Source organism: Micromonospora sp. WMMD714, from assembly GCF_029581315.1.
GTDB classification, from domain to species: Bacteria; Actinomycetota; Actinomycetes; order Mycobacteriales; family Micromonosporaceae; genus Micromonospora; species Micromonospora rifamycinica.
Genome location: NZ_CP120744.1, coordinates 2,411,122 through 2,468,387, shown reverse-complemented (window position 1 = coordinate 2,468,387; position 57,266 = coordinate 2,411,122). Strand labels below are relative to the sequence as shown.

The following is a 57,266-nucleotide window of genomic DNA, read 5'->3' as shown; positions in this document are numbered from 1 at the left end:
GGTCATCGGCCGGTGGGTCGCGGTGTAGTCCTCGGCCGTGCCGGCGGTCACGATCAGCCGTTCGAGGTCGACCTCGGCCGCGAAACGCAGGGTGACGGTCGGCGGCTTCTCCCTGTCCCAGCGCACCTGCCAGTGCGTGTTGCGGTACTGGTCGACACTGAGCTCCGGCCCGTGGTCGCGCACCGAGGCCCCGCCGGTCACCTGCACCGGGCGGACCGCCACGAACCGCGGGTTGATCTTCCGGTCCACCCAGTCCCGCGCCCCGGTCACCGGCCCGGAGACCGCCCCGTTGATCCGCTCCCGCAGCGGCGGATAGATCAGGTACGCCACCCCGATCGCGAAGAGCAGCACCGCGGCGACCGCGTTCGACCGCTGGTAGATGGAGTGCAACACGCCACCCACCCCACCCGGCCGCCCGCCGCCGGGCGTACCGGGGCGGGCACCGGCGGCGGTGACCCGGGGGCCACGTCGCGGCAGCAGGCGCTGCCACCAGCGTCGCCGGACCACCTCGGCGCTCCGCAGCGAGTCCCCGCAGCGACTGCAGAACCGCCGGGTCGGCGCGTTGCCCTCGCCGCACTCGCCGCAGATGAGGTCACCGGGTTGCCGCCGCCGGGTGGGTGCCCGGTTGCCGACGGTGGCCACCCGGGGCCGTACCGCCTGTGGACTGACCTCCTCGGGCGTGGCGGTCGCGGCGGTGCCGGTCCCGGGCCGGGCACCGGCCCGGCCGCCGGTGGTCGGTGCCCCGGGCAGCACCGGGTCGGCCGCGCCGTCGGGGGCGACCAGGGCACTGGTGTACGGCGCGGCGCGGGTGTCGCGGCGGGGCGACGCGGACGGGGCCGCCACCGGCTTGCGCGGCGCGGCCGGCAACGTGGCACCGACCACCCCCGGTGGCGGTGGCGGCAGCCGGCGCGACGGCACCACGGCCCCGGTCGAGGCGGCCTCCGGCGCACCGGCCGGGGTGCCGCCCCGCGCCGACGACACGTCGCCGACCGGGGTGCCGTCCGCTGGCGACGACGCTCCGGCGGCCGGGAGGTCGTGGGGCGACGAAGCCTCGTCGGCCGGGGTGCCGCTGTCGTCCGGCCCGTCGGCCGTCGGCCGGGCGGGCGGAACGACCCGCTCCCCCGGGAGACCGGACGCGGGCTGACCGGATGCGGGCTGACCGAGCGCGGACGGACCGGTGCGGGCCGCCCGGTCCGGCAGCCGGGCCGCTGGCACTCCGGGCGGAGGCGGTGGCAGCCGGCGCGGCGGCGCCGCGACCGCCGGAGCGCCGGCCGCCGCGACCGGACCCCCGGCACCGGCGGACCCACCCGCCGGCAGGTCACCGGGCAGCCCGGGCGGGCCGGGACGCGCCCCCGGCGGGCGCGGTGCCGCGGACGCGGGCCGTCCCCCTGCGGAGCCGACCCCCGGCGGACCCGACCGTCCCCCCGCGGGAGCCGTCCCGGGCGGGCCGGGACGCGCACCGGGCGGACCCAGGCCGGACGGCCCCGGACGCCCGGCCGGCGGGCTCAGCCCCGGCGGACCGGGGCGTACCCCGGGCGGGCCGGGCCGGGCACCGGGTGGCACGGGACCGGACGGACCCAGCCCCGGCGGACCCGGCCGTACCCCGGGCGGACCCAGCCCCGGCGGACCCGGGCGCACCCCCGGCGGACCCAGCCCCGGCGGACCCGGGCGGACCCCCGGCGGGCCGCCCGGTCCGGACCCGCGTCCGGTCCCGTCACCGACCCGCACCACACCCTCGTTCACCGGAGAGCCGCCCGGAGCCGGCGCGATCACCCCGGCGATGCGTTGCAGGAGGGTCGGCTTCTGCCGGAACTCCCGCTCCGCCTCCTGCACCGTCTCGACCGGGATCTTCGGCGTGGTCTTCTCGCCGGTCCACTCCAGGAAACTGCCGCAGGACCCGCAGAAGGTGTCCGCGTCACCGTTGTGGTTCCCGCACTCACGACAGATGATCACGGTGGAGCACCTCCAGGGTCGTCGTCACGTGCGCCGGTACTACCGCGCGGCACAGCTCGTCGAGGGCGTGCACGGCGACCGACCCGGGCTCGGCCACCCACACGCGCACGTGCACCCGGGCCGGCGGCAGTGCGGCCGGCAGCGGCTCCGGCCGGGTGGACCAGGAGACCCCGGTCGAGTCGAGGACCTCCACCTCGCCGCCGGTGGCCAGCTCCAGGGCGGTCCGCAGCCCGGCGACCGTCCCGCGCAGCCGGTGCGCGTCGACCGCGCCGGCCACCATGGCGCGCTGCCGCTCGACCGGCCAGTTCTCGTCGAGGTGGGCGCCCACCCAGTCACCGAGCCAGAGCAGGAAGTCCGGCGGGGCCAACCACGGGTCCAGGTACGCGTCGAGGCAGTCCAGCGTGGACACCACCGGCGCGAGCACCTGGTCCAGCCCCTCGGTCCAGCGCACCAGCAGGTCGTCCTCCTGCAACAGGGCGGGCAGGAAACCGGCGATCGGGTACGGCATCGCCACGTCGACCGGGCCGCGCATCAGTTCTCCTCCACCCGGAGCTGGTGGTCGAAGGAGAACACCAGGCTGTCCGGTTCGAGGTCGATCCGGCCGGCCTCGGTGCCCCGCTCGCCGGTCACCGGGTTGGCGGTGAACAGCCGCAGGTCCTCCACCAGCTCCACCCCCCGCACCCGCTGCAACACGGCGAAGAGTTCACCGGCCTGCACCGGACGCCCGAACGGCCAGCCCCGGCCGTCCGGGCCGCCCCCGCCCAGCGGGCTGAGGAAGCCGTACAGGGCGGCCAGACCCTCGGCCCGGACCCGGTCGACGACCACCCGGGGCCGGGCGACCACCCGGGCCACCACGGTCACCCCCCGGTAGCGGGGCGGCTCGACGACCACCCGGGTGCCGACCAGCCGCGTCGCGTCCAGCCGCTCGGCCACCCGGGCGAGGCTCGACTCCGCGGGGATCAGGTCCTCCAGCCGCAGCCGCCCCTCCTCGGCGGGTGCGGCCGGCACCACCAGGAGCCGGGCCACCGGCGGCCCGTCGCCGTTGCTCGGCACGCAGCGGACCCGGGCCAGCTCCGGGGCGGCCTCCCGGGCGAGCACCTCGTGGTCCTCGGCGGTCACCGCGCGACTGCGGCTGCGCAGGGTCAACGGGCCCCGGCGGCGGGCCTCGTCCAGGGTCTCGCCATCCACCCCGCCGCTGGCCGGGCGGCGGTTCTCCACCCCGGCCACGTACGGGATCGAGGTCCGCAGGGCGGTCACCGCGCCGACGCCCACGTTGCCCCGGCTGCCGCCGCCGACCGCGTACCGGCGCAGCCGCAGCCGGCCGCCCCGGGGCGGCACCGCGCCGTAACGGCGCAGGGTGCCGTCGGGCTGCCGGACGGCCGGGCCGAAGACCACCTCACCGGCCACCCCGTCGAGCAGGAAGTGCCGGTCGTCGGGGCCGCTGCCGGCGAAGTGCCCGACCGGCGACCACCGCTGCCAGCCGTCGTCGGAACTGACCTCCAGCACCGGGTCGCCGAAGCCGGCCAGCACCGGCCGCCGGGTCAGCGTGAACCGCTGGCCGGGCACCCCTTCGGAGTCGCCGATCTCCTCGTCGTCCACCAGGTCGGCGTGCACCGCCTCGGTGGTGCCGCCGACGGTGTTGGCGGCCAGCCCGAGCAGCACCGGTGAGGCGCTGTAGCCGGGCTGCCCCTCCTCCGGAGCCACCACCCGGGCGCGCAGCCAGCCGGCCAGCACCCCGTCGACCAGGGTGGCCTGGTGGCCGTCGGGCACGTGCAGCAGGATCGCCCCGGGCCGGTTCAGCGCGCCGGTCTCGTCCAGCCCGACCTCGCACCCGAGCCAGCCGTCGGCACCGCGCGCCTCCCAGCGCAGCGGCGGGTGCAGCGGGTTGACCCCGACACCGTCGACCCGTCCCTCGAACTCCAGCCGCACGGCGCAGCCACCCACCGCACGGTCCAGCCCGATCAGCAGCTCGTCGCCGGGCTGCGGCACCGGGGAGAACGCCGCCACCGGGCCACCCAGCTCCAGCGCGCCGGTCTGGTCGGTGCTCCCCTCGGCGGTGCGGACCCGGAGCTGGGTCAGCGCGCACGGCGGCACGGCGAGATCGGCGAGGGTGGCGAAGACCAGGGGATCCCCGCCGTCGGCGGCGGTCACCGCCCGGGTTCCCGCCGGGACGACCTGGGTGGCGCGGGCCGGCGTGGACAGCCAGAAGGTCAGCGTGGTCCGGGCGGCCGTGGGTGGCACCAGGCGTACCCCGATCAGCTCCAGGAACTTCACGTAGAGCCGGTCGGGCACCCGGTTGAGCCGGTAGATGAGCTGGTCGGTCAGGGACGCGAAGGTCTCGATCAGGGTGATCCCCGGATCGGCCGGGTGCAGGTCCGTCCACTCCGGGCAGCGGTCGGCGATCAACCGGCGGGCGTCACCGACCAGCTCGTCGAAGCCACGGTCGTCGAGGTCGGGGGCGGGCAGTGCCATCAGCCGAGCACCCCCGTCCCGGTCAGTTCCCGGTCACCGGGGAGGGTCTGCAGGTTGAGCCCGAGAACGCCGGGCTCGTCGGTGTCGCGTACCCGGTAACGGACCTCGATGTGCAGCAGGCCGGCGCCGCCGGTCGGGTCCTCGGTGACGGTGACGTCGTCGATCTCGGCCCGGGTCTCCCAGCGCTCCAGCGCGGCACGCACCTCCACCGCCACCGCCCGGCGGGTCTGCCCGGTGACCGGCTCGAAGACGAAGTCCCGCAGCCGGGAGCCGAACTCCGGCCGCATCGGGCGCTCACCCGGGTAGGTCGCCAGGATCACACACATCGCCTGCTCCAGCAGAGCGGTACCACTGATCATGGCGAGCCGGCCGTTGGGCTGGACCCGCAGCGGAAAGGCACACCCGGTGCCGATGACGTCGGCCTGCATGGCACTCCTCAGTTGAGCTGGATGGGTTTGCCCTTGATGGCGGTCGACGCGGTGCCGCTGATGTTGACCTGCGTACCGCTGATGTCGACCGTCTTGCCCTTGAGCTTCAGGCTGGCGCCGCCGTCGAGGGTGAGGCTGCCGCCCGGCCCCGCCTTGATCTCGACGGCGGTCTGCCCGGTGCACTCGATGACCAGCTTGCCGGGCTTGTCGGGGGCGCAGCGCAGGGTCACCGTGCCGGCCACCTGGTCCATCGCCAGCGAGAGCTTGTCGCCCTTGGTGCCGAGCACCACGTCGGCGGCGGTGGGCTGGCCCTTGCCACCGGGCGGCACCTCGTCGTGGAATACCAACCGGCTGCCGGCGGGCGACAGCAGCCCACGGCGGATCACCGAACCGGCCTGCCCCACCGACTTCACCCCGCTCGCGCCGGGTTTCGTCGACGACGTCTGCCCGCCGTCCAGGCCGTACCCGGTGTGCCGGCTGGGCAGGCAGCCCAGCACGTACGGCCGGCGTACGTCACCGAACTCGAACGCGACGAGCACCTGGTCACCCGGCTCGGGCACGAAGAAGGCGCCCCCGGTCGGGCCGGCGAAGAGCTGCCCCACCGGCGCCCAGTCGGTCTCGTGCTCCGGCGACAGCCAGGGCAGCGCCAACGTGACCCGGCCCAGGTTCTGCGGATCCCGCACGTTGCTGACCACCCCGCAGACCACGCCGTCGATCCGGGCCGGCCCGCCCGGATCGCCACCGGCACCGCCGACGTTCGCCAGACCGAGCAGCGAACGGTCCTCCGCGCCGCCGACGGTGAACTCGGTGCGGTAGCCCTCCTCGGCCTCGTCGAAGACGTGCCGGGCGGCGCTGAGCGTCCAGGTCCCGGCGAACGGTGCCGGCACCCCGTCGACCTTGACCGCCTTCCCGGCGACCAGCCGGGCGTCGCCCAGCGCCTCCCCCTCCGCCTCGGCGAACCCGCCGCCGAGGCTGGCGGCGAGCCCCTTCGCCACCTGGGTGACCGCACCGTCGGCCCGACCGGGCACGGGCAGGCCCCGGCCGACCAGGACGTGCGCGCGCGGCCCGGGTGCCGGCCCCACGTCGCCGACCGCGCTGTTGCCGGCCCGCGCGGGTGCCGGAGCGCCCCGGGGCACGAAGGTGTCGGCGGCACCGGTCGGCGTCCAGCCGGCCAGGCTCACCCCGTCGGCGGTGGTCGCGGTGCGGCTCGCCACCGCCGTCGCCGCGACCGGATCCCAGGCCCGCACCTCCACCTCGGGGGCGAGGTTGCCGGCGCTGACCCGGGGCAGGAAACGGCGCAGGTTGCCCCGGAAGGTCAACGGGAGCGGACTGCCGGCCCGCCGGGCGGTGGCCGCCCGGCGGAAGTGGAACCGGTCCCCGTCGGCGCCTATCTCGTAGCCGATCTCCCGGGCCCGGGCGGTCAGGAACTCCCAGTCGGTCTGCGCGACCTGGGACAGGTGGGCCAGCCGGCCGGTGGTGGCGTCGATCGTGCCGACCGACAGCTTCGCGGCGGACGCCACCTGCCGGGCGATGTCGGAATCCGACTGGTTGAGGAAGGTGCGCGTGCGCCGGACCCGGTGCAGCCGGTGGTCGTGGGTGTAGCCGCGCACCACCACGTGGGCGCTGAGGTCCACGAAGTGCCCCTCCACGGCGGTCACCTCGCCACTGATCAGCCGGTGCTCGGCCGAGCCGTCCCCGGTCGGGCCGAAGACCTGCACGGCGGTGCCCAGCTCCAGCCCGGCCGTGCGCAGCACGCTGCCGTCCAGGTCGGCGAAGGTCAGCTCGAACATGTCCGGCAGCGCGGCCTGGGTGTCCACCACCACCCGTACCAGCTGGTCGGCGGCGGCCGTGGGCAGCGCCCGGCCGGCGGTGCCCACGGTGACCCGGGGGCGCAGGGTCGCCGTGCCCCAGAGCAGACCGTGCCGGTCGATCGCGGTCATCGTCCGGCCCCCACTACCGCCGCGCCCCGGTGGAAGCCCCCCGGGCCTGCGCCCGCATCGGGTCGTCCAACCCGCTGGCCACCGCCCGCTGACGCCACTGCGCCGGATCGGTCCGCACCGCCCGGGTCGGCACCGGACCGCCGCGCTTCGGGAAGATCTCCCCCTCGATCACGATCAGGTCCAGGGCGGCCTGCGCCCGTACCGGCTGGCCCTCCCCGTCGAACCGGGTCAGGTTGACGTTGAGCGTGCTCAGGTTGACCGCCATCGACAGCTTCCCCCAGGTGAAGGTCAGCCGGGGCAGCTCGATGCCGGACGCGCTGCGGCTCTGCTCGTCGACGCTCGGCGGGCCGGAGAAGGCGATCAGCTTCTGCACGTCCTGGGCCACCCCGGCACCGACCAGCAGCACCTCGCCGGCCATCACCCGCAACGCGGTGTCGGAGGTCAGCTCCACGCCCCGGCCCCGGCCGACGAGCTGGCTGGCCCGGGAGGAGCGGGTGATGCCCATCTTGGCCGGGTTGTAGGAGAACGTGACCCGGCCGAGCGACGGGGACGACAGGCTGGCCGTCTCCGCCTTGGCCTGCAGGTCGGGAAAGAAGCCCTCGTGCACCAGCTCCAGCCGCTCCACCGCGACCTGGTTGCTGTCCGAGGAGAGGTCCGGGCCGGTCCACGACGACGGTCGTACGCCATAGAGCAGCCAGCTGTTGACCGGCTCGCCGTCGGCGTCGAGCAGGGTGATCCGGGCGGTGGTCCGGGTGTCGTCGCCGGTGCCGTCCTGCCACGACCGCAGCACCCCGACCAGCCACTGTTGCAGCTGCGCCGAGCTCTCCCGGTGCACCGCGCGTTCCAGCACGACCGGGGTGTAGCTGACCTCGCCGGGCAGGTGGTACTGGCCGACGTAGTCGCCGGTCACCCGGACCACCTCGGGCCGGAAGTCGGCCCGCAGCCCCCGGCAGGAGCGCCACAGGCCGATCGGGACGTCCCCGATGGTCACCTGGAAGCGCATCGCCAGGCCGAGCTTGAGGGTCCGCTTGACCCCGGGGCCGTCCCGGAACATCTGGAGCAGGCCGCCGGAGGCGAGACCCTGCGCGGTCTGGCTCGGGTCGCCCAGCATCCCGCCGAGCTGCCCCGCGGAGATCGCCGCCATCAGAGCGAGAACTTCACGTCGTCGTGCAGGAAACCGGTGTGCGCCAGCTCCAGGGTCTCCACCGCGACACCGCTGTGACTCGGGTCGAGTTCCGACACCGACCAGCCGACCGGGAAGAAGTGCTTCAGGTCCCAGCCGACGATCTTCAGGCCGAGGCTGTCGACGAGCTGGATCGTGCCGCTGAGCGGGCGGTACCGGTTGGCCTGCTGGCAGAGCCACTCCTGGACGACCTGGGAGTCGAAGCAGACCGCCCGGCTGAGCCGGATCCGGCTGTAGGTCGGCTCACCCACGTAGGTGAAGACGTCGTTGCTGTCCCCGGCCCGGTACTCGCAGACCTGCCAGGTCACCCCCAGCCCGGAGACCCGGGACCAGGAGCCGAGGTTGTACCGCTCGTCGTCGATGACCACGAGGTACCGGTGATTGACGCCGGTGACCTCGAAGAAGCCGCCCATGACACGAGCAGCGGTGGAAAGACCGCCTGCCATCGTTTCGTCCTCCTCGTCGCCTCGTCCCGGCCCGGCATCCGGGCGGTGGTGCCATCCGTCGTGCTCAGCGGAACCGGGTCAGCCGTCCGCTGCGCTCCCGGTCGACCAGCAGCTCCTGCCGGAGCCGGCCGCGTAACCGCCCGTAGAGGCGACCGGCCAGCTCCTCCAGGTCGTCGGGGTCGTCCAGGTCGACCGGCCGGCCCGGGGGCCGGTCACCGGGCCGGGAGCGCAGCCGGTCGGCATCCCGGTCCAGCCGGGCCGCCGTGGCCTGCCCCCGGTCGGCCACCGTGCGCAGCTCGGCCCGGAGCCGCTCCACCGCGTCGCGCACCTCGGCGAGCCGACCCGTGCCCCGGTCGATCGCGGGCGGCGCCGTCGCGGCGGCCACCTCGGCGCGCAGGGCGTCCAGCGGCGGCCCGGCCGGCGGGTCGGCGGCCTGGTCCTGCTGCTGGTCGAGTTCGCCCCGCACCAGCGCCCGCAGGTCGTCGAGGGTGGCCGCCGGGGTGTCCATGGACGCCCGCTGGAGCGGGTGGGCGGCCGGCGGGCCGGGCGGCGCGGCCGGGGGTACTCCGCCCGCACCGGGGTTCGCCTGCCAGGTCAGGCCGCCACCGGGGGTGGTCCCCCAGGTGCCGACGGTGCCCGGGGGTGTCGGCGCGGCACCCCCGGTCAGCGGCGCCACGGGTGGCAGCGGACCTCCGACGCCCGGCCCGCCGCCGCCGAAGGCGTGCTCGGCGGCGAGCGCCCGCGCCTCCAGGTCCCGGCCCGCGCCGGTCGACTCGGCCGGCGGTGCCGCCCCGAACGCCCGCTGCTGGACCACGTGGGCCAACTCGTGGGCGAGCAGCGCGCGGGCGGGCGGCGCGTCCAGTGGCCCGGCCGACGCCGGCAGCAGCACCTCACCGCCCCGGGTCGCCGCCCGCGCCCCGGCCTGCTGCACCACCGCGGTGGCCTCCGCACCCCGCCACACCGGCACGGCCGCGACGTCCACGCCGTACTGCTGCCGGAAGCCGTCCACCAGGGCGGCCGGCACCTGCTCCGGTAGCTCGTCGACGCCCACCGGAGCGGGCGGTGCGGTCGGCGGGGCCGCGCGGTGCGGCACCGGCGCGGCCCTCTCCACCGTGGTCGGTGCCGGGCCCGGCCGTCCGTCCGCCACCGCCGGCGCGACCGTGACGACCCCCATGGGGTACGCCGTGACCTGCGCGTCGGTGGAGGCGGCCGTCGTCCACGGCTCCGGCCGGTCGACCAACCCGGCCTGCTCCACCGACGGTACGGGCGGATGCTGGACCGCTTCCGCCGGTCCCCGGCCCGGCCGCCCCTGACCGGCCCGGCCGTGATCCCGGTCCACTCCCGACGGCGACCCGGTCGGCGGCGACTGCTCCGGACGCCGGGTGAGGAAGAAGGTCGACGGCGGGGACACCGACTCGGGGCGGTACGTGTCGCGGCCCGCCGCCGGCGGGTTGTCCGTGGTGTCGCGGCCTGCCGGGTCTGGCCGGCTCTCCGGGGTCGCCCGGTCCGCGACGGGCCGGCTCTGCGGCGGCGGCCCGGCCGGATCCCCGCCCCGGGTCGGTGTCGTGGCAGCCGTGGCCGGCGAGGTCACGCCGGCCGGAGTCGACCCGGCCGGCGGCGTCCGCTGTACGGGTGCCGAGCCGGCACCGGCCTCGTCGAGCATCCCGCCCCGGTGGTCCACCGGCCCGGTAGCCCGCGCCGGATCCTCCGGGCGGTTGCCCACCGGCCGGTCCTGCCCGACGCCCACCGGTCCGTCCCGCCGACGGTCGGCGGGGACGCCCCGGTCGCTGCCGGTGGCACCACCCAAGTCGGCCCGGCTACCCAGGTCGGCCGGGCTACCCGGGTCGGGCCGATCCTGGGCGGCGGACCCGGCGAGCCGTCCCGGAGCAGCGGTGGGCGGGGCGGTCGTGCCACCCGGCTCCTGGTCCGCCGGGGATGTCGCCTCCGTGCCCGGTCGGGCGGTCACCGGCCGGGTGGTCACCGGCCGGGTGGTACGACCCCGGCGTCTGGCGAAGGCCACCTCGACCGGACGCACCTCACCGGCCGACGGCGGGGTTTCCTCCGGGTCGCTCCGACCGTCGTGACCCGGGGCGGCGGTCGACCCGCCCCGGCCGGTGCCGGTGTCCGGCTGCGCCGACCGGGTACGTCCACCGTCCGACGCCCGGGCCTCCTCGGCGGCCCGGGTGGCCTCCGCCGCCAGGTAGGCGACCTCGAACCCCGGCGGGGGCCAGACCTGCGCGGTGGGCAGGCCGGCGGCGGCGAACTGCGCAGCGGTCCGGGCCGCTGCGGCATCCGCCCCGTCGGGTCGCCCGGCGGCCGTTCGTCCCGGCGGCTCCTGCGGCCCACCCGTCGGCCCCGCGCCCTCTCCCCCGGGTCCGTCCGCGGCCCCGATCGGGCTACCTTCCACGGTCGGGCTCCGGTGCGGACCACCGGCCACGTTCGGGGCCACGCCCGGCGTCGGACCGCTGCCCCCGGCCGGACCCGACGTCGTTCCCCGCACCAGCGCCGGCTCATGGTCCAGGGTCGGACCGTGGCCCGGAGCCAGGCCGTAGCCGGGAGCCGGGCCGTAGCCGGAAGCCAGGCCATGGTCCAGGATCGGACCCGGGCCGGAAGCAAGGCCGTGGCCTGGAGTCACGCCATGATCGAGGGTCGGACCCGGGCCGGAAGCAAGGCCGTAAGCGGGAGTCAGGCCGAGGTTCGGTGCCGGACCCCGCATCGCGGTCGGGCCGTACGTGTCGGCCGGAGCCTGCACCGTGGTCGGGTGCGGTGCCCGGGGCACGGTCGGCAACGGCCGGTCGGGCTCGCGGACGACCCCCGGCGGCGGACCGCCCCACCGACCGGATGGCGACGGCGTCCCGGCAGCCGGTTGCGTGACCGGAAGGTGGCCGCCCGCCCGGGGAAACTGCGAGGTGTCGTCCCCGCTCAGCGGTGCCCGGTACGCCACCGGACCGACCGGCCACGGGTCACCCGACCCGGTCACCGCCTGCCGGACCGAACCGGGCTGCGTCCACCCGGCGGGCGCGGGCGGCGTCCACCCGGACGGAACGGGCTGGGTCCACGCGGCGGGCGCGGACGGCGTCCACCCGGCGGGCGCGGACGGCGTCCACCCGGCGGGCGCGGACGGCGTCCACCCGGCGGGCGCGGACGGCGTCCACCCGGCGGGCGCGGACGGCGTCCACCCGGACGGGGCAGTCGGTGGGCGGTGAGGCGCAGCGGTGTCGTACCGGATCGGGGTCGGGTTGATGGCCGCGACCGGCCCGACGGACGGCGCGGAGGCTCCCGGGGCCGGCCCGGCGAACGCCGGCGCAACGGCGGTCGGGGGCAGCGACGGGCGGTCCGTGGCCGTTCCCGGCGGCGGGATGGTCACCATCGCCGAGGCAGGCGTCACGGTCAGCAACGGCAGGCCCGGGAGGGCCGGGTACCCGTCGGTGGGCACCGGCGGGGCGACCGGAACGGGTGGCGCGACCGGGGCCGGTGGTGGTGCCCCGACCGTCCGGCGGCGACGCGGCCAGAACGGCTGTCCGGGCCGTGACGACCAGGCCATGCCCACCTCCTTCGGGTTCCGGTACGGGTGTGCGGCGTCGGGCTGCCGGGTGGGTCAGGAGCCGCCCGGTCGGCCGCCGGCCAGGTCCACCGCGAAGCGCCCCCCGCAGCCGGGGCAGGCCACCTCGACCCCGGTGTGCCCCTGCTGGTTGATCCGCCGGTAGAGGTCCTGAAGGAAGGCCAGGTCGGAGGCGAAGAGGTGCTCGATCACGTCGACGTCGACGGCATTCACCCCGCCGATCCGGGTCACCGTCCGGGCGAGCAGCAGCACGGTGAGGAAGGCCGGGTTCTGGCGTACCCGCGGATCGCCCTGGGGGTCGATCTCGTCGCGGGCGGTGGCCAGCCGCATGGCGCCCTCCCGGTGCACCCCGCCCCGGTCGTCGACCAGCCCGCGCGGCAGCACGAACGGATACTCGGTCCGCAGGCCCGCCGCCGGTCCGGCGGCGGGCTCGGCGACGCTAGATCCGCGCATTGAAGTCGAACAGGTCGTCGCACATCAGCGTGACCGTCTGGTAGACGATGTCGGTGGCCCCGGCCTTGACCCCGCTGACCTCCACCCGCGACGGCCAGGCGTTGGTCATCATGTACGTCAGCCGGGCGTCGCCGTTGAGGTCGTCACCGGGGCCGTAGAGCTTGAGCGCGCAGTCCCGGTAGGCGTCGTACATCAGGTTGCGGACCTTCTGGTGCCACAGCCAGAGGTCGCCGTTGAGGTCGAGGCCCCGCTTGAGGGTGACCGTCGGCGGCTTGGTCCGCCCGAAGTGCCGGGAGAAGATCGGCCCGGTCGTGCCGGCGGCCATGTACTCCGCGTTCTCCACCTCGCTGCTGATCCCGACCAGCTCGGCGAAGTTGATCGCCGACATGCCCGGCACCTCCAGCCGGAAGACGGCGGCGCTGATGATCTGCGTGTTCTGCTTCGGGTCCTGGGTGCCCTGACCGGCCATGCTCGGTTCTCCTGGTCTCGTCGTCGCTCAGGTCGGGTGCTCGCCGCCGGGGCCGGTCAGTCGCCGGTGCCCTGGGAGAGCTGGGAGAGTCGGAACACCACGAACTCGGCCGGCTTGACCGGGGCGATGCCGATGTCGACGGTGAGGATGCCGGCGTCGAGGTTCTCCGGCGGGTTGTTCTCGGCGTCGCACTTGACGAAGAACGCCTCGGACCAGGTGTCGCCCATCAGCGCGCCGCTGCGCCAGACCCGGCGCAGGAACATCGTGATGACCCGCCGCACCGCGTCCCAGAGCCGGGGGTCGTTGGGCTCGAAGACCACCCAGTTGGTGCCGAGCAGGATCGACTTCTCGATCCAGTTGAACAGCCGCCGGACGTTGAGGTAGCGCCACTCGGCGTCGCTGGACAGCGTCCGAGCCCCCCAGATCCGGATGCCCTGCCCGGGGAAGGCCCGGATGCAGTTCACCCCGATCGGGTTGAGCTGGTCGTGCTCGCCCTTGGTCAGCCCGCTCTCCAGGGCCAGCGCACCGCGGATGATCTCGTTGGCCGGTGCCTTGTGCACGCCCCGGGTGTCGTCGTTGCGCGCCCACACCCCGGCGACGTGCCCGCTGGGCGGCATGAACACCGCCCGGCCCTGCGCCGGGTCCATCACCTTGACCCAGGGCCAGTAGAGGGTCGCGTACTTGGAGTCGTAGCCCGCGACGTCCATCCGCCACTCCTTGAGGCGCTGCGGGTGCAGGCCGGGCGGCGGGTCGAGGATGGCCACCCGGTCACCCATCAGCTCGCAGTGCGCGATCATCGCCAACTGGACGGCCTTGAACGCCTCGTCGTCGATGGCCCCCTGCTGGTGGGCGGCGGCCAGGTCGGGCACACAGAGCATGGTGATGTCCTCGATCGCCTCCAGCCCGGCGAAGCCGGTCCGGTCGCTGACGTCACCGACGTAGTCCTCGGCGCGTACCCGCAGGTCGCCGGTGCCGGTGGTGGCCGGCAGCGCGGGCGCGGCGAGGGTGACCTCGGCGCCGCGGCGGGGCGGGGCGAGGGTCGCGCCCTTCGCCTCCTCGATCTGGATCAGCTTGGACTGCTGGCGGACGGCGGTGACCACGTTGCCCGCGCCGCGCTTGGTGGTCAGGTTGTCGAGCGTCTCGACCGGCTTGCCGGCCTGCTTGACGACGAGCTTGAACGCGTCGTCGCCGCCCTCGGAGGCGTCGACCACCTCGACCGAGAGGTCCTGGCCGGAAGCACCGGGCAGGGCGGCCCGGACGGTGAACGACAGCCGGCCGTTGTCACCGGCGGCCGGCACGGCCGCCGCCGCGTACGACTCACCGGCGGTGGCGCCGTCGGCGGCGGGGTCCGCGCCGGCACCGCCCACCCGGACCACGTACGCGGAGCCGCCGCCGTTGAGGAAGTAGCCGTAGACCGACAGCGGCAGGAAGCTGCCCGCCACGAAGCCCCCGAAGGTGCGGGTGTACTGCGTCCAGTTCGTGATCAGCGTGGGCTCGTCGACCGGCCCCTTCTCGGCGAAGCCGACGAACGCGGCGACGGCCGTCCCGACCGCCTCGATCGGCCTCGACCCGGAGGAAACCTCCTCCACGTAGACGCCCGGCGACAGATACGTCGGCATCGAACCTCCTGTACGACGGTGTGATGGGGCCGAGCCTGCCAACGGCGACCGGCCGAAAGGGCTGCCCGCCGGACCGCCGCCGGGGTAGGCAGTTCTGCCCCCAAGGGCAACCGATCCGCCCCGACGGCCTGCCCGGCCGCCGGGCGCGGGGCCGTCCGGGCAGCGGGCAGGGTGGGCTGATGATCTGGGATGTCGACCTGTCCGTCCGGGCCTGGCTGGGCCACTACCTGCCGCCGGAGGTGCCGGTCGTCTTCGACCCGCCGGACCGGTGTGCGCAGCGGTCCGGCGGTGAGCTGGTCTCGGCCTTCCTGCTCGACGTCGAGGAGGACTCGGCGGGTGTCTCGGCGACCTGGGACGAGCTGCGCGACGCCGACGGTCAGCTGGTCGGGCGTCGTCCACCGGGCCGCCGGTACCGCTTCAGCTACCTGTTGACCGCCTGGGCCGCCGACACCGAGCGGGAGCACCGGCTGCTGGGCGAGCTGCTGGTCGGCTGCGCGAGCTGCACCGCCCTGCCGTCGCGGTTCCTGACCGGTGCGGTGGCCCGCGCGAACCAGCCGGTGGTGGTGCGCAGCGCGCCGCGGCGCGAGGGGGACACCGGCTCCGCCTGGGTGGGGTACGGCGGGACCGCCCGGACCGGGCTGCACCTGCAACTGCTCGTGCCGTTCGTGCCCGAGACGCAGACCGACCTGGCCCCGCCCCCGCGCGAGGTCAGCGTCAACAGCGGTGGTGGCCGTCCCGGCGGGCCGGGCGGCGGGCAGCCGGCCCGGCGGCCGAGGGGCGGGATCAGCGAGCCGCGCTGACGCCCGCTGCCCGATCAGGCGTTTCGTTGCCCGTTCAGGTAGCCACGGCTGCCCCTTGGTGTTCCTCGATCGTGGTTCTGCCGGCCGCACCCGCGCGGCGAGACTGCCCGCATGAGTGTCGCTGTGGGACTTGTCGAGACCGACCTCACCGTCTCCGCCGGTGGCACGGTCGGCTGCACCGTCCGGGTGCGCAACACCGCCGCCGTCGTCGACCAGTTCACCCTGGACGTGGTCGGCGACGCCGCGTCGTGGGCCGAGGTCGAGCCGGCGACGATGAACCTGCTGCCCGGCACCGAGCAGGAGGCGCGGGTGACGTTCACGCCGCCGCGTGCGGCGACCGTGCCGGCCGGCAGCGTCGACTTCGGGGTACGGGTCCGGGGGCGGGAGGACCCGGAGGGTTCGGTGGTCGAGGAGGGCACGGTCACCGTGCTGCCCTTCGTGGAGCTGGCGACGGAGCTGGTGCCCCGTACCTCGCAGGCGCGACGCGCCGCCCGGCACCAGCTGGTGATCGACAACACCGGCAACGTCGAGACCACTGTCGAGGTGCTGCCCGCCGATCCGGACCGGCTGCTGACCTTCCGGGTGCTGCCGGCCGCGCCGGTGCTGCGGCCGGGCACGGCCACGTTCGTGAAGCTGCGGGTACGCCCCCGCAAGCGGTTCCTGCTCGGCCCGGACCGCAACCTGCCGTTCCAGGTGGCGGTCACCCGCCCGGACGCCGAACCGATCACCAGCGACGGGTTGCTGGTGCAGCGGTCCGTCCTGCCGGCCTGGTCGCCCCGGGTGGTGCTGGTCGCCGCCGCGGCGGCGGTCGCCCTGGTGGGGCTCTGGTTCGCGGTGCTCAAGCCCACCGTGCAGTCCACCGCCAAGGAGGCCGCCCAGGTGGAGACCAAGGAGTTGTCCCAGGAGGTGGCCGAGGTGAAGACCCAGGCCAGCGAGGCGGCGCAGACCGCCGAGAAGGCGGAGAAGGTCGCCAGCGTCGCGGCCGGTGCCTCGCCCAAGCCGAGCGCGTCCCCGAGCCCGACAGCCGGCTCCGCGAACGGCAAGGGACCGGGCAGCCAGGGCGGGACGCTGGACAACGCCGACCCGGAGACCGCCGCCGACTTCCGGGTGGCGACCAGCGCGTCGCCGACCACCTCCAACGAGTTCACCCTCTCCACCTACAAGCCGGCCGACAAGAAGGTGCTCTGGGTGACCGACATCGTCCTGCAGAACCCGCACGGCGACGCCGGCCTGCTCCAGGTGCGGCGGGGCGACACCGTGCTGCTGGAGACCGGCCTGAACAACTTCCGGGACCTGGACTACCACTTCGTCCAGCCGCTGCGGTTCTCCGCCGGCCAGCCGGTCACCGTCGCGGTGAAGTGCGCGAACCCGGGCACCACGGCGTGCACCCCGGCCGCCTACTTCGCCGGTCAGCTCGTGCCGGTCGCGCCCGCCCCGAGCCCCTCCCCCAGCCGATGAGCGACCCGTACCCCGCCGCCGGTTCCCCCGGTCCGCACCCCGCCGCTACGGCGCGCACCGCCGCGCCGGACACCGCCGCTGTGGCGCGCACCGCCGCGCCGGACACCGCCGCTGTGGCGCGCACTGCCGCGCCAACCGCCACCAGGGCGGGGGACACCGGAGCACCAGGCACCACCGCCGCACCGGGCAGCGGGCCGATCCGCACGGCGGTCCGTTCCCGCGACCCGATCTCCCAGGCAGGTGTCACGGCCCAGCTCGGCACGGCGGGGGTCGACGATCCCGTCGGCGCGCGACCGGTGGTGCTGGCCGGTCCCGACGACGACCCGGACGTCCTGGTGATCGTCGCCGACACGGTGGACGACTGGCTGCTGGCGCAGCTCGACGCGGTGACCGGCCGTCCGGCCCCCCGACCGGTGCTGGTGGTGGGGCAGCTCGACGACAGCGCCGGGTTGCAGGCGATCGAGGCGGGCGGCCTGAGCCTGGTACGCCGTGCCGAGAGCACCGCGCCGCTGCTGCGCGAGGTGATCCGGGCTGCCGCCCGGGGCGAGGCGAGACTCCCCACCGACCTGCTCAGCTCGCTGCTGACCCGGGTCGGTCGGGCCCAGCGGCACGTGCTGGCGCCCCGGGGGCTGACCATCCTGCCCCTGTCACCGCGCCAGCTCGCCGTGCTCCGGATGATCGCCGCCGGGGCGGACATCGCGACGATCGCGCGGGAGCTGTCCTACTCGGAACGCAGCATCAAGAACATCGTGCACGAGATCACCACCCAGCTCGGCGTCCGCAACCGCACCCAGGCGGTCGCGCACGCCATCCGCGAGGGGCTGATCTGACCGTTCCGCCGGTCGAGGAAGGAATCCATCGTGGGCGTACCCGCGGCGAAGCTCGGTGACAAGGTGGTCGGCACCGACACGCACATCATCATGGTGCCCTCACCGACCGGGCCGGTGCCGACACCCACCCCGATGCCCTTCGCCGGGACCATCGCCAACGGGTGCAGCACCGACGTGCTGATCGAGGGCAAGCCGGCCGCGGTGGTCGGCAGTGTCGCGGTGAACGCCCCGCCGCACCTGCCGACCGGCGGGCCGTTCCAGACACCACCGAACAACCAGGGCACGGTCCTCGCCGGCAGCCCGCTGGTGTTGATCAACGGCAAGCCGGCGGCCCGGCACGGCGACAAGGTCAACACCTGCAACGACCCCGCTCCGCTGCCGGCCGGCAGCATCATCGCCACCGGCCAGGTGCTGGTCGGCTGACCGGCACCGCCCTGCTGGCCACGTCCCGGCGACCGTGATCCCGGGCCGATTCCTGCCCCGGAACGCTGGCGGGTGCCGGTCGGCGTCGCCGGGTGGGCGTACCGGTCAGTGCGCGGGCGGGTCGGCCGGTCAGCGTCGCCGGGTGAACGGCCCCGGCTGGCCGGTCGCCGACTGCACCAGGAACGTGCCGCTGGTCACCTGGCCCACCGACGGCACCGAGGCGAGCGCGGCCCGGGGGCCGGCGAGTCCCTCCTCGAAGACCACCATCGGCACGGCGAACCGGCCGGACGCGTCGGCGACCGCCGTCACCGTGCCGGCGCCGTCGACCCAGCCGACCAGCACCTCGGCACCGGCCGGGAAGCCCTGGCCGAGCGCGGTGACCACCTGGCCGGGGCGACCGACGCCCGGGTTGAACTGCAACGTCGGGCTGCGTCCCGAGACGGTCAGCGCCAACGACTGGGCGGCGACCCCGCCGGTGTCGGTGGCGCTGGCGAGGCTGAGCACCGAGGTGGCGGCCCCGATCGCCCGGGGGGTGGCGGTGAGGGCCAGCGCGCAGGAGCGGGCGACGGCCAGCACCCCGGCGCAGGTGGAGCCGGTGACCGCGAAGACCGCCGGGAGCGGCTGTTCGGCGAGGGCGGCGGCCACGGTCAACGGGTAGTCGCCGGTGTTGGTGAGGGTCACCGTCCGGGCCGACGAGGGTACGCCGAGCGGGGCCTCCCCGAGGTCGAGCGCGGCGGCGTCGGAGTAGAGCACCGGTACGTCCGGCGCCGCGCCGCTGACGGTCACGCTCAGCCGCTCCGGCTCGCCCTGGACGAGGCCGTCCACGGAGACTTCGAGCCGGCAGGCGTACTCCCCGTTGCGGGCGGCGGGATCGACCGCGACGGTGACGGTGAGGTCGACGGTGCCGCCGCTGTCGACGGTCTGCTCGGCCGGGGTGACCGAGGCCGAGAGCTGCGGGTCGCAGTCGGTGACGCGTGCGCCAACGGTGCTCTGGATGGCTCGGATGCCGGCCAGGATGGCGTTGGAGACCTCGGACGGGCCGGCGGCGTTGAGCAGCACGCCCCCGGTCTGCCGGGTGATCTCGGTGTACTGCCCGGACTGGTCGAGGGAGTAGCTGCCCGGGTTGCCGACGTCCACGGCCACCACCCGGACGCCCCGGGTGGTCAACGCCTGGATCGTGCCGGCGAGGTCGTGGCCGACGCTCGGGTCGTGCGACGGCGCGTCCCCGAAGATCACCACGATCGGGCTGCTCTCGGTCCGCAGGGTGACCGCTCCGGTGGCGACGGCGTGCAGGGCGTTCAGGCCGGCCTCGGGGTCGTCGCCACCGCCGTCGGCGGTCCAGACGTTCACCGCCTCCTGCACCTCGGACGGCACGGCGGTCAGGTCCCGGTTGAGCCGGAAGACGAACTCGTCGCCCTCGTCCCGGAACTCGGCGACCGCGAAGCGGGCGTCGGGCTGGACGCCGCTGATGTCGTCGACGATCCGCTTCGCGTTGACCCGGACGTCGTTCAGCGCCGCCTGCATGCTGCCGGTCGTGTCGGCGAGCAGCACCACGTCGGGGCGGGGCGGGACGGTCGCGGTGGTCACCGTGCGGGTGACCACCGCGGAGCCGCCGGGGGTGAGCCCGAGGGCCGTCCCGGCCGGCTCGCCGACCAGGGGGGCGACGCCGTCGGTCACGCTGATCCGCAGCGCCGGGCCGCCGGCCGGTCGCGGTGCCACGAAGAACCCGGCGTACGCGGCCGGCGGTGCACTGGCCACCAGGAGTGCCACCACAGCGAGCGCCGAGGCGGCGCGCAGGGAACGGGACGCTGATGCAGCCATGGGGACAGTGAACGCGGCCCGACCGGGTCACCCGCAGCCGCACGGGAAGCTCTCCGTGCAGTCCTGTCTGCCTGTTAGGGCAACGGCCGGCCGCCCCGGTCCACCCTACTGCGGCCGGGCCGACAGCACCCGGACGTCCAGCCCGCCGGAACACCGCCGGACCACGGCCGCCACGCTCTGCTCGTGGCTCGTCTTCACCGGGTCGACCGTGAAGTACGCCTTGCGGCCCCGGCCGTGGCGCACCACGTAGCTCTCGGCCGTGCCGCCGGCCCACGGATCCCCGAACGTCTTGAGCACGTTGTAGATCGGAGTGTCCATGTCACTCTCGTCGGTGTAGAACATCACCAGGTCCTTGAACTGCACGTAGTGCGTGTACGCCCCCTCCTCGGTCAGGGTGGCGATGATCCCGGTGTTGTGCGCGTTCAGCGCCGAGTCGATCGTGACGGTGATGGTGACGTACTGCGGGAAGACGTGGATGGTCATCCGGTCGTCCCGGTACATCTTGGGCATCCGGTTCATCGCCGATTCAATCATCGCGGCGAGCTCGTCCACGTCGACCCCCCACCGGCTGACGAGGGCCTGGGTCTGCGCCCAGGAGTGCAGGCCGGCCAGGTTGGAGTTGGCCTCCGGGTTCAGCGTGAAGGCCACCCCCACCTTGAACTCCCCGCTCTGCCACTCCGGTGCGCCCTCCCCCTCCACCAGTGGCTCCGCGAACCGGACCGACTTCTGCGTCCCGGTGGCCGCCACCGGCTCGTCGTCGTCGGATTCGACGTACCCGACCTGCCAGTCGAGATTGGATTCGTCGAAGCTGATCTGGTCGTCTTCCCGGTCGCTCTCCTCCTCCTTGCCGTTGTCGTACCCGCGGGTCTCCTCCGCGAGATCCTGACAGGAGGCCACGAAGGCGGGGATCACCTCAGGGGCGGAGAGCGCCATGACGGCGGCCTGCTGCACCTCCTCCCGCCAGAGCGCGAAGAGCTGCTCGTCGTCGCGCAGCAGCTCGGCCAGCACGGCGAAGTCGTCGTCGTCGCGGAGTTCGAGCGGCACGTCCGGGTAGCGGCGGGCGGTCTCCGCCAGGGCGGTGCCCATCGCCCAGTCGTCCCACGGGCGGGGCAGCTGGCGCTCGAACGTGTCCAGCGTCGCCCGCACGTCGTCGCCGTGCCGGTAGGTGACCAGCAGGTACTCCAGGCTACGGATCAGGTCATGACGGTTCGGATGCAGCTGCTCGATCCAGCGGCCGAACATCCGGGTGCCGTAGTCGCCGTCCAGGACGGTGGCGAACTCGACGGACCGGAAGTAGTCCGGACTCTGCGTGGCATCGTCCCAGTAGGTGTCTCGCCAGGTCATGACCGCTCTTTTCGCATCGGCGACAGTCGACCTGGCCACCCTGCCCCGGTACCTACCGGTACGGCATGCGGCCGCCGGCCGTCTTAGGGGCAGTCACCCCTGCCCCCACGGGCAAGCCGGCCGAACGGCGTGGGCCGGGTGGAGTCCGCCGGGGCGGCCGGCGGCCGTGGTTGGTCAGCGCTGCACGGACCGGCCGGTACCGCTGCGGCACACCTCAGCCCTGCCCACCCCGGGGGAACGGGGATCCCGGCGTGGGGCCAACATTCGTCCATGCGATTCGGTGTCCGGCAACACCTCGTCCGCTCGACCTGGCCGGAGCGCGCCATCGCGGCGCTCGGCTTGCTATTGCTAGTCGACAGTTTCCTCCCCTGGTACCGGTTGAGCTGGATGGTCAGCCGGTACGGCAGCGGACAGCCAACCCGACACGTCAATGCGGCTATGGCGTGGCACAGCTCGACCGGCTGGTCGCTGGCCGTGCTCCTCGTCGTCGCCGCGGCAGTCGGCTATCTGGCCTGCGGCGTCTTCCCCAACAGGTGGCCGATACTGCTGGCGCGGCTGCGCTGGCTGTTCCTGCTCACCGCGACGGCAGGCCTGGTCGTGGCAGTCGTCACCTGGTTGGCCATCCCGTCCGTGGAGGTATCAGGCGGCTACGGCTTCGTCGCCGCTGACCGGATCGCGGGTGGGGTCACGTTCGGCGATATCGTGCGTGACCGGCTCCACGACAGGGAGACGAACGTGACCTGGGGCTTCTACATAGCCGTGTTCGTCACGACTGCCCTGGTGCTACTCATGCTCCTGGACATCGTTCGGCGGACTGGCCGCCGTGCTGTCCCCGTTCCCGGATAGGGCCAGAGACTACGAGGTGCGGCCGGAGGCCATCGGCGTGCGGCCCTTGCTGCTGGTCCGATGGCGTGGAAGATCGGTACCGGGCGGACTGTCGCGGTGCCGGCGACGCCTCCTGTAGGCGTGCCCAGGTGGCATGCCGCCGCACAGGTCGACCGATCAATGGAAGAGCAATATCCGCAGGCCAGAACCCATAAATCTGATCTTGGAGGTGCCCCCGGCAGGATTCGAACCTGCGACACACGGTTACCGCACGTCACGGGCCCCAGCTTGTCGTTGATCGTCAATATACGTCGTTGAGCTGCACAGACACCATCATCGACTTACCAGCGCCTGTCACTGATAGTCGATCCTCGGCAGGGGTTTTCGGGGGGTAAACGGGGGCATCGTCGACCCATTGCCACGACGTCCGCAGCCCCACCAGGCACCGCGTCATTCGTCAACGTCGAGCGCCGGTCTCACCTTGGGGTTGAGCGGCGGCTCAGGAGCATGCCGCCGACACCCGCCTATCCGCCAGCTGATCTAAGCATCGTCGCAGGGCACCCCCAACGCCCAAACCCTGCGCGACAGCATGCCGGATAAGACGGCCCGCCGAGTCGTGGAACGCTCCAAGCAGCTCGGCGCGGCCAACGACCGGGTCTGCTGCACCGGTAGGTGACATCTGAGATGGCTTGCCCTGGTGGCGGGCTGGAAGGATGTCGCTGTGCCCAAGCCCTACCCCCGTGAGTTCCGCGATGACGTCGTGCGGGTGGCCCGTGACCGGGACCCTGGCGTGACCGTCGAGCAGATCGCCAAGGACTTCGGAGTCCACCCGATGACGTTGTTCAAGTGGCTGCGCCAGGCCGACATCGATGCCGGCGCGAAGCCCGGCACGACCAGCGGCGAGTCAGCCGAGCTGCATGAGGCCCGCAAGCGGATCAAGCTCCTCGAACAGGAGAACGAGGTCCTACGCCGGGCTGCGGCCTACCTGTCGCAGGCGAACCTGCCGGGAAAAGGCTCTACCCGCTCGTAAGCGAGCTGGCCGCCGACGGTATCCCCGTCGCGGTGACGTGCCGGGTATTGAACATCGCTCGTCAGCCTTACTACCGGTGGCTCGCCCAGCCGGTCGGCAACGCCGAACTCACTGCCGCTCACCGCGCGAACGCCCTGGTCGACGCCCACCGCGATGACCCGGAGTTCGGCTACCGGTTCCTGGTCGACGAGGCCCGCAACGCCGGGCAGGCGATGGCCGAACGGACCGCGTGGAAGATCTGCTCGGACAACGGCTGGTGGAGCGCCTTCGGCAAACGCAAGAAGCGCGGCAAGGGTCGCAAGGTCGGGCCGCCGGTCCATGACGACCTCGTCAAACGCGACTTCACCGCCGACGGCCCGAACCGGCTGTGGCTGGCCGACATCACCGAACACCACACCGGCGAGGGCAAGCTCTACCTGTGCGCGATCAAGGACGTGTGGTCCCACCGGATCGTCGGCTACTCCATCGACTCACGCATGAAGTCCCGCCTGGCCGTCACCGCGTTGCACAACGCCGTAGCCCGACGCGGCCCAGTGGCCGGCTGCGTGCTGCACACCGACCGCGGGTCGCAGTTCCGCAGCCGGAAGCTCGTCCGCGCACTCCACCAGCATCACATGATCGGATCGATGGGCAGAGTCGGCGCCCCCGGCGACAACGCCGCCATGGAATCGTTCTTCGGCCTGCTCCAGAACAACGTCCTCGACCGACGAACCTGGACAACCCGGCAGCAACTCAGAACCGCGATCGTGACCTGGATCGAACGGACCTACCACCGCCGCCGACGCCAACGGACCCTGTCCCGGTTGACCCCTATCGAGTACGAGACCATCATGACCCCACCGGCCAGTCAGGCCGCGTGACTGCACCTGTCACCTATCGGTGCAGCGCGCAGACGGTCGCGTCCACGGGAGTGGTGTACGACTTGCCCGTGATGGGCGTGTTGCGTAGATGAGAGACGGCCACCGCGCGATCCTTCGAGACGGCTAAGTCCGAGTGAAGGAGAGTGATGCGCGATGGCCGCATCTGAGAGTGTGAACCCTGTTGAGCTGCTGTGCGAGCAGATCGCGGGCGCGTCGCCGGATGTGTTGCAGGCGATGATCAAGACGTTCGCGCAGGCGGTGATGTCTGCCGAAGCTGATGCGATCTGCGGTGCCGGCTATGGACAGCGCAGCGACGAGCGGGTCAACTCGCGCAACGGATACCGGCAGCGCGAGTGGGACACCCGGGCTGGCACGATCGACTTGGCGGTGCCGAAGCTGCGGCACGGCAGCTACTTCCCGGACTGGCTACTGACGCATCGTCGGCGGGCCGAGCAGGCTCTGGTCTCGGTGGTGGCCACGAGTTACCTGCTCGGGGTGTCGACACGGCGGGTGGAGAAGCTCGTCGAGCAGCTCGGTGTCCGTCAGTTGTCCAAGTCGCAGGTCTCGGAGATGTCCACGCACCTGGACGCGCAGGTCGAGGCGTTTCGCAACCGGCCCTTGGACGCCGCCCACTACACGTTCGTGTGGATGGACGCGCTGACAATGAAGACCCGTGAACACGGACGGACCGTCAACGTCCACGCCCTGATCGCGGTCGGGGTCAACGCCGACGGCCAACGCGAAGTCCTCGGTCTGGACGTCGCCTCCGACGAGGACGGCGCCGGATGGCTGGCGTTCCTGCGCTCGTTGACCGCCCGCGGTCTGTCCGGTGTCCGCCTGGTCATCTCCGACGCCCACGCCGGCCTCGTCGCTGCGATCGGCGCCGCCCTGCCAGGAGCCGCATGGCAACGATGCCGCACCCACTACCTGCGCAACCTGCTCACCAAAGTCCCGAAGTCCGCGCAGCCATGGATCGCTACCCTCGTCCGCACGATCTTCGACCAGCCCGACGCCGACGCCGTCCACGCCCAGTACCGGCGGGTCGTGACCACGATCGAAGCGAAGTTCCCGGCCGCCGCCGAGCACCTCGACACCGCCCGCGACGACCTCCTCGCGTTCACCGGCTTCCCCCGTGAGATCTGGCGTCAGATCTGGTCGAACAACCCGCAGGAACGCCTGAACAAGGAGATCCGCCGCCGCACCGACGTCGTCGGGATCTTCCCCAACCGGCCAGCGATCATCCGCCTCGTCGGCGCGGTCCTGGCCGAACAGACCGACGAATGGACCGAAGGCCGCCGCTACATGAGCCTGGAACTCCTCGCCAAAGCCCGCCTGATCACCCTCGACACCAGCCAACACGACACCGACCACACCGACCCCGCCCCGATCACCGCATAACATCAGACCGGATCACGCGATGGCCGTCTCTTACACCACCAGCGCGGACGTGACCCAGCAGACCCGTAGGCCGGGCGGCGGCTGTGCGATCACTACGGCCGCAAGGCTGCGGGGCGACGTGTGACCGCAGGCGGTCGGCAGACGGCTGCTGATCTGGGTAAACGGCCCCCTCCAGACCGTCAAGATCATTGCACGCACTCTGCACGGACGGCTGCAAACGGCGGCTCTGGGTGACATCCGGCTGCATAGACCGGCCGCTCGACGCAGGAACGTATCCGCTGCTCAGTTGGCGTTCTGGCTGATCTTCTAGGTGCCCCCGGCAGGATTCGAACCTGCGACACACGGTTTAGGAAACCGATGCTCTATCCCCTGAGCTACGAGGGCGCGAGCGCCTAGTCTAGCGACCTGCGGGTTCACCTGGGGTGGCAGGGAGTGGCCCACGTCCACCCGCAGCACCCGGACCCCCGTTCGCCCAGCCCAGGACCACAGCTCGAGCACACGAACCCCCGTTTGCGACCACGAGCGGCTCCGGTGACCCGCGTCGGCCCCAGTTGATCCGGGTTGACATCCGCTGGCGAGCACACGTCGTGCACATCATCGAAGATCAACGACGCCCCGTCTGTGTGCCCACCTTCGGCGTCGCCGCCGGAGAGGCACGGAGCGCTTACCCCGGGGTCGCTCGTGCCCCGGGGTCGCTCGCGTCCCGAGGTCATACCGACTTCGACGACCTCCACCGAGCGTCTGATCATGCCGACATGGGCGAGTCGGTCAGGTCGCTTGCCTGTACGACATACCGCATCCCGACTCGCACGTAGTAACCCTCAGCGGGATTGATGACCAGCCCGCGATAATGGCCGGCGTGGAAGAGGTCTCGGTCGTCGTCGCCCATCGCGAGCGCGCGACCCTGCGCGTCGGTGAGGTGTTCCTGAAGGTCGACAGCGATCAGACGCGCATCGATGTCGAAGTCGAGGCGATGCGGCTGGCGCCCGTCCCGACACCCGAGGTCCTGTGGCGCAGGCCGCCCGTCCTCGCAATCGCCGCTGTCCCCGGCCAGGCACTCGGCCGTCTCGGCGAGCCGTCGCCCGCGTCACCGGCGGCGTGGGCCGCGGCGGGCGCCGCGATCCGGAAACTGCACGACGCGCCACCACCGCCATGGGCCGGCAAGAAGCTCGTCGGACTGGACGCGGAACTCCAGCGCGAATGCGCCTGGCTCGTCGACAACGGCGTCCTGCCGGCCGACCTGGTCGACCGCAACCGCGAGATAGCCGAGGCCGCGATCCGGCCATGGACGCCGGTGTTCATGCACGGCGACCTGCAGATCACCCACATCTTCACCAACGACGACGAGATCACCGGCGTCATCGACTGGTCCGAGGCCGCACCCGGCGACGCGCTGTACGACCTGGCCGTTCTGACCCTCGGGCACGAGGAACGACTCGACGACCTCCTCACCGGTTACGGCACCGACGTCGACCGGGACGTGATCCGCGCCTGGTGGTCGCTGCGCAGCCTGCTGGTGTCCCGCTGGCTGATCGGACACGGCTTCGACCCGTCCTCGCCAGGCTGCGAGTTCGACGTACTCAGATCCCGGATGTAAGGCTGCACGAGCCCGACGGCCACGGGCGGTCAGAGGGCGCGACTGTCGTGGCTCACGACCGGTGCCTGCGTCGCCCACGTCGTATGCGACGCTGAGCCCTGGGCATCCGGACTTGCCGCGAATGGATCGTAACTCTGAGTGAGGGTGGTGGTCGCCAGCTTCCGGAGCAGCCGATGACAGTGTTCCGCTTGCCTCTTTCAGGAGTTTCTCGAAGGATTGGTCAGATCGTCGAGCGTGTTCTCGATGGCCATAGCCAAGCCCGGGTCGCGGCCGCCGGTCCGGATCCCCTTGAGCGCTGCGGTGGCGATTGCCGTCAGGCGCGGGTCGTCGAACGCCAGTATGTCCATGAGATCGATGCAGGAGTAGAGGTCGGCTTCCGAGCCGGATTCCGTCTGGAGCACCGCGACGTAGTGCCGGAAGCCGCCCGCTACCGCCTGCCGGATCTCCGCGACGTCGACCGCACCGATCTGTTCGTGTGCTGGTCCGGTGATTTCGGCAGCCCCGATGAGTGATAGGAGATCAAGGGCTACGCTGCGCCCGGCCGACCTCATCTCGGACAGCGTCGCGACCAGGACGGTGGCAACTGGCGTACAGCCCTCGCAGGGACCGGCCACGGACAGGAGAATGCGCTCGATCCACTCACCGAGCCGTACCGCTTCCTTCTTATCTGGGGCCGCTACAAGCCCGCGTACGGCATGCGGCACCATCTCGGCGTAGCCCTGGTACGTCTGGATCCGAGACCAGTCGAAGCGGCCAAGCTCATCATCGATACCCCCCACGGGACGATCCTGCCACTGTAAACGTATGAACAGCGCCAGATACCTCGTCCGGAGTTGCGTATGACAGGAAGGCGAACTGGGCGCCCAGGCATCCTTCTGGCGGGCGCCGACGTGATGCTGGTCGGCTTGTTCTCCGCCAAGGACAGGCAGGTTGACGCGAAACTTGACCTCCTGGCGGCTTCAGTGGAAGCACGTGGTGGACGGGTGGTTGGCCGGCAGATCCAGCGGCGGGGCGTCTCCCGCGGCGGCGCGAGCAGGATGACGTCGCCGTTCTCTCGGCGAACCCTGCTCAGCTCGGGCAAGGCCCACGAAGTCGGCGACGCCTGCCGGTCAGCCGCAGTCGCCATGGCCGTCTTTGTCAACCCGTTGACCGAGCATCAGCGGATAGTTCTCAGCGATCTACTCGGTTGCCCGGTGGCCAGCGGCGACGACCTTGCCTGAACATCCGCTCATGCCGTTCTCGCGTCGCTGAAGGTCATCGGCCGCTGGCGTCAGCGGCCCGGACCCGCCCATCGCGGTACGGTCCCGCAGTGTCCGCCAGCACCAAACGCGTCAGCGCGCGGCGACGGCTCCCCGCTAACAGTCCCACTACTCTCTCTACCCCTGCCACTTCTCGGCAGGACGGCATCTGCTGGTCGGCCTGCCGTAGATCGCTTCCCGTTCGGGCGGCGACCACGACCGCAGGACAGGCTGCCGCCGATCCCTGCGCGCCCGGCCGCCGTGTGGGCTCTCCTGGGTAGGGTGGGTGGCTGTCCGCGTCCGGTGGGAGGTAGATGATGACGGCGCAGCCGTTTCGACCGACGTTCGGGCTGGACGACTTCGCGCTGGACGACAGGATGCGGCTGTTCGGCTACGTGACGGCGGAGAACCGGTTCGCCTACCTGTGGCTGCTACGGGCGTTCGACTCGGCGCGGTCCAGCTACCACGTGGTGCTGCACACCTCCGACGTGGCCGCGGCGCTAGCGGCGTTGCACCACGCGGACGCCGACTGCCCGGATCCGGCGGGGCTGGAGTTGCCGCGGCTGCTCGACGCCCTGGTGGAGTGGGGGGTGCTCGACCGGGGGCAGGACGGTTCCCGGGCCACGACGCTGGCGGAGTACCGCAACCGGCACTCGGTGTACCAGTTCACCGAGGCCGGGTACCGGGCGCACCGCGCGGTGGAGGCGGTGCTGTCGGCGAGCATGGACGACTCCACGCTGTCCCGGCTGGTCTTCGCCGACCTCCTGGCGGACCTCAACGCGCTCGCCGTAGCCAACGAGGCGGGGGACGCGGAGGGGGTCTACCGCAAGTTCAACCGGCTGGACCGGGCTTTGGCCGACATCGCCGAGCGAGCGGCCCGCTTTTATCACATGCTGGGCGATCTGGGCCGGACCAACGATGTACGGCCGGAGGTGTTCCTCGCGCACAAGGACGCCCTGCTGGCTCACCTGCGGGACTTCCACGACGAGTTGCAGCGGTACACGCCCCGGCTGCGCGCGGCGGTGCACGAGGTCGAGACGACCGGTCTGGACCGACTGATCGAGGCCGCCGCCGAGGCCGACGAACGGCTGTTCCACACGCCGGTGCAACGGCTGGAGGACTGGCGGCGGCGCTGGGCGGGGCTGCGGTCCTGGTTGGCGCCGCCGGGCCCGGAGCAGCCCAGCGAGGCGGACCGGTTGTCGGACGCCACCATCGCCGCGATCGGGGACGTGCTGGCCCTGCTGCGTCGGGTCACCGAGGCGCGTCGCGGCGGGGTCAGCCGGGAGTCGCAGTTGCGGCATCTGGCCGCGTGGTTCACCCATACCGGCACTCAGGAGGGCGCGCACGCCCTGTTCGACGCCGTGTTCGGCCTCGGCGCTCCACGCCACGTCGGGGTGGCGCACCCGGATCCGGAGACGATCGCCAGCCGGCTGTCGTGGTGGGAGGCGCCGGCGGTGGAGCTGTCCCGCACCCTGGTGACCACCGGCCGGGCGCCGGGGCAGGGCCGGGGACGGCCGGCCCGGCTGGACCGGGTCGACGAGCGCCGGCACCGGCTGCGCGGCGACCAACTCGCCCGGGAGCGCCGGCTGGCCGACGCGGCGACGGCGCTGGCCGACGTGGGCGTGGACGACCACCAGTTGGACCGGTCGCAGACCCAGGTCCTGCTGCGCCTGCTCGACATCGCCCTCGCCGCTCGGGTGGGTGGCCGAGCCGGGGTGCCGCTGGCAGCCGCCGCGCACGGCGTGCGGCTGACCCTCACCCCGACGCCGGGCCGGTTCACCACGGTGCGCACCGCCGAGGGCCGGCTGCATCTGGACGGGTACGCGCTGACGGTCACCGCCGCGCAGCACACCGCGGTCCGCCGTCCCGAGCTGGTGCCGGCGTGACCGCGGAGGCAGGGGCGCTGCGGCCAGCGGCACACCGGTTCGCCGTCGATGTCCCCGAGTTGGAGTTGGCGGACTACCAGCGGGCGGTCCGGCTGGTCCTGCGCCATCCGCTGATCACGGCGACCTGGCCCGACGAACGGGCGCTGCCCCGGGTGCGGCGGTTCGCCGCCACCCTGCGCCGGGATCTCGCCGAGGCGTTCGGGTACCGGCTGGAGCTGCACGGTTCCACGGCCCGGCTGGTGCGGGCGAAGGACCGGCTCGACGGCACCCAGCCGGCGGTGTCGCGCACCGGGCGGCCGTTCGACCGGCAGCGCTACGCGTACCTGTCGTTGTGCCTGGCGGTGCTGGGCCGCGCCGGGATCCAGATCACCCTCAGCGAGTTGGCCGACTCGGTGGCCGGCGACGCGAACCGGATCACCGGCCTGGGGTTGGATCCGGACCACGGCCCGGACCGGCGGGCGTTCGTGGACGCGGTCGGCTGGCTGGAGGAGCGGGGTGTGCTGCGGCTGGCCGACGGCTCCAGCGCCGCCTGGGCCAGTGACCCGGGGGCCGGGGAGGCGCTGTACGACGTGGCGCGGGACGTGGTGTTCGCGCTGTTCCGGCCACCCCGGGTGCTGCAGCACGTCGATTCGGTGTCGGCGCTGCTGGACCGGGCGTTGGGCAGCAGCGGCAACGCCGAGCGCCGGCAGGCGGCCCAGGCGGCCCGGCGGGCGGTGGTCGAGTCGCCGGTCGTCTACCACGTCGACGTCGGGCCGGCGGTCGCCAACCATCTGCGCGGCTCCGCGTTCGCCGCCGACCTGGCCCGGCTGACCGGGCTGCGGGTAGAGCGGCGGGCCGAGGGCGTGCTGCTGGTGGACACCAGCGGGTTCACCGTGGAGCGGTTCCCGGGCACCGGTTCGGTGGCGCAGGCCGCGGTGCTGCTGGCGGTGGAGATGGCCGACCGGGTTGCCGATCCCGACGGCCGCCGGGTCAAGCGGCTGACCCCGCCTGACGGGCACGCCCGGCAGCAGGCGCTGGCGGGCCAGATCGACGCCGGCCTGCCCACGGCCACCCTGGTGCGCCTCGACGCCGCCGGTCCGGACGAGCATTGGGCCGTCGAGGGCGAGACCGGCCACGACGAGGCCGACCACGCCGAACGGTTGCCGTTCATCACCGACAGTTTCCTGCGTACCGCCGTCGGGGAGATCCTCCAGCGGTACGGGACCGCGTTCGGGGCCCAGTGGCACGCCGACCCGGAGCGGCTGCGGGTCGAGGCGGTCGCGCTGTTGGAACGGTTCGGCGCGGTCGCCGCCGTGCCGGGCGGGGTGCTCGTCCGGCCGTTGGTGGGGCGGTACCGCCACACCGTCACCACGGTCAAGCCCCGCGCCACCACCGAGACCCTGTTCTGAGGAAAGTCGATCGTGATCGAGCAACGCGCCGTGCGCCGCTTCGCCCCCACCCGGGCCGGGATCATCAACCTGTGGGACTACCGGGACGAGGAGTTCAGCTTCGTCGACGGGTGGCTGGTGCTGCGCGGGCCCAACGGTTCCGGCAAGACCAAGGCGCTGGAGGTGCTGTTCCCGTTCGTCCTCGACGGGCGGATCGAACCGCGCCGGCTCAATCCGTTCGCCAGCGAGGACCGGACGATGAAGTCGAACCTGCTCTACCGGGGGCAGGAGGTCACCCACGCGTACGTGTGGATGGAGTTCGGCGACGGCGAGCGGTACGTGACCGTCGGCATCGGGTTGCGGGCGCACCGGCACGTCGATCGGGTCACCCGCTGGCACTTCGTGGTCGACGGCCGGGTCGGGGTGGACTTCTCCCTGCTAGACGCCGACGACCGGCCGCTGACCCGCCGCGGCCTGATCGACCGGCTGGGCGCCGAGGCGGTGCGGGACTCGGCGGAGGACTATCGTCAGCTCGTTGACGCCCGGCTGTTCGGCCTCGGCCCGGCCCGCTACGAGCAACTGCTGGATCTGGTGCTGACCCTGCGCAAGCCGCAGCTGGCCAAGGACCTCAACCCGGTCGAGCTGTCCCGCACGCTGCAGCGGGGGCTGCGCCCGGTCGAGGACCACCTGCTGGCGGAGGCTGCCCGCTCGTTCGACGACATGGAGGCGGTCGCCCGTACCCTCGAAGGGCTGGTGGCGGCGGATGCGGCGACGGCCGCGTTCCTGACGGTCTACTCGACCTATCTGCGCACCCACTCGCGGGCGGCCGCCGACACCCTGACCGCCCGCCGCGACGCGGTCGCCACCCGGTCGATCGCACTCGACGACGCCCACCACGCGGCCGACGCGGCGGCGATGGCGCAGTCCGCGGCGGACGAGCGACTGCGTGCCGTGGAGGGCGAGCCCGGACGGCTCCGCGCCCACCTGGACAGCTTGAAGGCCTCGGCGGCCTACCAGTCCCACGAGCAGCTCGCCGACCTGCAACGGCACGTGCACGACCTGGCCGAGGCGGCCGGGCGGGCCGACGAGGCCGTCGTCGCCGAGGAGGGTGCGGTGGCGCGGCGGCGTACCGAATCAGAACGGGCGACGGTCGCGGCTCGGGACACGCGGACGGCGGCCGACCGGCTCGCCGCCGATCTCCTGCTCGACGCCGAGGCGGCCGGGATAACCTGGAGCGCCGACGACGCCGCCCCGGACGACCTGGCGGCCCGGATCACCGCGCGGGCCGCCGCCCGCCGCGACGACGTGCGCGCCGTCCGCGCGCAGGTGGCGCGGCACGACCAGGCCGACCGGGACCACACCCGGGCCGCCGCCGACGCGGCCGGCGCCACGACTGCGGCCGCCGACGCCGAGCAGGCCGAGCGGCGGGCCGAGGACGCCGTCGCGCAGGCCTGCGCCCGGCTGCGCGCCCAGCTCGAGCAGTGGGCGCAGGCCAACGCCGGGCTGCTGGCCGACATCGCGCGCCCGGACCTGGCTGCCGGGCTGATTGCCGCCGTGGACGCCACCGGCGAGCCGGGCGCGCGGACCCTGCGCGAGGTGTACGCCGACGCCACGGCCACCGCGGTGGCCCATCGGCGGGACCGGCTCGCGGCGCTGGCAGCGCAACGCGCGGCGCTGGCCGACAGGCGGGCCGAGGTGGCCGCCGAACGGGACCGGATCGCCGCCGAACACGACGACGCGCCACCCGCCCCGGTGACCCGGCCCGCGCCACGCACCGGCCGTTCCGGCGCACCGCTGTGGCGGCTGGTCCGTTTCGCCGACGGGGTGACCGGGGCGGACGCGGCGGCCGTCGAGGCGGCGCTGCACGCGGCCGGGCTGCTGGACGCCTGGCTGCACCCCGACCCCGGGACGGCGACGACCACGCTGGCCGGCGACGACCTCGACGGTTACCTGCTGCCGCTGTCGCCGCACCGGCGGCCCACCGGGGCCACCCTCGCCGACGTGCTGGCCCCCGAGGAACAGGACGACGTGCCCGCCGCGCGGATCATCGAGGTGCTCACCTCGGTGGCGCTGGCCGACGTGACCACGCCCGACGCCTCGCCGGTCACCATCGGCGTGGACGGCCGGTACGCCCAGGGCATCGCCGCCGGCCGGTTCGCCAAGACCTCATGCGAGTACATCGGCGCGACCGCCCGGGCCACCCGCCGCTCCGCCCGGGTCGCCGAGTGCGAGCGGCTGCTGGCCGCCGTCGACACCGACCTCGACGCGGTGGACCGCGACCGGGCATCCGTCGAGGCGCTGCTGGCGGCGGTGGACGCGGCCGCCGCGCAACTCCCGGCCCCCGCGCCGGTCCACACGGCGCTGCGCGAGCTGGACCGGGCCACCGCGACGCTGCGCGCCCGGCAGGAGGCCAGCTCGGCCGCGGACGCGCGCCTCGACCAGGCCCTGGCCGAGCGTGCCGCAGCAGCGGCCGCGCTGCGCCGGAGCGCGGCCGAGCGGTCGCTGCCGGTCGACCGGCTCGACGACACCGCCGAAGCGGTGGGCCGCTTCGAGAAGCGAGGGGTACGTCTGGAGGGCACGCGGACGGCCGCCGTGCGCGCCGCCGAGCAGGAGGACCAGGCCCGGCAGCGGCACGACGAGGCAGTCGACCGGTTCACCGCCGCGGCGGAGACCGCGCGCACGGCCCGTGCGCGGCACCAGGAGAAGGCGGAGGCGTACCGGACGTTGCGCGACAGCGTGGGCACCGACGCGGAACGGGTGCTGGCCGACGTGGCCCGGACCGCCGACGCGATCATCGAGGCGGAGCAGGACGTCGAGCAGGCTCGCAGCTCACTCGGCGCCGCCCGGGAGCGGCGGGTCGCCGCGCTGACCCGGGTGGAGCTGGGCGAGCAGGCCCTGGTCGCCGCCGTCGCCGAGGCGCAGCACGACGCCCAGCGGTTGCGCCCGTACGCCCAGCCGGACCTGCTGGGCCTGCTGCGCTGTCCCACCGACCTGCGCTGGCCGGCGCAGACCCCGGACGACGCACTGCATCCGCAGGTGGCAGCCCTGCACGAGGCGATCCTCGTGGCCACCCGGGAGCTGAGCCCCACCGAGACGTCGCTGAAGCAGAGCGCCACGCGGCTCACCAGCGCGCTGACCGACCTGCAGGCGCAGCTGCCCGCCGCCGGCCTCGACCACCGGCCCGAGTGGGACACCGACGACGGGGTGATCGTGGTCCGGGTCGCCGACGAGCAGGGCCTCACCCCGGTCGCCCACTTCGCCGACCGGATCGCCCGCGAGCGTCGCGACCAGGAGCAACTGCTCACCGCCTCCGAGCAGCGGGTGCTGGAGGACGTCCTGCTCGGGCAACTCGCCCGGCAGATCCACCACCGCACCATCGAGGCCCGCGACCTGGTGGCGGCAATGGACGGCCAGATGCGCGCCCGGCGCATGTCCTCGGGGCTCACCGTCGGCGTCGGCTGGCGGCTCGCCGACGACCTCGACGCCGAGCAACGCGACGTCTGCAAGCTCCTCGAACGCGACCCGGCCCGGCTCGGGCCGGCCCAGCTCACCACCATGCGCCGGCACTTCGCCGCCCGGATCAAGACGGCGCGGGCCGCCGCCCCCGAACGGCCCTACCGGGAACTGCTCGGCGACGTGCTCGACTACCGGCAGTGGCGGACGTTCGCGTTCACCCTGCACCGGCCCGGTGGCGACACGGAGGCGCTGACCCGGGCCCGACACAGCCAGCTCTCCGGCGGCGAACAGTCGGTCTCCCTGCACCTGCCGCTGTTCGCCGCCGCCAATGCGCTGTTCGGCTCGGCGCGACCCGACGCCCCCCGGCTGCTCGGCCTCGACGAGGCGTTCGCCGGCGTGGACGACACCGGCCGGGGTGAGCTGATGGCGCTGGCGAAACAGTTCGACCTTGACCTGTTCATGACCGGCTACGACCTCTGGGCCACCCACCCGGCGGTCAGCGGCGCCGCCCACTACGACCTGTCGCATTCCGCCGTGGAACACGCCGTGTCCACCGTGCTGCTGGTCTGGGACGGCTCGACCAACATCGCCGACTTCGACGGAACCCTGGCCCGTGCGTTCGGTTCCCCGGAGACCCGCCGCGCCCCCGGTGGTCAGGGCGAGCCCGACCGGACCGGCGCCCTGCTCGACCTCACCGACGAATGACCGACGCGCACGGCGCACGGCTCCCGGACCGCTCCGCCGCACCTCCGTCGCCCGTGCCGACCGGGCGGCACCGGCCGGACGGTCCGGCGGATTTCGTGGATCAGCCCGGCTGGCGGCGGTTGCTGGTGGCCGCCCGGCGCAGCCTGGAGCGCACCGGTGGCCGGCTCGACACCGCCGTGACGCTTTCCGCCCCCACCGACGACGAACGTCTCGTGGTCATCGGCATCACCGGCACCCACCGCTCCGCCGCGGCGGCCCGCCTCAGCGTCCGCCTCGGCGACGTGGACGAGCACCTACGCGCCGCCCACGGAGTCGGCCTGGTCGAGGTGCTCGCCGCGATAGCCCCGCTGCGCAATCGACCGTCCGACCTCAAACGCGAGGCGGTGGCCCGCGACGCCGTCCTCGCTCTGGCCCACGACGGCCGGCACGCCCACACCGCGTGGTACGCCGATTGGCTCGACGGCCTGCGCCGCGACGGCACCCTGACCCGCGTCGTCCGCACCGGACTGCCGTTCGGAGACGTGGTCCGCGTCCTGGACGCGCTGCCCGCAGCCGACGAGCCGATACCGGTCTTCGCCGACCGGGTGCTGGAGGACACGAAGGCCCTCACCGACGGGCCGCTACGCGGGCTCGTCCTCCGTGCCGTCGCCACCTGGCAGCAGGCGACGCTCCCGGTCGACGGTGAGCGGGAACGGGCGTTGTGGGAATCGGTCGGTCTGGTCCCGGACGACCTCGCCAGCCAGGTGCTGGTGCTCAACGTGCCGGCCACCGGCGGCCTGCTCGGGCGGTGGCTCACCGAGGCCGCGCAGGCCGGTGTGCCGATCCGGGTCACCCTGCACCAACTGCGCCTGGCACCGCTGACGCTGAACTGTGACGAGGTCTACGTCTGCGAAAATCCTGCCGTGCTGCGCGCGGCCACCACCGCGCTCGGAGCCCAGGCCCCACCGCTGATCTGCACCGAAGGGGTGCCCTCGGTCGCCGTCCACACGCTGTTGTGGGCCGCTCAGGGGGCGGTGATCCGATGGCGCAACGACTTCGACTGGACCGGCGTACGACTGACTGCGGCGGCTCTCCAGCGGTATCCGGGCGCGGTCCCGTGGCGGATGACTGCGGCTGACTACCTGCCGGCGGCGGGCACCGGCACAGCACTGCTCGGCACGCCCACTCGGACGCCCTGGGACGAGTCGCTGAGCGAGTCGATGCGGCGTGCCGGCCGAGCGGTGATGGAGGAACGGCTGCTCGACCGACTCATCGCCGACCTACGGGCGGCCGGAGCTAGATAGCGGCAGGCCGGTGTTGCTCGGTGGATGCCGCAGGTCGAACATCGTGGGTCCTCGTACCCAACACGGGCGTCGCCGCAAACAAAAGAGTGTCTCCTCGCAGATCGAATATGGCAGCAAGCCAAGCGTGCTGGGCCTAGCCTGGTAGGCTTACGGCCATGGGCCGGTTCTCCGAGGATGAGCTGCAGGCGATTGTCTCCCGGTACGAGGCGACACGGGCGCAGGCGTTGACCGAACGGGACGAGCAGCTGCGGGCGTTTCACGCCGCCGGTTGGCGGCCGGTGGATCTGCAGCGGGTCACCGGGTACAGCCGAGAGACGATCCGCCAGGCGCTCCGACCGGAGGTCCGACGGGCGACCAACATCAGCCGACGCCGGACATCACCCCAGCCACCGGCGGACTACCGGCCCTACGGTGACCGGAAGCCCTACGTGGTGGCCGAAACCCTTACCGCGCTGCACGGCCCAACTGAGGGCAGGGTGACGCTTCCGCGTCATCTCGACTGGTCCGGGCACGCCGAGTACGACCTGAGCCGGCCCGCACGCCTGGCCAGCATGTACAAGGTGGTACTCACCGAAGCCAGCACCGTCGAGGATCTGAACACCTGGCTCGACGCCGACCTTCTCCGGCGACTCTGGCCCACCCTCTGGCTGCCACCCCAGCTCCGCCAGCGCTGGGAGGAAGCCTTCCCCGAACTCGCCGCGACCCGCAGCAACGCGGCATAGCGGTGGACCCCTTCCACGAACGCCTCGCCCGCACCGGGCTCGCGGCGGCCGATCGATACGGCTTCGCGCTGGCCGGCGGCTACGCGGTCCAAGCCGCCGGGCTCGTCGAGCGGCCCAGCGAGGACATCGACCTGTTCACCGCCTGGGACCGCCGCAACGAGTTCACCGCCGCAGTCGCCGCCGTCGTGCACGCCTACCGAGTCGACAGCCTGACCGTCGAGACCGAGCGCCAGTACGACACCTTCGCCCGACTGGCCGTCACCGACGGCGTGCGGGATTCCAAGGTTGAACTCGGCGTGGACTGGCGCGCCAACGAACCGATCCTCATGGCAATCGGACCCGTCCTCCACCCCGACGACGCGGTCGCAAACAAGATGAGCGCCCTCTACGGGCGAGCGTTCGCCCGGGACTTCATCGACATCGACGCCACCCTCCGCTCCGGCCGCTACACCCGCGAAGCCCTTCTCACCCTCGCGCAGCGCGCCGACCGTGGCTTCGACCCGCGCATCTTCGCCGACGCCCTCGGACAAGCCACCCACCTCGACCCCGACGACTTCGCCCAGTACGGCGTCACCGGCCCAGCGCTGGACGATCTCCGAAGCCGATTCGCGGAGTGGCGCCGCGACCTGCTCAACGACGAAGAAGGATGACTCGGCCCCGACTCACGGCTACGTCAAGCCGGCACCCACAGGGCACACAACGTTCCAGCTGATCTTCCGCAAGCGATCGCAGCGGGCCCGCAAAGCGACCGGCACGCAACGGGGACGATAGGAAATGCGCAGGACATCGGCCTGTGGACACCGGCGGAGGCCAGTCTTAGGAAACCGATGCTCTATCCCCTGAGCTACGAGGGCGCGAGCGCCTAGTCTAGCGACCTGCGGGTTCACCTGGGGTGGCAGGGAGTGGCCCACGTTCACCCACGTCACCCGGACACCCGTTCGCCCAGCCCAGGAGCACACCCCAAGCACACGAACCCCGGTTTGCGACCGTCGGTCGCTCCGCGCGACCCACGTTGGCACCGGTTCACCCCGATTGGCATCCGCTGGACACACCGCGCACATCATCGAAGATCTCGTGGGGCTACCCGCCCCCGGCTGGGCGCCGCCTCCCACGGGGGGAGATACCGGGAAGGTCGCGATCAGCCGCGCGGCGGCCGGGTCGTCGTTGTCGCGGGTCAGGTCCGTCGGGTCGAGGGCGACGACGTCGACGTCGCCCACGGATGACGGGTCGAAGTCGCGTCGTTCGTCAGCGGGTCACCCGCGTTCGGCTGGCTCATGGGGATCCCCGCCCCCGGGATGGCTCGCCCCGGGGCGGGGAACCCGGGGGCGCCGACCGCCTCGGCGATGACTTCGTCGCCGATGCGGATCAGTGTCCGGAGGCGACCTGCGACTCAGCCACTGCCGGCTTGACGTTTTCCAGGGCGAACTCACGGAACGTGGTGGGCGTGGTGTTCTGGGCGGTTCTCGGGATGGTGGTGTTGATGCCGCGTTCACCGGCCACATCCATGTCGATCATGGATTGGGCCATCGCCGCGGAGACACCGCGGCCGAGGAGGGACTCCTTGACCGCGGCGCGGTCGAGAAGTTGGTAGCGGACGGGCGTGCCGAGAACGTCGGTGAGGATCGCGGCGATGTCGGCGTAGGACAGGTCCTCACCGCCGAGGGATGCGACCGAGTCCTGACCGGTCCAGCCACGGTCGAGCAGATAGCCGGCGGCGAGCGCCGCGATGTCCTTCGTCGCCATCCACGGCATGGTGAGGTCGGCCGGCCGCATGCCGGTGACGATCCCGCCTCTGATCGCGACGATCTGCCGGAGGATGTTGTCCATGAAGGTGGGCAGCGCCAGGGCGCGCACGTGGGCACCGGTGCTACGCAGGAGGTCCTCCATGGCGTGCGAGGCCGACACGTGCCCTGCGTAGATCTGCGAGCCGCGCCCGAGGGCGGAGACGACCACGACGTGCGGCACGCCGTGGCGCACCACCGCGTCCGCACCCGGGATCGAGGCAGCGACGTACGCCTCGTACGGGCTGCTCGCGGTCGGGGCGGCCGGCATCAGCCAGAACAGGGCGTCGGCGCCGGCGAGGGCGCGGTCCAGGGTGGCGGGGTCCTGGTGCGATCCGGTGACGACCTCTGCCCGCTCCCGCACGTTGGTGGGCAGTTTGCCCGGCTCGCGGACGACGAGGCGGACCGGCTCGTCGTGGGTCAGCAGGGTCCGGACGAGCTTGCTGCCGATCTGCCCGGTAGGGGCGGTGACAACGATCATGGAAGATGACTCCCACCAGCATCGGAATTAAGTAAACTCTACCGTACCGTATACATTGAGGTGGACGCCATGGCCCGACGCGGGGAAGCACTGCGCGAGCACATCCTCGACACGGCGAAAGCCGCGTTCCTGGAGACCGGCTTCGAGCGAACCTCCATGGACGCGATCGCGCTACGCGCGGAAACCTCGAAGCGCTCCCTGTACGCGCACTTCCCGACCAAGGACGTGCTGTTCCTCGCGGTGGTCGCGCGCACACGCGCCCTGTTCGCCGCACGCATGGGCATCCCCGCCGACTACGCCGACGAACCGACGGAAGCGGCCGTCCGCTACTGCGGGCGCTTCGTGCAACTGCTGCGCTGGGCCCCGGTGGGAAAGATGGCGCGACTCGGCATCGCCGAGGCCGACCGGCTGCCGGACCTGGCAGCCGGGATCTTCGACGTCCTCTTCGGCGTCACGACCAGCAACCTCGCCGCCCATCTGGAGGGCGGAACGGGACTCGCGACCGACAGGGCCGAGGCCGTCGCGAACCAGCTGATCGGCCAGGCCGTCCATCCGGTGCTGCCCCGCCTGCTGTTCGGAGTCGATCCGCTCACCGACGAGATGCCGGACCGCGCCCGCCTGGCGAGCGATGTCGACCTCGACCGGATCCGGCGGCTCGTCCACCTCAGCGTTCCCGCGGCAACCTGACCCTCCCGGTGACGGTGACGGTCATGGTGCGTTGTCGTAGGCGTCCTGCGAGGCGGCGATGTCGCCGAGGTGTTCGATGGACCAGATCTGCAGCGCCCGCAGCGGCTCCAGCAGGGTCCAGCCGGCCTCGGTGAGGGCGTACTCGACCCGGACCGGCACCTCGGGGTGGACGGTCCGGCGGACGAGCCCGTCGCGCTCCAGCCCGCGCAGGGTCTGGGTCAGCATCTTCTGGGAGATGCCGTCGATGCGCCGGCGCAGTTCGGAGAAGCGCGCGTCACCGTCACCCAGGATGCCGACGATCAGCACGGTCCACCGGTCGCCGATGCGGTCGAGGATGCGGCGGGTGGCGCAACCGGCGAGATACGGGTCACCACCGGCCGCCGGGGTTGACGGCATGGTTACCAAGAAGTGCCTTCTTTCCGAGGGGTAGCTGCTCTCTTACGGTAACCGAGGAGGCCCCGCGCGGTCTCCGCTCCCCTTCGAGAAAGGCGGTTCCATGTCCCGCATCGTCGTCATCGGTGGCACCGGCTACGCCGGGTCGGCCATCGTCGCGGAGGCCGCCGCCCGCGGTCATCAGGTGACCGCCTTCAGCCGTTCGCTCCCCGCCGAACCGGTCCCGGACGTGACCTACGTCCAGGGTGACGCCACGGACGAGGCGGCGCTGTCCTCGGTCGTCTCCGGGGCGGACATCGTGGTCGGCGCGCTGTCGGCGCGCGGTCAGCTCGCCGGCTCGTTCCGTGCGGTGTACCGCACGGTCGCGCGTCTCGCCGACGCCGGGGGTCTTCCGCTGTACGTCGTCGGTGGTTTCTCATCGCTGCGTCCGGCACCCGGAGCCCCACGCTTCGTCGCGGATCTCAGCCACGCCCCGGCCGAGTTCCACGACGAGATCGTCGCCACGGCGGCGGTGGTCACCGACGACCTGCCCGCCACCGCCGAGTCGCTCAACTGGGTCTTCGTCAGCCCGGCCGGCCGGTTCGGCTCGTTCGCGCCCGGGCAGCGGCTCGGCGGGTACCGGCTCGGCGACGACGTCGCCGTGCGGCCCGAGGATGGCGGGGCGATCTCGGGGGCGGACTACGCGCTCGGGTTCGTCGACCTGATCGACAAGGGCGGCCACCACCGGGCGCACGTCAACCTCGGCTACTGAGAACCACCGGCCCCGGTCCCGCGCGACGCGGCCGGGTGACCGGCTCACCCGGCCGGTGGTCAGGGGGTGGCGAGGCCGCCGGTGATGGTCACCGGCACGCCTTCCCGGAGCCGCTCCCGGCCGGACGGACGTCGTTCCCGGTGACCGTCAGTCGGAGCCCGTCGGCGGTCGCGGCGGCCCCCTGGTAGCCGAGGCCGGCGGGTAGCGTCGGCAGATCGACCGTACGCGACCGGGCCTTGTCGCCGAGACGGCTGGCCGGCAGCCGGACGCCCAGGAAAGAGATCTCCACCTCCTCGGGCTCGATGCGCAGGACGCCGTCGACGATCTCGGGACGGGCGTACACCGTCACCTGCTGGGAGCGCCCCAGCAACTGGATCTGCATCGGCACGGTGAGTCGTCCGGCGTCGTCCGCGCCGTAGCCGGCCGGGCTCGTCGCGCCCGGGGAGCCGTGGGCGGCGGCGGCCGTGCCGAGCTGGGCGTACGGCAGGGTGACGTCGGCGCTGACCGACCCGGCACTGATCCCCCCGGAGTCGGGCAGCCGCACGTCGTGCGCGGTTGCCTCCACCGCCGCGGAGAACCGGCCCACCGTCACCTGCGGCACCCGGACGTGAACCGTGCTGAAGGTGCCGCGGGCCAGCTGGATCAGGAACGGGACGCCCCCGAAATCCGCCTCGGGTGGCTCGCTCAGGCCGGCGGCGCATTGCAGCCGGGCGGCGAGACGGTCGGCTGCGTGGTCGGCGACGATCCGGTCGGCGGTGAACCCGCTGCCCAGCAACAGCACCACCGATGCTCCGGCGATGATCCATTTTCTGCGCACAGCCGATACCTCCAGGTGAGTCGGAACGGACGAAGTCGTCGAACCGTCGCGCTACCGGTCCCCGGTGAACACGGCCGTACGGCCGTCCCCGGCCGGCAGGGGTTCTCCTGGAGCGGCCGCGACCGGAGGGCGGTCGAAGGCCGCCGGGTCGGCCTCGATCGAGATCCTGGGCAGGAGCCGGTCGAGAAGCGCGGGCAACCGCCATTGCCGGTCGCCGATCAGCACCATCACCGCCGGCACGAGCAGGCAACGCACGATGGTGGCGTCGACCGCCACGGCGACCGAGAGTCCGAGTCCGAACATCTTGACCACGGGGCTCGAGTTGATCAGGAAGCTGGCGAAGACAGCCACCATGATGAGGGCCGCACTGCTGATGATCTTGCCGGTGTCGGCGAGTCCGAGGCGCACCGCCCGGCGGTTGTCCCTGGTGGCATGCCAGTGTTCCTGCACCGAGCTGAGCAGGAAGACCTCGTAGTCCATGGACAGGCCGAACAGGATGGCGAACATCATCATCGGCACGTAGGACTCGATCGGCACCGGCCCGTCCAGGCCGAGCAGACGGATCCCCCAGCCCCATTGGAAGACCGCGACGACGACGCCGTAGGCGGCGGCGATGGAGATCAGATTCATGGCGGCGGCCTTGGCGGCGAGCCAGAGCGACCGGAAGGCGAGCAGCACGAGCACACAGGCGATCGCCACCACGGCGCCGATCAGCAGCAGCAGCCGCTGCGAGATGCGCTCGGCCAGATCGGCCTTGGTGGCGGTCAGCCCGCCCACGTGACCTTCGGCGCCCTTACCGGTCAGGGCCTGCGGCAGCGTCGTGTCGCGAAGCCGGTGCACGAGCTCGACCGTGCTGTCGTCCGAGGGCGACGTCCGTCCGGTCACGCTGAAGACCGCCACGGCGGAGTCGGCGCTGACGACCGGAGCGCTGACCTCGCGTACGCCCGAGGTGTCGGCGAGTGCGGCACCCAGCGCGACCAGACGGGGGTCCTGAGCTCGCGGATCCTGCCCGGCCACGTTCCTCGCGCCGGGCGGGGCGGTGGCTGGCTCGACCATCTCGACGACGACCCGCAGCGGGCCGTTCGCGCCGGGCCCGAAGCCTTCGGCGAGGGCGTCGTGGGAGCGGCGCGACTCGGTGGAGGTGGGCAGTCTTCCGGAGTCCAGCTGGCCGAGCCGCAGGGCGAAGACCGGGGCGCTGAGCGCGAGCAGCACCGCGGTGGCGGCCAGCGCGGTCAGCAGGGGCCGTTTCGCCACGCGCCCGGCCAGCCGGGCCCAGACCGTGGTGTCGAGCTCCACGGGATCGGCACCGGTCGTACGGTGCCGGCTGCCCGGCAGGGAGAACCGGTTGATCCGGGGACCGAGCCAGCCGAGCATCGCCGGGGTGAGGGTGACGGCCGATCCCAGGCTGACGGCCACGACGATGGCGGCGGAGTATCCCAGCCAGCCGACGAAGGAGACTCCGGACACGGCCAGCCCGCACACCGCGATGATGACCGTACCGGCGGCGAAGACGACCGCCCCGCCGGATGTCGCCGTCGTACGGGCGGCGGCCTCCTCGGCCGACAGGCCGCTGGCCAGCAGGCGCCGGAATCGCACGACCAGGAACAGCCCGTAGTCGATGCCGACCCCGAGGCCGATCATGGTGGCCAGGGTGGCCGCCACCGTCGGGATGTCGACCGCGTTGCCCAGCAGTTTGAGCAGGGCCAGACCGCTTCCGACGGACAGGGCGGCGGTGAGGATGGGTACCCCCATGGCAACGGCCGATCCGAAGGCCAGCAGCATGACGAGGACGGCCATCGCGATGCCGATGAGCTCGCTGGTGTGCACCGGGCTCCTGGACAGTTGCTGGCCCAGTTGCCCGCCGATGGACACCTCCAGCCCGGCGTCGGTGGCCGGGGCGGTCGCCTCCCGTACCTGCTCGGCGAGGTCGACGGTCGCCGCGGATGGCGACTGTGGTGTCACGGTCAGGTAGCCGATGCGGCCGTCCGCGCTGAGGGCGGGGGCACCGGCGGCCGGCGGACCACTCACCGTAGCGACGCCCGGAATCCCGCGAATCCTCTCCGCCGTGGCGTTCAGGGCATCCTGGTACGTCCGGTCGGTCAGTCTGCCGGCCGGCGCCTCGACCACGACCGGGCTGGGGTCGACCGACCTACCGGGAAACGCCCGGTCCAGCAGGGTCTGCGCGACCGCGCTGTCGCTGCCGTCGACCGCGATGGCGTCGGCGTTGCCGCCGTCGAAACGGCTGCCGGCGAGGATGAGGGCCAGGGCCAGGACGACCCAGCCGAGGGTCACCGCGCGGGCGTGACGTGCACAGAACCGGCCCACCCGGTAGAGGAGGATTGTCATCTCGATGCGCTCACACGGGGCTCGTCGTTGCGGGGGCTCAAGGCCGTTGTCGTTGCCACGTGGATCAGCGAACCAGCGGATGCTTACCGGCAGCCGCCGCTGACGCTGACGGTTGTCTGAGGGCTGCTGCGGCATCATGGGCCGATGAGTACCACCGGCCCCACCGCCCTTCTGCACTCCGGACCGCCCGGCACGCCGGCCCGGATCCTGGTGGTCGACGACGAGGCGCACATCGTCGAGGTGCTGGCGGCGACGTTGACGTTCGCCGGGTTCGACGTACGGGCTGCGCGCTCGGGTGCCGAGGCCCGACAGGTCGCCGCCGAGTACCGGCCCCGGGTGGCCCTCCTGGACGTCCTGCTCCCCGACGGGTCCGGCTTCGAGCTCTGCGATTCGCTACGGGAGGTTCAGCCTGAACTGGGCGTGCTGTTCGTGACGGCCCGCGATGCGGTCAGCGACCGGCTGACCGGGCTCGGTCTGGCGGACGGCTACATCACCAAACCGTTCAGTGTCGCCGAGGTGATCGCCCGGCTCAACGTGCTGCTGCGTCGTCTGGACGCCCAGCGGTCCGACCACCCGGTCGATCCGGTGCTCCGGGTCGGCGACCTGGAGGTGGCCGTGCGGAGTCACCGGGTGAGCCGCCGGGGAGAAGACGTGGAGCTGACACCGACCGAGTTCAGGGTGCTCACCTACCTCATGGGTCGCCCTGGACTCGTCGTCGGCAAACAGCACCTGCTCAGCGAGGTGTGGGGACACCAGTTCGGCGACGTGACGGCTGTGGAGAAGGTCATCAGCCAGCTGCGCCGCAAGATCGGGCCAGGGCTGCTGCACACCGTACGCGGATTCGGCTACACGGCGCGTGACGGCGCACCGTGAGTCGGCAGGGTGACGCGCGCCTCCAGGCCTCCCCCGTCATCCCGCCGGTCGTGCAGGCTCAGCGTCCCGCCGTGCTGCTCGGTGATCTCCCGCGCGATGCTGAGTCCCAGACCGCTGCCACCGTTGGCCACCCGACCGCTGTCGGCCCGCCAGAAACGTTCGAAGGCGCGGGCGATCGACCACGGGTCGAGACCCGGCCCGTGATCCCGTACGACGATCACGAGACGGTCGTCGGCGCGGGTCACGACGATGTCGATCGGGCTGCCCGCCGGTGTGTACCGGACGGCGTTGCCCAGCAGGTTACGCATCACCTGGACGAGCGACGCCTCGTCGCCCGGCACCATCGCGTGGGGGGGGTCCACCCGAAGTGAGATCGCCCGGCCGGGCTCGATCATGCGGAGATCGGTGACCAGGCCGCCGAGTGCGACACCGACATCGACCGGCATCCGTTCCAGCGGCCGGCGGGCGTCCAGCCGGGCCAGCAGGATCAGCTCCTCGACCAGGCGCTGCATCCGCGCGGTTTCCGTACTAATGCGCGACATGGCCAGGTCCACCTGGTCACCGTCGGCGACGCCGCCGTTGAGGTAGAGGTCGCTCCAGCCGCCGACGGTGGTCAACGGTGTCCTGAGTTCGTGTGACGCGTCGGCGACGAAGCGGCGGACCCGGTCCTCGGCGTCTTCCCGTGCGCCGAAGGCCGCGTTGAGCTCGGCCGCCACCCGGCCGATCTCGCTGTGGGGATGCGGTACCGGGATGCGGCGGCCACGCTGTCCACCGGCGATCGCTCGTGCGGTGTCGGCCACGACCCGCAACGGCCGCAGACCGATCCCGAGGACCAGATTCGCGGTCAGCACCCCGGCCGCGAGGATCGCCGCCGAGGCGATGACCTCGACGAGCAGCAGGCGGTTGAGCGTAGCGTCCACGTCGGCCAGGGAGATCCCGATGACCAGGGCGGCCGGCCGCACCCGTACGCCGTCGATGCTCAGCGTGATCCCCGCGGCCGCGCCGGCAAGGTCGATGATGGTCAGTCGGTAACCCGGGCCACCACCCGCGCTGGCGGCGGTCAACGGCCCGGCGGTGGCCCTGACGGAGTCCGGCAGGACCGGCGGCGTCAGATCCTCGTTGGCGGACACCGCCTCGTGCGCCACCAGCAGCGACCCGTCGTCACCCACCACAGCGACGAACTGGGTGCTGGGCGCCAGCATCCGCACCGTGTCCCAGCTGATCGTGTTGGCGCTGCCCCTGCTGGCCTGCTCACCGATCCGGTCCGCCAGCGATTCCAGGGTCGCGTCGAGCCGGTTACGCAGGAAGGTCTCCAGCGCGGCGTAGGCGGTGACGTCGGCGACGAGCAGCCCGGCGGCGAGCAGCGCGAGGGTGCCGGCCAGCAGGCGTCCCCGCAGCCCCTGCCAGGCGCTGGTGACACGTGGCGCCGCGGGCAGCCTCACGCCGCGGGCTCACGCATCGCGTAACCGAATCCCCGGACGGTGTGCAGCAGCGGCGTCACGCCATCCGAGTCGATCTTGCCGCGCAGCTGGCTGACGAACTTCTCCACCACCGAGGTGTCGCCGCCCTCGTAGCCCCACACTTCGCGCAGGATCTGACGGCGGGACAGCACCAGTTCGACGTGGCGCATGAAGTACTCCAACAGCCGGAACTCGGTCGGCGACAGGGTGATCGGCCGACCGGCGCGAACGACCCGATGGGTCTGCTCGTCCAGCTCCAGATCCCCCACCCGCAGGCACGTGGCGGGTTCCGCCGCCGACACCGTACGGCGCAGCAGCACGTTCAGCCGGGCGACCACCTCCGCGGTGCTGAACGGCTTCGTCACATAGTCGTCAGCCCCCAACGCCAGGCCGGTCACCTTGTCCTCGATCCCGTCGCGGGCGGTCAGCAGCAGAACCGACAACCGTTCGTCGCGGGTTCGGAGCTCCAGGCAGAGATCGAGACCGGAGCCGTCGGGCAGCATGACGTCCAACACCGCGAGCTCCGGCACGAACTCGCGCGCCAGCGCTCGTGCCTCGGCGCAGCTCGCCGCCGCCCGCACGGTGAAGCCCGCGAACGACAGCATCGCGATCAGCACCTCCGCGATCGCCGCTTCGTCCTCGACCACCAGCACGCGGGCCGACCGCAGAGCGACGAGTCCGGCGGCGCGCGGGCCGACCTGACCCGCTCGCCCCGGACCGGCGGGGTTCGGGGTTGTCACCGCTCAACCATGCCGCACCGCCGCCGCCGACGACCCGGCGACAAGCTTCTCATCGCCTGCTGATTGGCTGAACCCGCCGTCCGGGAACCGACCGCGGCCACCGGTGAGGATCGGGCCGACGTGGGCCTCGCCACCGGCGACGGACGGCGTGGCCCTGCCGTCCGCCGACCCGTCGCGCTCCCGCAGTGCCCGCCCGTCGGGCTTCCCGACCGCCCGGCCGTCAGGCTTCCCGACCGCCCGGCCCTCGGGCTTCCCGACTGCGCGGCCATCCGGGTCCGGTGGCCCGGGCCGTGGCTTCCCGGGGGCGGAGCGGCTCCCGGAGGGTGTCGACGAGGCCACCTGGCAGAAGGCGCAGCAGGCCTGCGCGTCGCTGCGGCCGACCGGCCGGCCCGGCGGGCGGGGCGGACCGGACGGTTCCGCCGCGCCGGGCGGCGGGCGGCAGACCGCCTACCGCACCTGCCTCAGCGGTCGTGGGGTCGACCTGGACAGGATCGACGCATCCGACGCGAAGACGAAGGAGGCGCTGACCGCCTGCGCGGCGGTGAGCCCCGCACCGACCAGCTGAGCGGAAGGCCCGGGGCCGCCGTCCGACCTGGACGGTGCGTCACCCTCAGCCCCCGCTGAGCAGGCCGCACGGCGGCCGACTCCGGCCCCGCCCCGCGTCGAGGTCTTCGCCCTACCGACCGGCACGGCGGACACCACTGCCACGCCCACCGCTGAACGCCTCGACAGGCACGCGACCACGCGGTTTGACGGCGGGCAAGCTCCACCGCTTTACTACTTACCTAGTAAAGCGGGGAGGCTCGATGTTCCACTTCCGACTCGACACCGGCTCCGGCGTGCCGCCGTACCTGCAGCTGGTCCAGCAGGTCCAGCAGGCGGTCCTGCTGGGGTTCCTCCGCCCCGGCGACCGCCTGCCCCTGATCCGGGAGGTCGTCGAGTCGCTGGCCATCAATCCGAACACGGTGGCCAAGGCCTACCGTCAGCTGGAGCAGGAGAACCTGGTCACCGGCCGGCCAGGCCACGGCACGTTCGTCAACGACACGCTGCCGGCCGCGGTGCCCCCGGCCACCTACACCTCCCTGCGCGGCGGCCTGCAGACCTGGCTGCGGAAGGCGTACGCCGCAGGGCTGGACGATCAGGCGATCGCCGCCCTGTTCGCCAGCGTCCACCACCAGACCAGGACGAATGCGGAGTCAGCATGACGGCCCACCCCGCGCTGCGTACCAGGAACCTCGGCAAGCGGTACCGCAGAGCCTGGGCGCTGCGCGACTGCACCCTGGAGCTGCCCCCGGCCGGGTGAGCGCCCTGGTCGGCCCGAACGGTGCCGGCAAGACCACGTTGCTGCGCCTGGCGGTCGGGCTGCTCACGCCCACCACAGGATCGGTCGAGGTGTTCGGCGAATCACCCGCCACCAACAGTGTGCCGGCCCTGACCCGCATCGGTTTCCTCGCGCAGGACCACCCGCTCTACCGCCAGTTCAGCGTGGCGGACCTGCTGCGCTTCGGCCGCTCCTGCAACGTGCGCTTCGACCATGAGCTGGCCGCGCGACGGCTGACCCAGCTGGGCGTCCCGCTGACTGCCCGCGCCGGCGCGCTCTCCGGCGGGCAGCAGTCCCAGGTCGCGCTCACGCTGGCGCTGGCCAAGCGACCCGACCTGCTGGTCCTGGACGAGCCGCTGTCCAGCCTGGATCCGCTGGCCCGACAGGAGTTCCAGCGGACCCTGATGGGCGCGGTCGCCGACAGTCAGCTGACCGTGTTGTTCTCCTCCCACGCCATTCACGAGCTGGAACGGGTCTGCGACCACCTCGTGGTGATCAACCACGGCCGGGTCGTGCTCGACGGCGACATCGAGTCGCTGCTGGCCGAACACCGGCTGCTCGTAGGCCCGCGGGTCGCGGCGGACGCCCGCGGCTCGTCCGTGATCGAGGTCAGGCACAGCGACCGGCACACCACCATGCTGGTACGCCAGGCGGCAACGCCGCTCATGCCCGGCTGGCAGGCGAACCCCGTCGGGCTGGAGGAGCTCGTGCTGGCCTACCTGCGCCGCCCCGCCGACCTCGACACCGCAGACCAGGAGCGGACCGGATGACCTGGACGATGTGGCGTCAGCACCGCACCGAGGTCCTGGCGCTGACGGTCTTCGTCGGTCTCATCGCCGTGACGCTGATCGTCCTCGGCCGGCCGATGCACGCCCTCTTCCCGATGGGTCCGACGCACTGCCTGGTGCCACCGCTGGACCAGGGCTGCCGATCCGCACTGGCCCGGCTCCAGCAGGACCACGGCTACCGCACCACCGTGCTGATCCTGCTCAACTTCGCCCCGTACGCGATCGGGGGTTTCCTCGGCGCGCCGCTGCTCGCCCGGGAGCTGGAGACGGGCACCTGGCAGCTGGCCTGGACCCAGGCGGTGCCCCGCAGGCGCTGGCTGACCGTCAAGATCCTGGTGCTCGGCACCGTCAGCGTCCTTCTCGCCGCCGGACTGTCCGCGGTGGTCGGCTGGTACCGGCAGCCACTCGACCTGCTGGGCGGGTTCGACATCACCGGCTTCGACCTGACCGGCGTCGTGCCCATGGCGTACGCCCTGTTCGCGTTCGCGCTGGGCGTCGCCGCCGGAGCGGTGCTGCGCCGCAGCCTGCCGGCCGCCGCCGTGGCGTTCGTGGTGTTCCTGGCCGTACGCTTCACCATCGCCGGCTGGATCCGGCCGCACTTCCGCACGCCGGTCACCCGGGTCGAGGCCTTCGTGCCGGGAACGGGCGACCTCACCGACGGCACGACCAACGCCCGGGACATGATCCTCGACCAGGGGTTCATCGACGCCGACGGCCGCCACGTCACCGGCCTCGGCGCCGTGATCATGGAGGCGAAGGCCCGGGAGGGGGGCGGCGACCCCACCATCTACCTCCACGACCACGGCGTCCAACGCTGGACCGTCTACCAACCCATCGAACGCTACTGGACCTTCCAGACCATCGAGACCGTCACGTTCGTCGCACTGGCGATGCTGTTGCTGGCACTGGTCTTCTGGCGGATCCGCCGCCCCGCATTCTGACCGGACGCACCCACAGCGAACGCCGGTCATCACGGCGGCGACCGACCCGACCGTCGACGCCCCCGCCCTGACCAGGGACCACCGGAGGGACGTGGTCGCCGACGACCGGCTAACCCGCCCTGAGGGTGAGCAGGGTGATCTCGCTCGGCGCGAAGATCCGGAACGGCGGACCCCAGAAGCCGGTCCCCCGGCTCGTGTAGAGCTGGGTCCGGCCGTGCCGGCTGAGGCCCTGCACGACCGGCTGGTCGAGCCGGACCAGGTAGTGGAACGGCCACATCTGGCCGCCGTGGGTGTGCCCGGACAGCTGCAGGTCCACGCCGGCCGCGACGGCGTCGCCGATCTGCTTCGGCTGGTGCGCCAGCAGCAGCACGGGCAGCCGCGGGTCGGTGCCGGCGAGCGCCGCCGCGTGGTCGGCCCGGTGACCGGCGAGACCGGACGAGGCGGCGGTCACGTCGTCCACCCCGGCGACGACGAGTCGGGCGCCGTCCCGCTCCACCACGAGGTGCCGGTTGTGCAGGGGCTCCCAGCCGAGGGTCCGCATGTGGTCGACCCAGCCCTGCGCCTGGCCGTAGTACTCGTGGTTGCCCGTCACGTACACCCGGGCCAGCCGGGCCTGCACCAGGCCCAGCGGCGCGGCCTGCGCCCGGCGCTGGTCGACAGTGCCGTCGGCGATGTCGCCGGTGTGGCAGACGATGTCGGGGGCCAGGCCGTTGACCACCTCGATGGTGCGGGCGGACCAGCTGGCCCGGTCGATCGGGCCGTAGTGGGTGTCGGTCAGCAGCGCCACCCGGACCCCGTCGAGACCGGCACCCAGCCGGTCGAGGGTGACGTCCACCCGCCGGACCCGGGGCACCCGCATCGCCTCGGCGTACCCCCAGAGGGCCAGGACGACCGAGACGGCCGCCACGCCGACCGCCACCACCCGGGACCGCACCGGGTCGGCGACCCCGGCGGCGGCCAGCGGGAGCCGGGCCACGTTGCCGAGCAGCGCCCAGACGAAGAGGATCCAGACCAGGCCGAGGAGGGTGTCCCCCGCGCGGGCCGCCGCGTCCAGCCGACGGCGGCCGTGCCCGAGCGACATCAGCACGGGGAACGCGACCACCGCGACGACGCAGACCGCCGTGCCGGCGGCCACCACCGGCGTCGGCCAGCGCGCCGCCACCGTCAGCGTCCACCAGGGCAGCCCGAACAGCAACGCCAGGACCGCGATCAGCGTCGCCCCGGACACCAGCGGTCGCAGCAGCCCTCGCGCCGGCCGGACCTGTACGGCATCGCCAGCAGCCATCGCCGTCCTCCCGTCGGGTCCGTGCAGCATGACACGATCCGGGCCGGATCGACCACGCCCGGAAGCCGGGACGGATCCGCCCGTAGGTGACCGACCCGCGACCGGGGGCGCCCCGGCTCGGGTACGGTCGGCGGATGGCGTACGACGCCCTGGCCGAGAGCCTGCGCCTGATCACCTCGGGAATGCCGGACGGCCCGGTGCGGCTGAGTCGACGCCGTCGCTTCGCGCCGGTCGCGGTCGACGTGGACGGCGACGTCGCCGCCACCCGGTTCCTCCGCCGGGGCGTCGGATGTCACTGGGACGAGACGCACCTCCTGACCGTCGACGACCGCGGCGTCTGGCGAATGCTCGGCGGCGGCGGGGCGTCGGACGAGGACCCCACCGCGGAGGAGTTCGGGCGGACCCGCGACGGCCTCGGGCCGTACCAGGTGCTGCCGGGTGGGACCGCCGGCGTGGTGCGCGACGGCGGCTCCCCGCCGTCCCGGGTGACGCGATGGGTGCGCGGGTCGGCGGTGCTCGTCGGCCGGGGGATCGCCGAGCTGCGGGTCGACGGCCGTCGCCTGCCCGCTCCGCACCACGGTCACCTGATCGTGGTCTGGGGCTCCGACCGGCCGCCGACGGTCACCGCACACGACGGCACCGGGCGCACGGTCGCCACCGCCACGGTGTCTCCCCCGGGTTGACCGGCAGGACACCGCGACACCATGATCGCGCCGCGGTCGGACCGCAGCATCACCCGGCGCGTACGTGCAGGTCGAAACCGCTGCGGCCGGGCGCCTCCAGGCCCTCCCTCAACCGCAGTGACGGGATCTCGTAGTCACCGGAGTTCTGCCGCCGGAACGCGATGGGCGGGGTCGTCTCCAGCGTCAGCAGTCGTTCCTGCCACCTCTTCGCGACGTCGGCGAACTCGTCACCGGAGATCCGGTCGGCGCGGTACAGCACGAACGGCGGCAGCACCTCCAGCCCCGGGTAGTAGAGGATGCCGTGGTGGATCGGGAACAGCAGGTCCTCGATCGGGCCGTTGATCCCGCGATCCGTGTACTGCGACTCCGGGCCGCCGATGGTCACCGAGAGGAGCGCCCGCCGCCCGAGCAGTGTCCCCTCCCCGAAACGCTCGCCGTAGCGGGTCTCGTCGTGCACGCCCACGCCGTAGGCGAAGTGGAACGAGAACACCCGGTCCACCCAGCCCTTGAGGATGGCCGGCATGGTGTACCACCACAGCGGGAACTGGAAGATCACCGTGTCGGCCCAGAGCAGCTTCTCCTGCTCCGCCCGCACCTCGGGGGTGAGCGCGCCGGCGTCGTACGCCCGGCCCGAACTCGGGGTCACCCGCAGCGGGCTCGTGGCGTACCCGCCGAAGTCGGCCGCGTCCACCACGGCCTTCCAGTTCATCGCGTACAGGTCGCTCACCCGCACCTCGTGACCGGCGGCCTGGAGCGTCGACACCGCGAGATCCTTCAGCGAGCCGTTCAGCGAACGCGGCTCCGGATGGGCGTAGACGATGAGCGTCTTCATGGCTGTCCCTTCGACGACGTGTGTCGCCACCCATGCTCGACGGCCGGGACCGCGCCGTTCAGGGACGCCGGTTCCGTCGGACGGGACTTCCTGGTAACGGCAGGACCACCCGCACCCGGGTCGCCGGAGCGATACTGGAGGCCATGGACGATCTCGCGGGCTTCCTGCGTACCCGGCGCTCCCGGGTCGACCCGTCCGTCGCCGGCATCCCGACCGACAACCGGCGCCGCGTCGAGGGGCTGCGTCGCGAAGAGGTCGCCCACCTGTCCGGGGTCAGCGTCGACTACTACGTACGCCTGGAGCAGGGCCGCGCCACCCAACCCTCGGAACAGGTCCTCGACGCGCTCGCCCGCGTCCTCGGACTCGACGAGACAGAACGCGGTCACCTGTACCGGCTGGCCCGGCAACGCCGCCGTCGTACCAGGGCACCCGCCGGTCGCCCGCGGGCGGAGCTGCTCCGGGTACTCGACCTGATCGTCGACGCCCCCGCCCTGATCATGGACCACCGGATGGACGTGGTCGCCGGCAACCGCCTCGCCGGGCTCCTCTACGGCCGCGACACGACCGGCCTGAACACCGCCCGGCACATCTTCCTCGAAGAGGATGTGCGGGGCCTCTACGCGCAGTGGGAGACGTGCACCCTCGACGTGGTCGGGCACCTTCGCCTGGCCGCCGGAAAACACCCCGACGATCCCCGCCTGGCCTCGCTCATCGGCGAACTGTCGATGGGCAGCGAGCGCTTCCGCCGCCTCTGGGCCCGGGCGGACGTGCGCGCCCGCGCACACGGACCCAAGGCCTTCCGGCACCCGCTGGTCGGGCTGCTGGAACTGCACCAGGAGAACTTCGCCCTGCCCGATGGTTCGGGCAGGGAACTGATCGTCCTGTCGGCGCCGCCGGGGAGCCCCGCCGAAGACGGGCTGCGCCTGCTGGCCTCCCTCGATCATGGCGGGCACGCTCCGGAGAAGGGACCGCGGGTCACGAACTCGTCGTGAGCCCCGCGCCCGTCTGCCGCCGGGTATACGCACCGCCGGGCACCTGTTCTCCGCAGATGAATATGCACGGCCACGCTCCGGCGAGCGGGCAGCCAGGCCGGACGGCCCGCCTGGATGTGTCGAGACCAGGCGTACGCGATGATCCGATGCCTGGTCGCAGCCGGTGGGCATGGTGCGGCCGGAAGGGCGTGGTTACCGCGTCAATCCGGTCAGGTGGTGCGACGTGGGGTGTCACAGGCTTCCGGACATCGGCCAGTGGACCCAGTGTGTGTTTCCCGGGAGGGTCGGCCGGTAGTGGGCGGGGTCGGCGGTGGCTAGCACCGCGCCGATCTGCCGGTAGGCCTCGATGTCGCTGGGGCGGACCTCGAACGGTACCCGCTGCGACGGCGGGGTGTGGCGGGTGAGCCTCTCGTGCCGCTGCCGTCGTCGTTCCCGCTCGGGTCCGCGAGGATAGACCCGCAGGGTGGTGTGGTGCCAGTCGTCCAGGCACAGCACGTGGGGCAGGTCCGCCGGGACGAGTCGACGCACCTCGGCGTTCTCGGCCAGTAGAAGGTCGCGGTGCTGGGGGACGAGGAGCCTGAAGAGGTCTTCCGGGGGGATCGTCGCAGCGGCGACCACCGGCACGGCCCGCCCCCTGACGACAGCGGCACCTGCCGGTACACCGCTACCCCCGGACCGTCCTCGAACAGGTCCGCGAAGTTGTCGATGCGGTTGCTGAACCGGGTCCGCCAGGCCTCGTCCGTGCCGGTGAGGCAGTTGCCGAGAGCGTGCAGGACGTCGACGACAGTCTCGACGCGCACCATGATCCGGATCCCAGGAGACGTCACCGCAGTGCTGCTGCGAGTTCGGCGGCGTTGTCGAAGGCGGATGCCGCCCTGTCGGATTCGCCCTCCGTCAGCGTGACGGACCGGGCGCGGGCCAGCATCTCGGCCGCGGTCTCCGGATCGTGCAGCACCATCGCCAGTTCGGCGCGGTAAACCAGGACCTCCACCTGCTCGACCGGGTCGTCGTCGGCGTGCGGGCGGGCCAGGGCGCTGTCGAGGATCCGAACGGCCTGTCCGACGGCTCCCCGGGAATCGGCCTGCACCACGGCATTCGCCAGGGCCTTGGCCAGCCGGCCTTCCGACGCGGTGGCCGGCGCGGGCGCGGCAGCGGCGTGCCGGAAGACACGGATCCAGTTGCCGCCCGGGTCGACGACACTGAATCCGCCCACCCCGTCGGCGTTCTTCCGCGCCCTGGGCCGGGTCATCCGCGGCGTTCCGGAGACCAGCACCCTGCCGTACGCGGCGCGCATACCGGCGGCGAACGCCCGGTGCAGTCCCTCGATGTCTCCGGTGAGCACCAGGCAGGAACCGTAGGACCGCTCCGGGTCGAAGCCAGGGATCTCGAAGAACTGCAGTTGCAGGTCTTCCCGCCGCACCCCCACGCACGGGTTGGGCCTGCGCTGCTTGTACGTGGTGTGGAAACCGAGAACTCCGTAGAAGCTCTCGATGTCGTCAATGGATGCACACGGCAACAGGGGAACGGTCACCTCGTTGGTCATTCCTCCTTCCTAGGCGTCGCAGGGTCGTCATCGCACACGGAATCAGCCGATCGTCGACTTCGGACACCCGATCGGCCGATGACCCGGAACGCATCCGGCCGGGCCGCGCCATCGGCGGCGCCCTGGGCCGGACGGCGGTGGAGATCTGGTGTGACGTGCCGGCCGGACTCGCCCGCGAGCGGTACCGGGCACGCCACCGGACGGCACTGCATGACGACGATCGTCAGCTACGTGAGTCGTGGCCGCGATGGACCGCGGAGGCGGAACCGCTCGGCGTCGCGGAGACGATCAGGGTCGTCACCGACGGACCTGTCAACGTGGCCGGCGTCGTCGAGCGGATCAGGAGCGCATTCGGCCGGTCGTTGGACGGTTCGGCCGTCGGACGACGATGCCCGGAGCGGGCGACCGGCACCGGACGGTGTGCCCGGCGGCGGTGGAATTGGCGCGGTCGCCGCCGGGGAACCTGTTCACCGTCGGAACATTGACTCACGGTCTCAGATCCTCCACGCACCGTGACCAGTGATGGTAAGTGATGGATAAGTGACGGTGAGTCGCCGGGAAGTTCGCGGTGAAGGACAACCACCAGTATTTACCGGGCCGCACCGACCTACGGGCGGCTGTCCAGGTGGACCCGCGAGGAGCACCCAGTGAACCCCTTCGATGACGAGAACGCCCGCTTCATGGTCCTGGTGAACGACGAGGGGCAGCACTGCCTGTGGCCCGTCTTCGCCGAGGTGCCCGCGGGCTGGACGGTCGCCCTGGCCGACGCCGGCCGCGCCGAGGCGCTCGCCTGGGTGGAGACGAACTGGGTGGACATGCGACCGCGCAGTCTCGTCGAGGCGATGCGCTCCGGCGGGCTACCGGACGTGGCCCCGCGGACCTGACCCGGCGACGAACTCTTCGACTCCCGGGGCGGCAACAGGCGCAGAGCACGAACCGCCCCGCACCCGCCTGCCCGGCGGCCCCTCGTTCGCCGCCGGGCGG

At 72.7% G+C, this 57,266-nt stretch carries 50 protein-coding genes and 1 tRNA gene (1 of these 51 running past the window's edge); 25 read left to right on the top strand and 26 right to left on the bottom strand.

Annotation, left to right across the window (positions count from 1 at the left end):
- The 12 genes from O7625_RS11045 to O7625_RS10990 all read right to left on the bottom strand — a co-directional run.
- A protein-coding gene (locus O7625_RS11045) for a hypothetical protein (RefSeq protein WP_282345735.1) crosses the window boundary here: on the bottom strand, positions 1-1,215 show its 5' portion. The gene continues 189 nt to the left of window position 1, outside the view; 1,215 of the gene's 1,404 nt are visible here — the first part of the coding sequence; the start codon lies at positions 1,213-1,215; its stop codon lies beyond the left edge, outside the window.
- A 721-nt stretch (positions 1,216-1,936) separates the two neighbouring features.
- On the bottom strand, positions 1,937-2,485 hold the full coding sequence (locus tag O7625_RS11040) for a phage tail protein (RefSeq protein ID WP_067314489.1): 549 nt from the start codon (positions 2,483-2,485) through the stop codon (positions 1,937-1,939).
- Positions 2,485-4,425 (bottom strand): putative baseplate assembly protein, encoded by a 1,941-nt coding sequence (locus O7625_RS11035; protein ID WP_282345732.1) that lies wholly within the window; start codon positions 4,423-4,425, stop codon positions 2,485-2,487. Before O7625_RS11035 ends, O7625_RS11040 begins: the two co-directional genes overlap by 1 nt.
- Complete coding sequence (locus tag O7625_RS11030; protein ID WP_282345731.1) at positions 4,425-4,853, bottom strand: GPW/gp25 family protein; 429 nt, start codon at positions 4,851-4,853, stop codon at positions 4,425-4,427. The genes O7625_RS11035 and O7625_RS11030 overlap by 1 nt, the downstream gene beginning before the upstream one ends.
- 8 nt (positions 4,854-4,861) lie before the next feature.
- Positions 4,862-6,793 (bottom strand): phage baseplate assembly protein V, encoded by a 1,932-nt coding sequence (locus tag O7625_RS11025; protein WP_282345729.1) that lies wholly within the window; start codon positions 6,791-6,793, stop codon positions 4,862-4,864.
- A gap of 13 nt (positions 6,794-6,806) precedes the next feature.
- Positions 6,807-7,937 (bottom strand): phage tail protein, encoded by a 1,131-nt coding sequence (locus O7625_RS11020; RefSeq protein WP_282270730.1) that lies wholly within the window; start codon positions 7,935-7,937, stop codon positions 6,807-6,809.
- Complete coding sequence (locus tag O7625_RS11015; RefSeq protein WP_084261583.1) at positions 7,937-8,422, bottom strand: phage tail protein; 486 nt, start codon at positions 8,420-8,422, stop codon at positions 7,937-7,939. Before O7625_RS11015 ends, O7625_RS11020 begins: the two co-directional genes overlap by 1 nt.
- 64 nt (positions 8,423-8,486) lie before the next feature.
- Entirely contained in the window at positions 8,487-10,829 is a 2,343-nt protein-coding gene (locus O7625_RS11010; protein WP_282345727.1) for a DUF4157 domain-containing protein, read from the bottom strand.
- Between the two features lie 556 nt (positions 10,830-11,385).
- Positions 11,386-11,601, bottom strand: a complete 216-nt coding sequence (locus O7625_RS11005; RefSeq protein WP_282345726.1) for a hypothetical protein — start codon at positions 11,599-11,601, stop codon at positions 11,386-11,388.
- 419 nt (positions 11,602-12,020) lie between these two features.
- The gene (locus O7625_RS11000; protein ID WP_282345725.1) at positions 12,021-12,437 is read right to left on the bottom strand and encodes a hypothetical protein; all 417 of its coding nucleotides are present in this window, start codon (positions 12,435-12,437) and stop codon (positions 12,021-12,023) included.
- The gene (locus tag O7625_RS10995) at positions 12,424-12,906 is read right to left on the bottom strand and encodes a phage tail protein (RefSeq protein WP_067313403.1); all 483 of its coding nucleotides are present in this window, start codon (positions 12,904-12,906) and stop codon (positions 12,424-12,426) included. Before O7625_RS10995 ends, O7625_RS11000 begins: the two co-directional genes overlap by 14 nt.
- 56 nt (positions 12,907-12,962) lie before the next feature.
- The gene (locus O7625_RS10990) at positions 12,963-14,525 is read right to left on the bottom strand and encodes a phage tail sheath subtilisin-like domain-containing protein (protein WP_282345724.1); all 1,563 of its coding nucleotides are present in this window, start codon (positions 14,523-14,525) and stop codon (positions 12,963-12,965) included.
- A gap of 179 nt (positions 14,526-14,704) precedes the next feature.
- On the opposite strand from O7625_RS10990, the gene O7625_RS10985 reads away from it, so the two are divergent.
- The 4 genes from O7625_RS10985 (at position 14,705) to O7625_RS10970 (ending at position 18,036) form a co-directional block, all read left to right on the top strand.
- Entirely contained in the window at positions 14,705-15,325 is a 621-nt protein-coding gene (locus O7625_RS10985; RefSeq protein ID WP_282345723.1) for a Pvc16 family protein, read from the top strand.
- 111 nt (positions 15,326-15,436) lie between these two features.
- Positions 15,437-16,783, top strand: coding sequence for a hypothetical protein (locus tag O7625_RS10980; protein ID WP_282345722.1), 1,347 nt, complete (start codon positions 15,437-15,439; stop codon positions 16,781-16,783).
- Positions 16,780-17,613 carry a response regulator transcription factor gene (locus tag O7625_RS10975; RefSeq protein WP_282345721.1) on the top strand — a complete coding sequence of 278 codons (834 nt, stop codon included), beginning with the start codon at positions 16,780-16,782 and terminating at the stop codon, positions 17,611-17,613. The genes O7625_RS10980 and O7625_RS10975 overlap by 4 nt, the downstream gene beginning before the upstream one ends.
- Before the next feature lie 30 nt (positions 17,614-17,643).
- Positions 17,644-18,036 carry a PAAR domain-containing protein gene (locus O7625_RS10970; protein WP_067313414.1) on the top strand — a complete coding sequence of 131 codons (393 nt, stop codon included), beginning with the start codon at positions 17,644-17,646 and terminating at the stop codon, positions 18,034-18,036.
- 129 nt (positions 18,037-18,165) lie between these two features.
- Here O7625_RS10970 and O7625_RS10965 read toward each other — a convergent pair whose 3' ends face one another.
- Together O7625_RS10965 and O7625_RS10960 are read right to left on the bottom strand one after the other, a co-directional pair.
- A complete protein-coding gene (locus tag O7625_RS10965) occupies positions 18,166-19,857 on the bottom strand; it encodes a choice-of-anchor D domain-containing protein (protein WP_282345720.1) in 1,692 nt (563 codons plus the stop codon).
- Between the two features lie 105 nt (positions 19,858-19,962).
- Complete coding sequence (locus tag O7625_RS10960) at positions 19,963-21,201, bottom strand: hypothetical protein (protein ID WP_282345719.1); 1,239 nt, start codon at positions 21,199-21,201, stop codon at positions 19,963-19,965.
- 270 nt (positions 21,202-21,471) lie between these two features.
- Between O7625_RS10960 and O7625_RS10955 the strand changes: the two genes are divergently transcribed.
- The 3 genes from O7625_RS10955 (at position 21,472) to O7625_RS10945 (ending at position 25,314) form a co-directional block, all read left to right on the top strand.
- Positions 21,472-22,047: a hypothetical protein gene (locus O7625_RS10955; RefSeq protein ID WP_282345717.1), complete on the top strand. Its 576-nt coding sequence runs from the start codon at positions 21,472-21,474 to the stop codon at positions 22,045-22,047.
- A 700-nt stretch (positions 22,048-22,747) separates the two neighbouring features.
- Positions 22,748-23,916, top strand: a protein-coding gene (locus tag O7625_RS10950; protein ID WP_282345715.1) for an IS3 family transposase whose coding sequence is annotated in 2 segments (ribosomal slippage) — positions 22,748-23,032 and positions 23,035-23,916 — 1,167 coding nt in all. Because the reading frame shifts where the segments join, the coding sequence is not laid out codon by codon here.
- Positions 23,917-24,069: 153 nt separating this feature from the next.
- The gene (locus O7625_RS10945) at positions 24,070-25,314 is read left to right on the top strand and encodes an IS256 family transposase (RefSeq protein WP_282345713.1); all 1,245 of its coding nucleotides are present in this window, start codon (positions 24,070-24,072) and stop codon (positions 25,312-25,314) included.
- Between the two features lie 311 nt (positions 25,315-25,625).
- Here O7625_RS10945 and O7625_RS10940 read toward each other — a convergent pair.
- Positions 25,626-25,698, bottom strand: a tRNA-Arg gene (locus tag O7625_RS10940).
- A 466-nt stretch (positions 25,699-26,164) separates the two neighbouring features.
- Here O7625_RS10940 and O7625_RS10935 point away from each other — a divergent pair.
- Positions 26,165-26,911: an aminoglycoside phosphotransferase family protein gene (locus O7625_RS10935; RefSeq protein ID WP_282345712.1), complete on the top strand. Its 747-nt coding sequence runs from the start codon at positions 26,165-26,167 to the stop codon at positions 26,909-26,911.
- 197 nt (positions 26,912-27,108) lie between these two features.
- On the opposite strand, the gene O7625_RS10930 is transcribed toward O7625_RS10935, so the two are convergent.
- Complete coding sequence (locus tag O7625_RS10930; RefSeq protein WP_282345710.1) at positions 27,109-27,690, bottom strand: hypothetical protein; 582 nt, start codon at positions 27,688-27,690, stop codon at positions 27,109-27,111.
- A gap of 111 nt (positions 27,691-27,801) precedes the next feature.
- Here O7625_RS10930 and O7625_RS10925 point away from each other — a divergent pair, with 111 nt between their 5' ends.
- The 7 genes from O7625_RS10925 (at position 27,802) to O7625_RS10895 (ending at position 38,218) form a co-directional block, all read left to right on the top strand.
- A complete protein-coding gene (locus O7625_RS10925) occupies positions 27,802-28,131 on the top strand; it encodes a hypothetical protein (RefSeq protein WP_282345709.1) in 330 nt (109 codons plus the stop codon).
- Between the two features lie 332 nt (positions 28,132-28,463).
- Positions 28,464-30,035 (top strand): TIGR02677 family protein, encoded by a 1,572-nt coding sequence (locus O7625_RS10920; protein ID WP_282345708.1) that lies wholly within the window; start codon positions 28,464-28,466, stop codon positions 30,033-30,035.
- Positions 30,032-31,423, top strand: coding sequence for a DUF2398 family protein (locus O7625_RS10915; protein ID WP_282345707.1), 1,392 nt, complete (start codon positions 30,032-30,034; stop codon positions 31,421-31,423). The genes O7625_RS10920 and O7625_RS10915 overlap by 4 nt, the downstream gene beginning before the upstream one ends.
- Positions 31,424-31,435: 12 nt before the next feature.
- A complete protein-coding gene (locus O7625_RS10910) occupies positions 31,436-35,563 on the top strand; it encodes a TIGR02680 family protein (protein WP_282345706.1) in 4,128 nt (1,375 codons plus the stop codon).
- Positions 35,564-35,658: 95 nt separating this feature from the next.
- Positions 35,659-36,846 carry a TIGR02679 family protein gene (locus O7625_RS10905; RefSeq protein WP_282345705.1) on the top strand — a complete coding sequence of 396 codons (1,188 nt, stop codon included), beginning with the start codon at positions 35,659-35,661 and terminating at the stop codon, positions 36,844-36,846.
- 155 nt (positions 36,847-37,001) lie between these two features.
- Entirely contained in the window at positions 37,002-37,568 is a 567-nt protein-coding gene (locus O7625_RS10900; protein WP_282345703.1) for a hypothetical protein, read from the top strand.
- Between the two features lie 2 nt (positions 37,569-37,570).
- Positions 37,571-38,218 (top strand): nucleotidyl transferase AbiEii/AbiGii toxin family protein, encoded by a 648-nt coding sequence (locus O7625_RS10895; RefSeq protein ID WP_282345701.1) that lies wholly within the window; start codon positions 37,571-37,573, stop codon positions 38,216-38,218.
- 715 nt (positions 38,219-38,933) lie between these two features.
- On the opposite strand, the gene O7625_RS10890 is transcribed toward O7625_RS10895, so the two are convergent.
- A complete protein-coding gene (locus O7625_RS10890; protein ID WP_282345700.1) occupies positions 38,934-39,830 on the bottom strand; it encodes an NAD(P)H-binding protein in 897 nt (298 codons plus the stop codon).
- A 69-nt stretch (positions 39,831-39,899) separates the two neighbouring features.
- Between O7625_RS10890 and O7625_RS10885 the strand changes: the two genes are divergently transcribed.
- A complete protein-coding gene (locus O7625_RS10885; RefSeq protein ID WP_282346896.1) occupies positions 39,900-40,517 on the top strand; it encodes a TetR/AcrR family transcriptional regulator in 618 nt (205 codons plus the stop codon).
- Positions 40,518-40,538: 21 nt separating this feature from the next.
- Here O7625_RS10885 and O7625_RS10880 read toward each other — a convergent pair whose 3' ends face one another.
- Positions 40,539-40,913 carry a helix-turn-helix domain-containing protein gene (locus O7625_RS10880; RefSeq protein ID WP_282345699.1) on the bottom strand — a complete coding sequence of 125 codons (375 nt, stop codon included), beginning with the start codon at positions 40,911-40,913 and terminating at the stop codon, positions 40,539-40,541.
- Positions 40,914-41,013: 100 nt separating this feature from the next.
- On the opposite strand from O7625_RS10880, the gene O7625_RS10875 reads away from it, so the two are divergent.
- Positions 41,014-41,661 carry an NAD(P)H-binding protein gene (locus O7625_RS10875; protein WP_282345698.1) on the top strand — a complete coding sequence of 216 codons (648 nt, stop codon included), beginning with the start codon at positions 41,014-41,016 and terminating at the stop codon, positions 41,659-41,661.
- A gap of 88 nt (positions 41,662-41,749) precedes the next feature.
- Here the strand turns inward: O7625_RS10875 and O7625_RS10870 are convergent, their stop codons facing one another.
- Together O7625_RS10870 and O7625_RS10865 are read right to left on the bottom strand one after the other, a co-directional pair.
- Positions 41,750-42,478 (bottom strand): DUF2993 domain-containing protein, encoded by a 729-nt coding sequence (locus tag O7625_RS10870; protein ID WP_282345697.1) that lies wholly within the window; start codon positions 42,476-42,478, stop codon positions 41,750-41,752.
- 51 nt (positions 42,479-42,529) lie between these two features.
- On the bottom strand, positions 42,530-44,824 hold the full coding sequence (locus O7625_RS10865; RefSeq protein ID WP_282345696.1) for an MMPL family transporter: 2,295 nt from the start codon (positions 44,822-44,824) through the stop codon (positions 42,530-42,532).
- 144 nt (positions 44,825-44,968) lie between these two features.
- Here O7625_RS10865 and O7625_RS10860 point away from each other — a divergent pair, with 144 nt between their 5' ends.
- Positions 44,969-45,697, top strand: coding sequence for a response regulator transcription factor (locus O7625_RS10860; RefSeq protein WP_282345695.1), 729 nt, complete (start codon positions 44,969-44,971; stop codon positions 45,695-45,697).
- Here the strand turns inward: O7625_RS10860 and O7625_RS10855 are convergent.
- Together O7625_RS10855 and O7625_RS10850 are read right to left on the bottom strand one after the other, a co-directional pair.
- Positions 45,670-47,139 (bottom strand): HAMP domain-containing sensor histidine kinase, encoded by a 1,470-nt coding sequence (locus O7625_RS10855; protein ID WP_282345694.1) that lies wholly within the window; start codon positions 47,137-47,139, stop codon positions 45,670-45,672. The two genes, O7625_RS10860 and O7625_RS10855, sit on opposite strands and share 28 nt — an antisense overlap.
- Positions 47,136-47,825 carry a response regulator transcription factor gene (locus tag O7625_RS10850; protein WP_348774012.1) on the bottom strand — a complete coding sequence of 230 codons (690 nt, stop codon included), beginning with the start codon at positions 47,823-47,825 and terminating at the stop codon, positions 47,136-47,138. Before O7625_RS10850 ends, O7625_RS10855 begins: the two co-directional genes overlap by 4 nt.
- 220 nt (positions 47,826-48,045) lie before the next feature.
- Here O7625_RS10850 and O7625_RS10845 point away from each other — a divergent pair, with 220 nt between their 5' ends.
- The 4 genes from O7625_RS10845 to O7625_RS10830 all read left to right on the top strand — a co-directional run bounded on the left by O7625_RS10845 (position 48,046) and on the right by O7625_RS10830 (position 50,947).
- The gene (locus O7625_RS10845; RefSeq protein ID WP_282345691.1) at positions 48,046-48,462 is read left to right on the top strand and encodes a hypothetical protein; all 417 of its coding nucleotides are present in this window, start codon (positions 48,046-48,048) and stop codon (positions 48,460-48,462) included.
- 241 nt (positions 48,463-48,703) lie between these two features.
- A complete protein-coding gene (locus tag O7625_RS10840; RefSeq protein WP_282345689.1) occupies positions 48,704-49,102 on the top strand; it encodes a winged helix-turn-helix domain-containing protein in 399 nt (132 codons plus the stop codon).
- Between the two features lie 94 nt (positions 49,103-49,196).
- Positions 49,197-49,988 carry an ABC transporter ATP-binding protein gene (locus O7625_RS10835; RefSeq protein ID WP_348773998.1) on the top strand — a complete coding sequence of 264 codons (792 nt, stop codon included), beginning with the start codon at positions 49,197-49,199 and terminating at the stop codon, positions 49,986-49,988.
- Positions 49,985-50,947 carry an ABC transporter permease subunit gene (locus O7625_RS10830; RefSeq protein WP_282345687.1) on the top strand — a complete coding sequence of 321 codons (963 nt, stop codon included), beginning with the start codon at positions 49,985-49,987 and terminating at the stop codon, positions 50,945-50,947. The genes O7625_RS10835 and O7625_RS10830 overlap by 4 nt, the downstream gene beginning before the upstream one ends.
- Positions 50,948-51,056: 109 nt before the next feature.
- Here O7625_RS10830 and O7625_RS10825 read toward each other — a convergent pair whose 3' ends face one another.
- Positions 51,057-52,232 (bottom strand): metallophosphoesterase, encoded by a 1,176-nt coding sequence (locus tag O7625_RS10825; protein ID WP_282345686.1) that lies wholly within the window; start codon positions 52,230-52,232, stop codon positions 51,057-51,059.
- Positions 52,233-52,366: 134 nt separating this feature from the next.
- On the opposite strand from O7625_RS10825, the gene O7625_RS10820 reads away from it, so the two are divergent.
- The gene (locus tag O7625_RS10820) at positions 52,367-52,915 is read left to right on the top strand and encodes a hypothetical protein (RefSeq protein WP_282345685.1); all 549 of its coding nucleotides are present in this window, start codon (positions 52,367-52,369) and stop codon (positions 52,913-52,915) included.
- 49 nt (positions 52,916-52,964) lie between these two features.
- On the opposite strand, the gene O7625_RS10815 is transcribed toward O7625_RS10820, so the two are convergent.
- Positions 52,965-53,747, bottom strand: coding sequence for an NAD(P)H-dependent oxidoreductase (locus tag O7625_RS10815; RefSeq protein WP_282345683.1), 783 nt, complete (start codon positions 53,745-53,747; stop codon positions 52,965-52,967).
- Between the two features lie 143 nt (positions 53,748-53,890).
- Between O7625_RS10815 and O7625_RS10810 the strand changes: the two genes are divergently transcribed.
- Positions 53,891-54,739: a helix-turn-helix transcriptional regulator gene (locus O7625_RS10810; RefSeq protein WP_282345682.1), complete on the top strand. Its 849-nt coding sequence runs from the start codon at positions 53,891-53,893 to the stop codon at positions 54,737-54,739.
- A 231-nt stretch (positions 54,740-54,970) separates the two neighbouring features.
- On the opposite strand, the gene O7625_RS10805 is transcribed toward O7625_RS10810, so the two are convergent.
- Together O7625_RS10805 and O7625_RS10800 are read right to left on the bottom strand one after the other, a co-directional pair.
- Positions 54,971-55,363 carry a hypothetical protein gene (locus O7625_RS10805; RefSeq protein ID WP_282345681.1) on the bottom strand — a complete coding sequence of 131 codons (393 nt, stop codon included), beginning with the start codon at positions 55,361-55,363 and terminating at the stop codon, positions 54,971-54,973.
- Between the two features lie 199 nt (positions 55,364-55,562).
- Positions 55,563-56,282, bottom strand: a complete 720-nt coding sequence (locus tag O7625_RS10800) for a VOC family protein (RefSeq protein ID WP_282345680.1) — start codon at positions 56,280-56,282, stop codon at positions 55,563-55,565.
- 647 nt (positions 56,283-56,929) lie between these two features.
- Here O7625_RS10800 and O7625_RS10795 point away from each other — a divergent pair.
- On the top strand, positions 56,930-57,166 hold the full coding sequence (locus O7625_RS10795) for an MbtH family protein (protein ID WP_282345679.1): 237 nt from the start codon (positions 56,930-56,932) through the stop codon (positions 57,164-57,166).
- Positions 57,167-57,266: the final 100 nt, after the last annotated feature.

Excerpts from the sequence above, each read along its gene's own strand:
- O7625_RS11015 (WP_084261583.1), bottom strand. The coding sequence starts at position 8,422 with ATGGCAGGCGGTCTTTCCACCGCTGCTCGTGTCATGGGCGGCTTCTTC.
- O7625_RS10810 (WP_282345682.1), top strand. The coding sequence starts at position 53,891 with ATGGACGATCTCGCGGGCTTCCTGCGTACCCGGCGCTCCCGGGTCGAC.
- O7625_RS10955 (WP_282345717.1), top strand. The coding sequence starts at position 21,472 with ATGCGATTCGGTGTCCGGCAACACCTCGTCCGCTCGACCTGGCCGGAG.
- O7625_RS10830 (WP_282345687.1), top strand. The coding sequence starts at position 49,985 with ATGACCTGGACGATGTGGCGTCAGCACCGCACCGAGGTCCTGGCGCTG.
- O7625_RS10840 (WP_282345689.1), top strand. The coding sequence starts at position 48,704 with ATGTTCCACTTCCGACTCGACACCGGCTCCGGCGTGCCGCCGTACCTG.
- O7625_RS10945 (WP_282345713.1), top strand. The coding sequence starts at position 24,070 with ATGGCCGCATCTGAGAGTGTGAACCCTGTTGAGCTGCTGTGCGAGCAG.
- O7625_RS10885 (WP_282346896.1), top strand. The coding sequence starts at position 39,900 with ATGGCCCGACGCGGGGAAGCACTGCGCGAGCACATCCTCGACACGGCG.
- O7625_RS10815 (WP_282345683.1), bottom strand. The coding sequence starts at position 53,747 with ATGAAGACGCTCATCGTCTACGCCCATCCGGAGCCGCGTTCGCTGAAC.
- O7625_RS11030 (WP_282345731.1), bottom strand. The coding sequence starts at position 4,853 with ATGCAGGCCGACGTCATCGGCACCGGGTGTGCCTTTCCGCTGCGGGTC.
- O7625_RS10935 (WP_282345712.1), top strand. The coding sequence starts at position 26,165 with ATGGCCGGCGTGGAAGAGGTCTCGGTCGTCGTCGCCCATCGCGAGCGC.
- O7625_RS10965 (WP_282345720.1), bottom strand. The coding sequence starts at position 19,857 with ATGGCTGCATCAGCGTCCCGTTCCCTGCGCGCCGCCTCGGCGCTCGCT.
- O7625_RS10825 (WP_282345686.1), bottom strand. The coding sequence starts at position 52,232 with ATGGCTGCTGGCGATGCCGTACAGGTCCGGCCGGCGCGAGGGCTGCTG.
- O7625_RS10985 (WP_282345723.1), top strand. The coding sequence starts at position 14,705 with ATGATCTGGGATGTCGACCTGTCCGTCCGGGCCTGGCTGGGCCACTAC.
- O7625_RS10875 (WP_282345698.1), top strand. The coding sequence starts at position 41,014 with ATGTCCCGCATCGTCGTCATCGGTGGCACCGGCTACGCCGGGTCGGCC.
- O7625_RS10975 (WP_282345721.1), top strand. The coding sequence starts at position 16,780 with ATGAGCGACCCGTACCCCGCCGCCGGTTCCCCCGGTCCGCACCCCGCC.
- O7625_RS11035 (WP_282345732.1), bottom strand. The coding sequence starts at position 4,425 with ATGGCACTGCCCGCCCCCGACCTCGACGACCGTGGCTTCGACGAGCTG.
- O7625_RS10995 (WP_067313403.1), bottom strand. The coding sequence starts at position 12,906 with ATGGCCGGTCAGGGCACCCAGGACCCGAAGCAGAACACGCAGATCATC.
- O7625_RS10800 (WP_282345680.1), bottom strand. The coding sequence starts at position 56,282 with ATGACCAACGAGGTGACCGTTCCCCTGTTGCCGTGTGCATCCATTGAC.
- O7625_RS10860 (WP_282345695.1), top strand. The coding sequence starts at position 44,969 with ATGAGTACCACCGGCCCCACCGCCCTTCTGCACTCCGGACCGCCCGGC.
- O7625_RS11040 (WP_067314489.1), bottom strand. The coding sequence starts at position 2,485 with ATGCGCGGCCCGGTCGACGTGGCGATGCCGTACCCGATCGCCGGTTTC.
- O7625_RS10865 (WP_282345696.1), bottom strand. The coding sequence starts at position 44,824 with ATGACAATCCTCCTCTACCGGGTGGGCCGGTTCTGTGCACGTCACGCC.
- O7625_RS11020 (WP_282270730.1), bottom strand. The coding sequence starts at position 7,937 with ATGGCGGCGATCTCCGCGGGGCAGCTCGGCGGGATGCTGGGCGACCCG.
- O7625_RS10980 (WP_282345722.1), top strand. The coding sequence starts at position 15,437 with ATGAGTGTCGCTGTGGGACTTGTCGAGACCGACCTCACCGTCTCCGCC.
- O7625_RS10890 (WP_282345700.1), bottom strand. The coding sequence starts at position 39,830 with ATGATCGTTGTCACCGCCCCTACCGGGCAGATCGGCAGCAAGCTCGTC.
- O7625_RS11025 (WP_282345729.1), bottom strand. The coding sequence starts at position 6,793 with ATGACCGCGATCGACCGGCACGGTCTGCTCTGGGGCACGGCGACCCTG.
- O7625_RS10920 (WP_282345708.1), top strand. The coding sequence starts at position 28,464 with ATGATGACGGCGCAGCCGTTTCGACCGACGTTCGGGCTGGACGACTTC.
- O7625_RS10990 (WP_282345724.1), bottom strand. The coding sequence starts at position 14,525 with ATGCCGACGTATCTGTCGCCGGGCGTCTACGTGGAGGAGGTTTCCTCC.
- O7625_RS11000 (WP_282345725.1), bottom strand. The coding sequence starts at position 12,437 with ATGCGCGGATCTAGCGTCGCCGAGCCCGCCGCCGGACCGGCGGCGGGC.
- O7625_RS10900 (WP_282345703.1), top strand. The coding sequence starts at position 37,002 with ATGGGCCGGTTCTCCGAGGATGAGCTGCAGGCGATTGTCTCCCGGTAC.
- O7625_RS10880 (WP_282345699.1), bottom strand. The coding sequence starts at position 40,913 with ATGCCGTCAACCCCGGCGGCCGGTGGTGACCCGTATCTCGCCGGTTGC.
- O7625_RS10820 (WP_282345685.1), top strand. The coding sequence starts at position 52,367 with ATGGCGTACGACGCCCTGGCCGAGAGCCTGCGCCTGATCACCTCGGGA.
- O7625_RS10960 (WP_282345719.1), bottom strand. The coding sequence starts at position 21,201 with ATGACCTGGCGAGACACCTACTGGGACGATGCCACGCAGAGTCCGGAC.